Origin of the sequence: Pseudomonas sp. MWU13-3659 (genome assembly GCF_023757525.1) — a bacterium.
Lineage (GTDB): Bacteria > Pseudomonadota > Gammaproteobacteria > Pseudomonadales > Pseudomonadaceae > Aquipseudomonas > Aquipseudomonas entomophila_E.
The window spans coordinates 403,066-460,361 of sequence record NZ_JAMSHW010000003.1 but is presented as its reverse complement, the minus strand read 5'-3'; the positions used below and the strand labels follow the sequence as shown (position 1 = coordinate 460,361).

44 protein-coding genes and 1 tRNA gene (1 of these 45 running past the window's edge) are annotated in these 57,296 nt (G+C 64.1%); 18 read left to right on the top strand and 27 right to left on the bottom strand.

What is annotated here, in order from left to right; genetic code table 11:
• The 3 genes from NGM28_RS06920 to NGM28_RS06910 all read right to left on the bottom strand — a co-directional run.
• Positions 1-651 carry the 5' portion of an ATPase gene (locus NGM28_RS06920; RefSeq protein ID WP_240065704.1) on the bottom strand. Its footprint begins 93 nt before the window's first position, so 651 of the gene's 744 nt are visible here — the first part of the coding sequence; it begins with the start codon at positions 649-651; the stop codon falls past the left edge of the window.
• Positions 626-904 carry a hypothetical protein gene (locus tag NGM28_RS06915; RefSeq protein WP_240065703.1) on the bottom strand — a complete coding sequence of 93 codons (279 nt, stop codon included), beginning with the start codon at positions 902-904 and terminating at the stop codon, positions 626-628. Before NGM28_RS06915 ends, NGM28_RS06920 begins: the two co-directional genes overlap by 26 nt.
• Before the next feature lie 224 nt (positions 905-1,128).
• Positions 1,129-1,593, bottom strand: a complete 465-nt coding sequence (locus tag NGM28_RS06910) for a nuclear transport factor 2 family protein (RefSeq protein WP_252089336.1) — start codon at positions 1,591-1,593, stop codon at positions 1,129-1,131.
• Positions 1,594-1,779: 186 nt separating this feature from the next.
• Here NGM28_RS06910 and NGM28_RS06905 point away from each other — a divergent pair, with 186 nt between their 5' ends.
• Positions 1,780-2,250 carry a sn-glycerol-3-phosphate transporter gene (locus NGM28_RS06905; RefSeq protein ID WP_240065701.1) on the top strand — a complete coding sequence of 157 codons (471 nt, stop codon included), beginning with the start codon at positions 1,780-1,782 and terminating at the stop codon, positions 2,248-2,250.
• Here the strand turns inward: NGM28_RS06905 and NGM28_RS06900 are convergent.
• Positions 2,228-3,418: an MFS transporter gene (locus NGM28_RS06900; protein WP_240065700.1), complete on the bottom strand. Its 1,191-nt coding sequence runs from the start codon at positions 3,416-3,418 to the stop codon at positions 2,228-2,230. The genes NGM28_RS06905 and NGM28_RS06900 overlap by 23 nt on opposite strands.
• A gap of 63 nt (positions 3,419-3,481) precedes the next feature.
• Entirely contained in the window at positions 3,482-4,285 is an 804-nt protein-coding gene (gene dkgB / locus NGM28_RS06895) for a 2,5-didehydrogluconate reductase DkgB (protein ID WP_252089333.1), read from the bottom strand.
• Positions 4,286-4,625: 340 nt separating this feature from the next.
• On the opposite strand from dkgB, the gene NGM28_RS06890 reads away from it, so the two are divergent.
• A complete protein-coding gene (locus tag NGM28_RS06890; protein WP_286088940.1) occupies positions 4,626-5,531 on the top strand; it encodes an AraC family transcriptional regulator in 906 nt (301 codons plus the stop codon).
• Positions 5,532-5,642: 111 nt separating this feature from the next.
• Here NGM28_RS06890 and NGM28_RS06885 read toward each other — a convergent pair whose 3' ends face one another.
• The 3 genes from NGM28_RS06885 to NGM28_RS06875 form a co-directional block, all read right to left on the bottom strand.
• A complete protein-coding gene (locus NGM28_RS06885; protein WP_252089328.1) occupies positions 5,643-7,211 on the bottom strand; it encodes a hypothetical protein in 1,569 nt (522 codons plus the stop codon).
• Between the two features lie 133 nt (positions 7,212-7,344).
• Entirely contained in the window at positions 7,345-7,839 is a 495-nt protein-coding gene (locus NGM28_RS06880) for a DUF934 domain-containing protein (RefSeq protein WP_252089326.1), read from the bottom strand.
• Positions 7,823-9,475: a nitrite/sulfite reductase gene (locus tag NGM28_RS06875; protein WP_252089324.1), complete on the bottom strand. Its 1,653-nt coding sequence runs from the start codon at positions 9,473-9,475 to the stop codon at positions 7,823-7,825. The genes NGM28_RS06880 and NGM28_RS06875 overlap by 17 nt, the downstream gene beginning before the upstream one ends.
• A 216-nt stretch (positions 9,476-9,691) precedes the next feature.
• On the opposite strand from NGM28_RS06875, the gene NGM28_RS06870 reads away from it, so the two are divergent.
• Positions 9,692-10,768, top strand: coding sequence for an ABC transporter substrate-binding protein (locus NGM28_RS06870; protein WP_252089322.1), 1,077 nt, complete (start codon positions 9,692-9,694; stop codon positions 10,766-10,768).
• Between the two features lie 603 nt (positions 10,769-11,371).
• Positions 11,372-11,446: transfer RNA gene (locus NGM28_RS06865), tRNA-Gln, on the top strand.
• A 50-nt stretch (positions 11,447-11,496) separates the two neighbouring features.
• Here NGM28_RS06865 and NGM28_RS06860 read toward each other — a convergent pair.
• Genes NGM28_RS06860 through NGM28_RS06850 form a run of 3 tightly spaced genes read right to left on the bottom strand, consistent with a single transcriptional unit; the run spans position 11,497 to position 16,614 of the window.
• Positions 11,497-13,887: a hybrid sensor histidine kinase/response regulator gene (locus NGM28_RS06860; protein ID WP_252089320.1), complete on the bottom strand. Its 2,391-nt coding sequence runs from the start codon at positions 13,885-13,887 to the stop codon at positions 11,497-11,499.
• A 10-nt stretch (positions 13,888-13,897) separates the two neighbouring features.
• Positions 13,898-14,359 (bottom strand): response regulator, encoded by a 462-nt coding sequence (locus NGM28_RS06855; RefSeq protein WP_252089318.1) that lies wholly within the window; start codon positions 14,357-14,359, stop codon positions 13,898-13,900.
• A 14-nt stretch (positions 14,360-14,373) separates the two neighbouring features.
• Entirely contained in the window at positions 14,374-16,614 is a 2,241-nt protein-coding gene (locus NGM28_RS06850; RefSeq protein WP_252089316.1) for an ATP-binding protein, read from the bottom strand.
• A gap of 271 nt (positions 16,615-16,885) precedes the next feature.
• Between NGM28_RS06850 and NGM28_RS06845 the strand changes: the two genes are divergently transcribed.
• The 7 genes from NGM28_RS06845 (at position 16,886) to NGM28_RS06815 (ending at position 23,205) form a co-directional block, all read left to right on the top strand.
• Positions 16,886-17,413: a Csu type fimbrial protein gene (locus tag NGM28_RS06845; RefSeq protein WP_240064379.1), complete on the top strand. Its 528-nt coding sequence runs from the start codon at positions 16,886-16,888 to the stop codon at positions 17,411-17,413.
• 24 nt (positions 17,414-17,437) lie between these two features.
• A complete protein-coding gene (locus NGM28_RS06840; protein ID WP_044488839.1) occupies positions 17,438-17,968 on the top strand; it encodes a Csu type fimbrial protein in 531 nt (176 codons plus the stop codon).
• Between the two features lie 18 nt (positions 17,969-17,986).
• Positions 17,987-18,520 (top strand): Csu type fimbrial protein, encoded by a 534-nt coding sequence (locus NGM28_RS06835; protein ID WP_252089314.1) that lies wholly within the window; start codon positions 17,987-17,989, stop codon positions 18,518-18,520.
• Positions 18,521-18,523: 3 nt separating this feature from the next.
• Entirely contained in the window at positions 18,524-19,021 is a 498-nt protein-coding gene (locus tag NGM28_RS06830) for a Csu type fimbrial protein (protein WP_240064381.1), read from the top strand.
• Positions 19,022-19,058: 37 nt separating this feature from the next.
• Positions 19,059-19,835 carry a fimbrial biogenesis chaperone gene (locus NGM28_RS06825; protein ID WP_240064382.1) on the top strand — a complete coding sequence of 259 codons (777 nt, stop codon included), beginning with the start codon at positions 19,059-19,061 and terminating at the stop codon, positions 19,833-19,835.
• A 68-nt stretch (positions 19,836-19,903) separates the two neighbouring features.
• Positions 19,904-22,237 (top strand): fimbria/pilus outer membrane usher protein, encoded by a 2,334-nt coding sequence (locus tag NGM28_RS06820; protein ID WP_252089380.1) that lies wholly within the window; start codon positions 19,904-19,906, stop codon positions 22,235-22,237.
• Positions 22,234-23,205 (top strand): Csu type fimbrial protein, encoded by a 972-nt coding sequence (locus NGM28_RS06815; protein WP_252089312.1) that lies wholly within the window; start codon positions 22,234-22,236, stop codon positions 23,203-23,205. The genes NGM28_RS06820 and NGM28_RS06815 overlap by 4 nt, the downstream gene beginning before the upstream one ends.
• Before the next feature lie 148 nt (positions 23,206-23,353).
• Here the strand turns inward: NGM28_RS06815 and NGM28_RS06810 are convergent, their stop codons facing one another.
• From NGM28_RS06810 to NGM28_RS06800, 3 genes are all read right to left on the bottom strand, one after another.
• Positions 23,354-24,502 carry a M14 family metallopeptidase gene (locus NGM28_RS06810; protein ID WP_252089311.1) on the bottom strand — a complete coding sequence of 383 codons (1,149 nt, stop codon included), beginning with the start codon at positions 24,500-24,502 and terminating at the stop codon, positions 23,354-23,356.
• Between the two features lie 143 nt (positions 24,503-24,645).
• The gene (locus NGM28_RS06805) at positions 24,646-25,164 is read right to left on the bottom strand and encodes a DUF4880 domain-containing protein (protein WP_252089310.1); all 519 of its coding nucleotides are present in this window, start codon (positions 25,162-25,164) and stop codon (positions 24,646-24,648) included.
• A 431-nt stretch (positions 25,165-25,595) separates the two neighbouring features.
• Positions 25,596-25,910 (bottom strand): DUF6124 family protein, encoded by a 315-nt coding sequence (locus NGM28_RS06800; protein ID WP_240064386.1) that lies wholly within the window; start codon positions 25,908-25,910, stop codon positions 25,596-25,598.
• 129 nt (positions 25,911-26,039) lie between these two features.
• On the opposite strand from NGM28_RS06800, the gene NGM28_RS06795 reads away from it, so the two are divergent.
• The gene (locus NGM28_RS06795; RefSeq protein WP_252089379.1) at positions 26,040-26,696 is read left to right on the top strand and encodes a LexA family protein; all 657 of its coding nucleotides are present in this window, start codon (positions 26,040-26,042) and stop codon (positions 26,694-26,696) included.
• A gap of 241 nt (positions 26,697-26,937) precedes the next feature.
• Here the strand turns inward: NGM28_RS06795 and NGM28_RS06790 are convergent, their stop codons facing one another.
• From NGM28_RS06790 to NGM28_RS06775, 4 genes are read right to left on the bottom strand one after another with little or no spacing between them, the layout of a single operon-like run.
• Positions 26,938-28,893, bottom strand: a complete 1,956-nt coding sequence (locus tag NGM28_RS06790; RefSeq protein ID WP_252089309.1) for an acetyl/propionyl/methylcrotonyl-CoA carboxylase subunit alpha — start codon at positions 28,891-28,893, stop codon at positions 26,938-26,940.
• The gene (locus NGM28_RS06785; protein WP_252089307.1) at positions 28,890-29,705 is read right to left on the bottom strand and encodes a gamma-carboxygeranoyl-CoA hydratase; all 816 of its coding nucleotides are present in this window, start codon (positions 29,703-29,705) and stop codon (positions 28,890-28,892) included. Before NGM28_RS06785 ends, NGM28_RS06790 begins: the two co-directional genes overlap by 4 nt.
• Before the next feature lie 3 nt (positions 29,706-29,708).
• The gene (locus NGM28_RS06780) at positions 29,709-31,316 is read right to left on the bottom strand and encodes a carboxyl transferase domain-containing protein (RefSeq protein ID WP_252089304.1); all 1,608 of its coding nucleotides are present in this window, start codon (positions 31,314-31,316) and stop codon (positions 29,709-29,711) included.
• Positions 31,317-31,335: 19 nt separating this feature from the next.
• Entirely contained in the window at positions 31,336-32,499 is a 1,164-nt protein-coding gene (locus tag NGM28_RS06775) for an isovaleryl-CoA dehydrogenase (RefSeq protein ID WP_252089302.1), read from the bottom strand.
• A gap of 286 nt (positions 32,500-32,785) precedes the next feature.
• On the opposite strand from NGM28_RS06775, the gene NGM28_RS06770 reads away from it, so the two are divergent.
• On the top strand, positions 32,786-34,462 hold the full coding sequence (locus NGM28_RS06770) for an AMP-binding protein (protein ID WP_252089299.1): 1,677 nt from the start codon (positions 32,786-32,788) through the stop codon (positions 34,460-34,462).
• Between the two features lie 49 nt (positions 34,463-34,511).
• On the opposite strand, the gene NGM28_RS06765 is transcribed toward NGM28_RS06770, so the two are convergent.
• The 5 genes from NGM28_RS06765 to metH all read right to left on the bottom strand — a co-directional run bounded on the left by NGM28_RS06765 (position 34,512) and on the right by metH (position 49,275).
• Positions 34,512-34,718 (bottom strand): hypothetical protein, encoded by a 207-nt coding sequence (locus NGM28_RS06765; protein WP_252089298.1) that lies wholly within the window; start codon positions 34,716-34,718, stop codon positions 34,512-34,514.
• An 83-nt stretch (positions 34,719-34,801) separates the two neighbouring features.
• Entirely contained in the window at positions 34,802-44,386 is a 9,585-nt protein-coding gene (locus tag NGM28_RS06760) for a Tc toxin subunit A-related protein (protein ID WP_252089296.1), read from the bottom strand.
• 142 nt (positions 44,387-44,528) lie between these two features.
• On the bottom strand, positions 44,529-44,765 hold the full coding sequence (locus tag NGM28_RS06755) for a hypothetical protein (RefSeq protein WP_252089294.1): 237 nt from the start codon (positions 44,763-44,765) through the stop codon (positions 44,529-44,531).
• Between the two features lie 73 nt (positions 44,766-44,838).
• Entirely contained in the window at positions 44,839-45,111 is a 273-nt protein-coding gene (locus NGM28_RS06750) for an acyl carrier protein (RefSeq protein ID WP_252089292.1), read from the bottom strand.
• Positions 45,112-45,567: 456 nt separating this feature from the next.
• Positions 45,568-49,275, bottom strand: coding sequence for a methionine synthase (metH, locus tag NGM28_RS06745; protein ID WP_252089291.1), 3,708 nt, complete (start codon positions 49,273-49,275; stop codon positions 45,568-45,570).
• A 172-nt stretch (positions 49,276-49,447) separates the two neighbouring features.
• Here metH and NGM28_RS06740 point away from each other — a divergent pair, with 172 nt between their 5' ends.
• The 5 genes from NGM28_RS06740 to NGM28_RS06720 all read left to right on the top strand — a co-directional run bounded on the left by NGM28_RS06740 (position 49,448) and on the right by NGM28_RS06720 (position 54,957).
• Positions 49,448-51,748, top strand: a complete 2,301-nt coding sequence (locus tag NGM28_RS06740) for a fatty acid cis/trans isomerase (RefSeq protein ID WP_252089289.1) — start codon at positions 49,448-49,450, stop codon at positions 51,746-51,748.
• Between the two features lie 164 nt (positions 51,749-51,912).
• The gene (locus NGM28_RS06735; protein WP_252089287.1) at positions 51,913-52,947 is read left to right on the top strand and encodes an acyltransferase family protein; all 1,035 of its coding nucleotides are present in this window, start codon (positions 51,913-51,915) and stop codon (positions 52,945-52,947) included.
• Positions 52,948-53,004: 57 nt separating this feature from the next.
• Positions 53,005-53,589: a Fe-S biogenesis protein NfuA gene (gene nfuA / locus NGM28_RS06730; RefSeq protein ID WP_011534517.1), complete on the top strand. Its 585-nt coding sequence runs from the start codon at positions 53,005-53,007 to the stop codon at positions 53,587-53,589.
• 279 nt (positions 53,590-53,868) lie between these two features.
• Entirely contained in the window at positions 53,869-54,477 is a 609-nt protein-coding gene (locus NGM28_RS06725) for an SCO family protein (RefSeq protein ID WP_240064400.1), read from the top strand.
• Positions 54,478-54,957, top strand: coding sequence for a copper chaperone PCu(A)C (locus tag NGM28_RS06720; protein WP_240064401.1), 480 nt, complete (start codon positions 54,478-54,480; stop codon positions 54,955-54,957).
• A 129-nt stretch (positions 54,958-55,086) separates the two neighbouring features.
• On the opposite strand, the gene NGM28_RS06715 is transcribed toward NGM28_RS06720, so the two are convergent.
• Genes NGM28_RS06715 through NGM28_RS06700 form a run of 4 tightly spaced genes read right to left on the bottom strand, consistent with a single transcriptional unit; the run spans position 55,087 to position 57,216 of the window.
• Positions 55,087-55,314 (bottom strand): hypothetical protein, encoded by a 228-nt coding sequence (locus tag NGM28_RS06715; protein ID WP_213657398.1) that lies wholly within the window; start codon positions 55,312-55,314, stop codon positions 55,087-55,089.
• 59 nt (positions 55,315-55,373) lie between these two features.
• Positions 55,374-56,210, bottom strand: a complete 837-nt coding sequence (locus NGM28_RS06710; protein WP_240064402.1) for an AraC family transcriptional regulator — start codon at positions 56,208-56,210, stop codon at positions 55,374-55,376.
• Positions 56,207-56,521 (bottom strand): AzlD domain-containing protein, encoded by a 315-nt coding sequence (locus NGM28_RS06705; RefSeq protein WP_240064403.1) that lies wholly within the window; start codon positions 56,519-56,521, stop codon positions 56,207-56,209. The genes NGM28_RS06710 and NGM28_RS06705 overlap by 4 nt, the downstream gene beginning before the upstream one ends.
• Positions 56,518-57,216 carry an AzlC family ABC transporter permease gene (locus NGM28_RS06700; protein WP_275679233.1) on the bottom strand — a complete coding sequence of 233 codons (699 nt, stop codon included), beginning with the start codon at positions 57,214-57,216 and terminating at the stop codon, positions 56,518-56,520. Before NGM28_RS06700 ends, NGM28_RS06705 begins: the two co-directional genes overlap by 4 nt.
• Between the last annotated feature and the right edge of the window lie 80 nt (positions 57,217-57,296).

Sequence of the window (57,296 nt, the reverse complement as noted above, 5' to 3'; positions counted from 1 at the left end):
CAGCCACACGGCACAGTGGCCGGAATTGTCGAACACGTAGGCGCGGTGGCTGGCCGCAATGGCGTCCGGCAACAGGTCCAGCGAGCGGTCGTAGCGGCTGCGTACCAGGTCGTCCCTGACCGGGTGCCCTCCGGCATGCACGCGAATGGCCACCCGCTCGATGTTGATCTGTGGGTTTTCGGTGGAGACGAAGTAGAGGTAGGTGCGATAGCCCCGTGCCTGGGCCTGGCGCATGAATTCGATCTTGCTTGGGTGCGACATGACGCTTTCGAAGGTGAAGCTCTGGTTTGTATCCAGCAAGCGTTGGCGGATGAAGTCCGCGATCACCGAGGCGAAGTACGAGTCTATTCGCACGGCTCGGTAGTCGACCTTGCTGCCGAGGAGCGTGAGTTGCTCGGCCTGGTCAGTCAACTGCTTGGTTTGGATGAGATAGTGCTCGGTATGGAACCTGAGCAGTTCTGGCAGGCAGGTGGCGACGTCGAAAGGTGCCAGGTCGATGAACCCGGTGGACTTCGCCTCTTGTTCCAGGTCGTCAGCATTGACGAAGAGGCGTGTCAGCGCCGCCGGCAAGTCGGCCTTGATGGTGCTTTTGCCGGAACCGTTGGGGCCTGCGAACACCCGTAGCCTAGGCACGCTCGTCAGTCGTGCCATCATCGACCTTGCGCACGCTGATCACCTCGCCGACCTTGACCTTGCGCCGTGGCCGGGCCTTGTCGAGCACGGTCCTGACACCGTCGGCGGCAACCCGCACCAGTTCACCTTCGTCGATGCACAGCACACCTTGCTGGTTGGCTTGCAGTGCACGTAGATAGGCGGAGTGGGTGGCCTCGCTGGCGTGGCGTGGCACCTCACGCTCCAGGGCGTCGAGGGCTTGTTCCGAGAGTTTTTTTGCTTTTGCGGCCATGAAGGAATACCTCCGTGCAACAGGGGGCCTGTTGCGCACTTGAGAGGCATCATAGCGCCGACACGGGGGAATGGCATCAAGAGGAGGCATGGGCGGGGTCCTGGAGTGGCGTGCGGCTGAGTCTGGCACAACCCTGGATTCCCTTTTTCCCGGTTTCGCGTAGTCCTTGTCCTATGCGCCGAAGGGGGCTGCCTGGCAGCCCCATGCCCAGATGGCCCCAGGGTTCAGAAGCCGAATGCGCTCAACCCGGGATGATCGTCCGGCCGCCGCCCCAACGGCCAGCGGAACTTGCGCTCGGCCTCGCTGATGGGTTGTTCGTTGATGCTGGCATGGCGGTTGCGCATCAGGCCGTCTTCGGCGAACTCCCAGTTCTCGTTGCCGTAGGCGCGGAACCACTGGCCGCTGTCGTCGCGGTACTCGTAGGCGTAGCGCACGGCGATGCGGTTGTCGGTGAAGGCCCAGAGTTCCTTGATCAGGCGGTATTCCAGCTCGCGGTTCCATTTACGGGCGAGGAAGGCCTGCGCCTCATCGCGGTTGTTGCAGAATTCGGCGCGGTTGCGCCAGTGGGTATCGGTGGTATAGGCCAGGGCGACCTTGGCGGCATCGCGGCTGTTCCAGCCATCTTCGGCAAGGCGGACTTTCTCGATGGCGGTTTCGCGGGTGAAGGGTGGCAGTGGCGGGCGGGACATGGTGCTGCTCCTTGGTAAAGGGCCAGGGAAGTGGCCTGACAGGAAGCGAGGCTACGCTTGCCGATGCGCACTGAGAATGCGTGACCCTGGCACTTCATAATTGCGCTTCGCGAAACGCTGCCCGTGGCACTGGCGTTTCGCCGAGGCGCGGCTAGAGTCACAAGATTGTCCAGGAAGTGGTGAAACATGATCAGGGTCTCAATCAGCGCCATCGTGCTGTGCGCGGTGCCGTTGGCTGCCGCCGCCGACAGTCAGCGCGAGGACGGATACTGGTACGTCCAGACCAGCGCCTACACCCGTCATTGGTCCCACGACCCCGAGCACAACAACCACCAGGAGCTGATCGGGGTAGAGCGTGTCTATGGTGATGGGGTGCTGTGGGGCGCCGCCACCTTCAAAAATTCGTTCTACCAGCGCTCGAACTACGCCTACCTGGGCAAGGTCTGGGAAAACGAGCGCTATCCGGTCTATGTCAAGGTCAGTGGCGGGCTGTTGCAGGGTTATCGAGGGGATTACCAGGACAAGATCCCGCTCAACCACCTGGGCGTCGCGCCGGTGATCATCCCGTCGTTCGGCACCCACTGGGGGCCGCTGGGCGCCGAGTTCGTCGTGCTCGGCGCCGCAGCGGGGATGGTCAATGTGGGGTGGCGTTTCTGAGCGCGGCCTTGTCGACGACCTTGCTGCGCCCACCCAGCCACACCAGCAGCAACCCACCGGCCGCGAGCAGGCCACCGGCCATCGGTACCGCGGCATACCCCAGGTCCAGGCTGATCACCGCGCCGCCCAGCGCGGCACCCACCGCATTGCCCAGGTTGAACGCACCGACGTTGATCGAGGACGCCAGGCCCGGCGCTTCGGCGGCGGCGATCATCACCCGCATCTGCAGTGGCGGCACCACGGCGAAGGTGAACATGCCCCACACCAGCAGCGCGATGGCCGCGCCGACATGGCTGCCGAGCACCAGCGGCATCAGCAACATGATGGCCGCCAGGGCGCCGAGGAAGATCCGCGCGGCGCCATCCAGCGACCAGTCCGCCAGCTTGCCACCCAGGCTGTTGCCGAGGGTGAAGCCCACGCCGATCAGCACCAGGCCGAGGGTGACGAAGGCGTCGGAAGCGCCGGTCAGGTCGGCCAGCACCGGGGCGACGTAGGTATACAGGGTGAACATCGCACCAGCCCCCAGCACCGTGGTGGCCATGGCCAGCAGCACGTTGGGGCGGGCGATCACGGCGAGTTCCTTGCGCACATGGGGCACGCTGCCGCGCTCACCCTTGGGCAGGGCGTACCACAGCGCGGCGATGGCCAGCACGCCCAGCACGGCGGTGCCGGCGAAGGCCATGCGCCAGCCGACCTGCTGGCCAAGCCAAGTGGCCGCGGGCACGCCGCCGATGTTGGCGATGGTCAGGCCCATGAACATGGTGGCCACGGCACTGGCCTGCTTGTCCTTGGGCACGACGCTGGCGGCGACCACCGCGCCCAGGCCGAAAAAGGCGCCATGGTTGAGGCTGGTGATCAGGCGCGAGGCGAGCAGGGTGTAGTAGTCCGGCGCCAGGGCCGACAGCAGGTTGCCAATAGTGAAGATGCCCATCAGCATCATCAGCGCGGCGCGCTTGCCGAAGCGGCTGAACAACAGGGTCATGATAGGCGCGCCGACCATCACGCCGATGGCATAGGCGGTGATCAGCATGCCGGCGCTGGGGATGCTGGCGTCGACGCCCTCGGCGATGACCGGCAGCAGGCCCATGGGGGTGAACTCGGTGGTGCCGATGCCGAAGGCGCCGATGGCCAGGGCAAACAGGACCCGTTTGGGGGAAAGCGTGCTCATCGGGAGCTCCGTGTTGCGTGATGAAGGCGAAGCCGCCCTGGCAGGGCGGCTCGATTGTTCAGGTCAGTCCCAGATCGGCGCCAGGCCATCCGGGCTGACTTCGCGGCCGTTGCGCTCGAGCGTGGCGATGCGGGCCATGTCGTCGGCGTCCAGCTGCAGGCCGCGGGCGAGCAGGTTGCTGGCCAGGTTCTCGCGCTTGGTCGACGACGGGATCACCGCGTAGCCCAGTTGCAGCGCCCAGGCCAGTGCCACCTGGGCGACGGTGGCCTTGTGCTTGGCGGCGATCTCGGCCAGCACCGGGTCCTTCAGCACCTTGCCGTAGGCCAGGGTCATGTAGGAGGTGGTGGTGATGCCTTGTTCCTTGAGGAACGCGGTCAGCGTGCTGTTCTGCAGGTAGGGGCTGAGTTCGACCTGGTTGGTGGCGATCTCGCCCTGGCCGACCACGGCGATGGCCTGGCGGGTCAGTTCGATGTTGAAGTTGGAGACGCCGATCTGTCGGGTCAGGCCCAGCGCCTTGGCCTTGGCCAGGGCCTGCATGTACTCGCTGAGCTCGACGCCGTTGCCCGGTGCCGGCCAGTGGATCAGCAACAGGTCGACATGGTCGGTGCGCAGCTTGGCCAGGCTGTCGCGCAGGCTGGGCACGAGTTTGTCGGCGGTGTAGTTTTCGACCCAGATCTTGGTGGTGATGAACAGTTCTTCACGTGGTACGCCGCTTTCGGCGATGGCCTGGCCGACGTCGGCTTCATTTTTGTAGATCTGTGCGGTGTCGATGACGCGGTAGCCCAGTTCGAGCGCGGACTTGACCGAGTCGATGACGGCCTGGCCGGTGAGGCGGAAGGTGCCGAGGCCGAAGGATGGAATGCTCATGGGGCTGCTCCTGGTGGACGGTGGGGGATCGGTCTTGCGCGGTGCTGCGCCAGTTGATCGAGTGGGTGCAGTCTGCAGGTTTCAGCGGGATTGATTAAGACGCCTCCGGGTTAAGGTCTTTTGACTAGGAGTCAGTAATGACCGGATGGCTTGTGAATGAAAAGCAGGCAATGGGCGCTGCGTTTCACCTGTAGGAGCCAGCCTTGCTGGCGAACCGGCCCGACGCTGGACCGTGGTGTGGCCTTCGCCAGCAAGGCTGGCGCCTACGGGGTTATTGGTCTGATGATGTTCAGGGCGCCCTGAGCAAACGCGGCTAGGTATGATCGGGCCCGTATCGATGATGCTACGGCCTACCGTATTTCAGGAGTCTGCCCCAGTGCTCGACCTGCCCACCCATGTGCTGTACCAGAAGCGCTTCGACGCGGTGCTCGCCTATATCGAGGGAAACCTCGAAGGCGACCTGTCGGTCAACGCCCTGAGCGCGGTGGCGCATTTCTCGGCGTTCCACTTCCATCGGCAGTTCAGTGCCTATGTGGGTGTGCCGGTCGCTCGCTACGTGCAGTTGATGCGCCTGCGCCGCGCCGCCCACCGCCTGGTTTGCCAGGCGGACTTCAGCGTGCTCGACGCGGCCATGGGCGCCGGCTTCGAAAGCCCCGAAGCGTTCAGCCGGGCCTTCCGCCGTGCCTTCGGCCAGGCGCCCAGCACGTTCCGACGTCAACCCGACTGGCAGCGCTGGAATACGGTGTTCGACATTCCTCATTTTTCCAGGAGCATCACCATGCAGGTACGAATCGTCGATTTCACCGAAGTTCGGCTGGCCGCGCTCGAGCATCGCGGCCCACCCGGCCAGGTCAGCGAGACTGTGGGCCGCTTCATCGAATGGCGCAAGCGCAGCGGGCAGTCGCCGGTGGCCACGAGCCGCAGTTTCGGTATCCCCTACAACAATCCCGATACCACCGCACCCGAAGACTTCCGCTTTGCCATTTGCGGCGAGTTGTTCGAGGCGCTGCAACCCAACGACGAAGGTGTGCACACGCTCAGCCTGCCCGGTGGGCGCTGCGCGGTGGTGCGCCATGTGGGGTCGCCCGATCATATCGGCGAGACGATCTACCCGCTCTACCGCGATTGGTTGCCGGGGAGTGGCGAGGAATTGCGTGATCACCCGCTGTTCTTCCATTACCTGAGCATCTACCCGCAGACGCCGCTCGAACAATGGCAGACGGATATCTACGTGCCTTTGCGCTGAAATGGGTCCTGTAGGAGCGGCTTCAGCCGCGATGCAGGCGACGCGGTGCCTGGCACCCGCTTCGCGGGTGATCGCGGCTGAAGCCGCTCCTACAAAGCGAACGGGCGCGGATCAGTCAGCGATCTTCGACGGATCGCTCTGCAGCAACCATTGGTGGCTGCTCGCGGCCAGCTGCTGGTCGAGGTTCGACTGGACACCGATGCGACGGGCCTCTTTGTCCTGCTTGAGCAACTGGTTGAGCATGTCCATCAAGTCGCGGGACTTGCGCACCGACTGTGGCGTGCTGACATCGGACTTGAGCTCGCCGTTCTGGTAAGTCAGCACCCGGTGGGTGCTGTTGGCTTCCTGAGTGGCGCTGGCTTCGCTCAGGGTGCCGTTGACGAAGCCGACGTGGGTGCTGGCGCTGGCTTGCTCGCTGAGCATGTGATAGCGGTAGTTGTTCGGGTCGAGGCCCTGGTCGAGCTTGGCCGACGACGACAGTGTGGTGTGCCAGGCGGCGTCGAGCTTGGCATCCTGGTGTTGCTTCACGTCGAGTGTGATACCGCCGCCGTTGGTCGTGGTGGCCTGCGATGCCTGGTAACTGAAGCGGTCTTCCTCATCAGGGCGGTGCGAGTTCAGGCGCTGGCTGGTCTGGCTGATCGAGGCATTGAAGTCGGCCAGGCCGCTGAGCAACGAGCGGCTGTATCGGTTGATCGCATCCTCATGCCCGGCCGGGCGCGGGCTGCTGTCATCCACGCTGTTGAGCTGGCTGAAGGCATCCTTGAACAAGGTCATCAGTTGGGCGTCGCCCTTGCCGCGCGCCTGGGCCGCGTCGAACTGGCTCAGGTAGTTGCTGACCGCGGCCTGGCGTTGCTGCGGGTTGCCCAGCACCACGCCACCCTGGGTGTCCAGGTCGAGCTGGATCTGGCCGCTCGGGCCTTGCAGCTTGAGGTTGCGGGTCGAGTCGTCCATGCGCAGGTCGAAGGTCTGCAGTTCGCCGCTGGCAGTCTCGAGGCTGGCGTTCATCTGCAGGCCGGTGAACAGGGACGGGTCGAGTTTGAGCAGGGCGCCCAGTTGCAGGCTCGGCGTCTCCTGGGTCAGGCCGTTGATGGCCGACTGGAAGCCATTCGCCAGGGTTGCCAGGCCCTTGAATTCTGCGGCGCTGAGCGTGCCACCCTGTACGTCGGCGTCCACGGCCAGGCCTTGTTCACCGTTGTACAACCCGAGCTTCACCGTGGCGCCGGTGGCGGTGGTGAGGTTGAGGGTGATGCTGTTGCTGGCGTGTTCGCGCAGCCTGGACTGCTGCAGGGCCAGCAGGGTGGGGGCGAGCTCGGTGTTTTCAGCGACCTGCAGCGCCGATTGGGAGACGCGTTGGCCACCATTGGCCACCAGCTGTTCCATCAGGGCGGCGCCCAGGCCCTGGAAGCGCGCGGCGGTGCTGTTGCCCTTGATGCTGCCGAGCATGTGCATGCTCAGTTTGTCGATGCTGTCCTGCTCCCATACGTAGCGGGGTTGGGCGTTACCCAGTGTGCCCCGGGAGGAGTAGGTCTGCGAATCGGGAATGCGCGTGTCCTGGCCAAGGATGACCTGGGCGCCGGGGATGCTGGCGGCCGCAGCGGCCTGGCGGGCATCGAGGCCCTGCGGGGCAGGGGAGGCGCTGTACACGGGGGTGAAGCGCAGTGCGGATGTGATCGGGCTCATCATCGCTTTCCTTGCGGAGTTAATGAGTACGCCTTGATATCGGCGTGCTATTAGCAAACCTGAGCAGAAGATCAGATAATTTTTGCGATGCAGCGCGAGTGACTGGGGCTGCGTGACAGCCCCAGTGCGAGGGTCAGCGACGACGGAACAGCGGCAGCGGTTCGTCGGTGGCGCCCTGGTAGGTGACCGAGAAGTCCTTCAGGCTTTGCAGCGCGTCTTCAGGGTTCTTGTCGGCACGGATGGCGAAGGCGTCGAAGCCGCAACGGGCCATGTAGAACAGCTGGTCGCGCAGCACGTCGCCAATGGCGCGCAGTTCACCCTTGAACTTGTAGCGGTCACGCAGCAGGCGCGCGTTGGAGTAGTTGCGCCCGTCGGTGAAGGCCGGGAAGTTCAGGGCGATGACCTGGAAGTGCTCGACGTCTTCGCCGATTTCCTCGGCTTCCTCGTCGCTGTCCAGCCAGATGCCCAGGCCGCCGTCGCGGGCCTTGAGCAGGCTCGGGTGGTCGCGCCACAGTTGCAGCGGCACGATGTAGTCGTCGCAATTGGTCAGTTCGTCGATGGAAACATCCTTGGGCAGCAGGTGCCAGGTTTCGTCGACGATCTGGTTGTGCTTAATGATTCGCTGCATAGACGCGTTCCTTGAAGGGGTCGATGCCGATCCGCTGGTAGGTGTCGATGAAGCGCTCGTCTTCGGTGCGCTGCTCGACGTACACGCTGATCAGTTTCTCGATCACGTCGGCCATGGCGTCCTGGGCGAAGGACGGGCCGAGGATCTTGCCCAGGCTCGCGTCGCGGGCGGCATTGCCGCCCAGCGAGACCTGGTAGAACTCCTCGCCCTTCTTGTCCACGCCAAGGATGCCGATGTGGCCGACGTGGTGGTGGCCGCAGGCGTTCATGCAGCCGGAAATGTTCAGGTCGAGCTCGCCGATGTCGAACAGGTAGTCCAGGTCGTCGAAGCGGCGCTGGATGGATTCGGCGATCGGGATCGACTTGGCGTTGGCCAGGGAGCAGAAATCACCGCCCGGGCAGCAGATGATGTCGGTCAGCAGGCCGATGTTCGGGGTGGCGAAGCCTTGCTCGCGCAGTTCCAGCCAGAGGGCGTGCAGCTGGCGCTGCTCGACGTCGGCGAGGATGATGTTCTGCTCGTGGGAGGTGCGCAGGAAGCCGAAGCTGTAGCGTTCGGCGAAGTCCGCGACGGCGTCGAGCTGCTTGTCGGTCAGGTCGCCCGGGGCGACGCCGGTGGGCTTGAGCGACAGGGTGACGGCGACGTAGCCCGGCTTCTTGTGGGCACGGGTGTTGCGCGAGCGCCAGCGGGCGAAGCCTGGGTGTTCCTGGTCCAGCGCGCCGTAGTCGACGTTGTCCAGCGCCAGGTAGTCGGGGGCGATGAAGTGGCGTGCCACGCGCTCGACTTCCGCTTCGGTCAGGGTGGTGCTGCCGCCGCGCAGGTGGGCCATCTCGGCCTCGACCTTCTCGGCGAACACTTCCGGGGTGAGCGCCTTGACCAGGATCTTGATCCGCGCCTTGTACTTGTTGTCACGGCGGCCGTAACGGTTGTACACGCGCAGGATGGCGTCCAGGTAGCTGAGCAGGTCCTGCCAGGGCAGGAACTCATTGATGAACGAACCGATCACCGGGGTACGGCCCAGGCCGCCGCCGACCAGCACGCGGAAGCCCAGTTCACCGGCTGCGTTGCGCACCGGCTCCAGGCCGATGTCGTGCACTTCGATGGCGGCGCGGTCGTCGCTGGAACCGTTGACGGCGATCTTGAACTTGCGCGGCAGGTAGGCGAATTCCGGGTGGAAGGTGGTCCACTGGCGCACGATTTCGCACCAGGGGCGCGGGTCGACCAGCTCGTCGGCGGCGACACCGGCGAACTGGTCGGTGGTGACGTTGCGCAGGCAGTTGCCGCTGGTCTGGATCGCGTGCATCTGCACGGTGGCCAGCTCAGCCAGGATTTCCGGGATGTCTTCCAGCGCCGGCCAGTTGTACTGCACGTTCTGGCGGGTGCTGATGTGCGCGTAACCCTTGTCGTAGTCGCGGGCGATCTTCGCCAGCATGCGGGTCTGGCGGGCGTTCAGCTGGCCATAGGGCACGGCGACACGCAGCATCGGCGCGAAACGTTGGATATACAGGCCGTTCTGCAGGCGCAGAGGGCGGAATTCTTCTTCGCTCAGCTCACCGGCCAGGTAGCGGCGGGTCTGATCACGGAACTGCTTGACGCGGTCCTCGATGATCCGCTGATCGTACTCGTCGTATACGTACATATAAGTCCTGTCTCAGGCTGCATGCAGCTAATCGCGCGCACGGCCGCGCACTCCGGGTCGGAGCCGAGGAACGATAGCAGAGTGGGTTTATGCGCTAAAGTGATGTTTTTGCATATGAAAAGAACCATTTGGACTAAGTGAGACTGACTGGCATTTGTCCTCTCTGGCACGCCATCTGGCTATAATCCGAGGTTTGCTTCGCAGGGATGTAACCGCATGCTCAAGGCCTTGTGCCAGGGCCTGTGCCTGAGCCTGCCGCTGGCAGCCGGCGCGCAGGCTGCCTCGGTGGTGTTTCTCAACCCGGGCTATTCCAACGAAACGTTCTGGGTCGACTATTCGCGTTTCATGCAGGCCGCCGCCAAGGACTTGGGGATGGCGCTGCGCGTGCAGTACAGCGAACGCAGTGCCGACCGCACGCTGAGCTTGGCCCGTGCGGTGCTGCAGGGGCCGCAACGCCCCGACTACCTGGTGCTGGTCAATGAACAGTACGTGGCGCCAGAGGTCATCCGTCTTTCCCGTGGCACAGGGGTGAAGCTGTTCCTGGTCAACAATGGCCTGACCGAGGACCAGTTGCGCAGCATCCAGGCCCAGCCGGAGAAGTACCCGCGGATTCTCGGCACCCTCGTCAGCAACGATGAGGAGGCCGGCTATCAGATGCTCAAGGCGATGGTCGCGCAGTTGCCACCTGTGGATGGCCCGATCGACCTGCTGGCGTTCGCCGGCGTGAAGACCACGCCCGCCTCGCAGTTGCGCGAACTGGGCATGCGCCGGGCGCTGGCCGACCATCCCCAGGTACGCTTGCGCCAGGTGGTGTACGGCGGCTGGAGTCGCCAGCGCGCCTTCGAGCAGGCGCAGATGCTGCTGGCGCGCTACCCAGGCACGCAATTGGTGTGGTCGGCCAACGACGAGATGGCGTTCGGTGCCATGCGAGCGTTCGAGGCGGCGGGTCGGGTGCCGGGGCGCGATGTGGTGTTCAGCGCGGTCAACAGCTCGCCCGAGGCTCTGCGGGCGCGTATCGACGGGCGCCTGGGCGTGTTGATGGGCGGGCATTTCACCATGGGCGGCTGGGCCATGGTCATGTTGCATGACGATGCCTTGGGCCTGGCGGTGGGCCGTGACGGGCGTCAGGAGCATCGGGTGCCGTCCCTGCAACTGATCGACGCGGACAAGGCCCGGCGCTGGCTGAGGCTGCTGGACCAGGACGGTCACGGTATCGACTTTCACCGTTACAGCGCCGAAGGACGGGCGGCGGATTTTCGCTATCCCTTCCTCATGTCACCCGTCGACTATTGAAAGACCCTGCTTGAGTGAAGGGCATTGCTGGACTTAACTGCTGCTTGCGAAGTGCATTCCCATAACCACTACAAGAGGTAATGCAATGGGAAACTCAAGCAAGGTCCGCAAAGCTGACAGCAGTGTCGATGCCTGGGCGATCCTGTGTCTGATCGTGCTGGTGGTGGTCACGGCGGTGTATTGGGTCAGCCATCAATAGCGGGTGATTTGTTCTGGCCGTGAAGCTCACTTGAGAGCCGCCTGCGGAAGGGATATCCGTGGGCGGTGGGCTTCGTGGGTCTGGTTCTGTTCGGTGCGGGTCAATTCAACAGCCATGCGGGCGCTGATTCACTCTGGCACTTGTGCGGGCGCAAAAATACGCCGCAGCGTGGTGCATCAATAGCCGATGCTCGTGCATGTGCTGCGCGGCCTGTCGCTTGAATTAATCACTGCATAATCGCGTGTCGGCGACTAACCTGCTGTTTTCTGTGATTTTTTTTGAAAAAAAGCTTTTCACCTCGGGAAAAGGTTGTTAAAGTGCCGGCCATTCCCGCACAGCAACACACGGAGCTCGCGGTGAATGGTCAGATTGGCAGCGCATCAGGCGCTCGTCATATCCGATACAGGGGCGTCGCCAAGCGGTAAGGCAGCAGGTTTTGATCCTGCCATGCGTTGGTTCGAATCCAGCCGCCCCTGCCATTTCTTCTCTGCTTTCAAAGCAAATCAAAATCGCCGGCTGGCGATTTTTTTCATTCCAGGTTCCCGTTTTCCAACAGTTCGGCCAACGCCAGGGCCAGCACTTGCTCGTGCACAGGTTTCTGGACCACCAGGCTGCCCGGCAGTTCCTGGCTGTCCAGTTCGGCGTAGCCGGTCAGAAACACCACGGGCAATTGCGGGTAGCGTTCTCGTGCCGCCCGTGCCAGCTGCGCGCCATTGAGTTCGGGCATGGCGAAATCGGTCAGTAGCAGGTCGGTGGCGTCATCGAGCAATGCCAGGGCCTGTTCGCCATTATGCGCCTGGCGCACCCGATAGCCATGGCGGCGCAGCACATCGCCGATCATTTCACGCACCAGGTGGTCGTCGTCCACCAGCAGGATGCTGCGGTCGCCGCCACCGGCCAGCGGTCGCCCCTTGTCCAGCTCCGGTGTGGCGTGATCTGCGTGGGCCCTGACCGAGGGCAGGTACACACTGACCTGCGTGCCGCGGCCGGGCGTAGTGTCGATACGCACTCCACCACCACTCTGCTTGGCGAAGCCGAACACCTGGGCCAGGCCAAGGCCCGAGCCCTTGCCGATGTCCTTGGTGGTGAAGAAGGGTTCGAAGACCTTGGCCGCCACTTCATCGTTCATGCCGCAGCCGGTGTCGCTGATGGTCAGCATCACATAGTCGCCGGGCTCCGGATCTTGCGGGCGCTGGGGCTGGGCGTCGACTCGGGTGTTGCGGGTCGCCAGGGTCAGCTGACCGCCGTCGGGCATGGCGTCGCGGGCATTGATCGCCAGGTTGAGGATGATCATCTCGGTCTGGGTCGGGTCGGTGAGGGCAAACCAGAGGTGGGTATCCAGGTCCAGGCGCACCGAAACACGACCGCCCAGGGTGCGACGCAGCAGTTCCTCCAGCCCGCCTAGGGTGCGGTTGAGGTTCAGTGGTACTGGCTCCAGGCGTTGCTTGCGGGAAAACGCCAACAGCTGCGCGGTAAGCTTGGCGCCACGTTCGCCGGCTTCGCGAATGTGTTTCAGGCGGCCATGGGCCTTGTCCAGCAGGCCCTTGTCCAGGTCGTTCTTGAGAAAACTGGCGCCAGTGAGGATGACCGTCAGCAGGTTGTTGAAGTCGTGAGCCACCCCGGCGGTGAGCTGGCCGACCGCCTCCAGGCGCTGCATTTGCTGCAGCGCCGCTTCGATGCGTTCGCGTTCATCGATCTGTTCGCGCAGGCGAGTGTTGGCCTCGGCCAGTTCCAGCGCCGACTCACGCTCGCTGGAGATATCGCGGGCCACCACATACAGAAGGCTGTCGTCCGGCACCACCACCCACGACAGCCAGCGCTGCTGGCCGCCGGCATGCAGGATACGGCCGACGAAGCGCGCGCTGGTGCGGCCCTCGGACAGAGCGCCGATTTCGGCGAGAAAGGCCTGCTGGTCGGCTTCCGGCAGCAGTTGCAGCAGCGAGATCTGCCCCAGGCGTTCGCGGGTGAAGCCCAGGCTCGCCTCCCACGCCGGGTTCAGCGCCACGGGTGTGAGATCCTTGTTGAGCACCGCCAGCAGGTCCTGGGACAGTTCCCAGGCGCGGTCGCGTTCGCGGGTGCGGCGTTCGACCCGCTCGCCGAGTATTTCATTGAGTTGCTCAAGGGCGCGTGTGGCCTGGCGTTGCTGGTGGATGTCCTGCAGCACGCCGGAGAACCGCACGCACTGGCCATCGACGAACTGGGTCTGGCCGCTGGAGAGCAACCAGCGCGGCTCGAGTGCGCCGGCTGGGGCGCTGCGAAACTCGACCCGGTAACGGCCGCCGCTGTCCTCGCACATGGCCCGCTCGACCGCGTCACGTACCCTGGGCAGGTCTTCGGGGTGGATACCCGCGTAGAACACCTCAAGGTTCATCTCGGTGTCGGTGGGCAAGCCAAACAGGGCCTTGCAGCGCACATCCCACTGCATGCGGCCATCCTGCGGGCTGTAGTCCCAACTGCCCATGCCGGCGGCGTCGATGGCGATCCGCGCGCGGGCCTCCATGTCGGCCAGGGCCTCCTCGGCGCGGCGCCGGCGCTGACGCTCCTGCACTTCGGTCAGGGCCCGGCGCACGGCCTTGGGCAGCAGCGGCAGGTTCTTCTTCAGCACATAGTCGGTGGCGCCCAGGCGGATCATCTCCACCGCATGCTCTTCACCGTAGATGCCGGAGAGAAAAATGAACGGCGTATCCGGCGCGATGCGCTGGGCGATCGCCAGCACCTCGGCACCCGAGGAGGCGGGCAGCACGCAGTCGCACAGGATCAGGTCGAAGGTGCCCGCGCGCAAGGCATGCTCGGCGCCGACATGGTCGAACACCAGCCGCGATTGTACCTGTAGCCCACTGCGCTCCAGGCGCATCAGGATCAGCTCGGCGTCCATGGAGCTGTCTTCGACCATCAGCAGTTTCAGTGGCGTCGTCTGCATGGTGACTGCCTCAGTGGTCGTCGCGACGGTTCAGGCGCAGCGAGCCGGGCGGCGGCTCATTGAGCACCGCCCAGAATACCCCCAGGCCTGAAATCGCGGTAACGAACGCCTTGAACTCCACCGGCTTGACCACGTAGGCATTGACGCCCAGTTCATAGGCGCGCCGCAGGTCGGGCCCCTCGCGCGAAGAGGTCAGCATGACGATGGGGATGCTGCGCAGCTCTGCGGTGGCGCGCACCTCCCTGAGCACCTCGAGGCCGTCGACCCTGGGCAGCTTGAGGTCCAGCAGCATCACCGCCGGGTTGCCGTCGGCGCGTTCGGCGAAGGCGTTGCGCCGTAGCAGGTAGTCCAGGGCGTCGGCGCCGTCGCGCACGACGACGACTTCGTTGGCCAGTTGGCTGCGCTCCAGGGCCAGCAAGGTCAGTTCCAGGTCCCGGGGGTTGTCTTCGACCAGCAGGATGGGCTTGAGCATGATGGGCAGCGGCCTCAGGCGGTCATCGGTTGGCGGGGGAGGGTGAAGTGGAAGCTTGCGCCCTGGCCCAGGTTGCCCTGGGCCCAGACGCGGCCATCATGGCGTTCGATGATGCGCCGTACGCTGGCCAGGCCGATCCCGGTGCCCTCGAACTCCTCCATTCGGTGCAGGCGCTGGAACACCCCGAACAGCTTGTCGACATAGGCCATGTCGAAGCCCACGCCATTGTCGCGCACATACACCTCGATCTCGTGCCGGTGCTGCACGGCACCCACCTCGATGCGTGCCGGGTCGCGGTGGCGGGTGTACTTGACGGCATTGGCGATCAGGTTGTGCAGGACCATGTTGATGAAGGCCGGGTCGGCAATCACCTTGGGCAGCGCGGCGATGTCCCAGAGGATCTCCCGCTCGGCATAGTCGGGCGCCATCTCCATGCGGATAGCGTCGACCAGCGCGTTGAGGTCGACATCGGTCAGGCGCAACGCCGAGCGGCCCATCTGCGAGAAGTTGAGCAGGTTGTCCACCAGGGTGCCGGCGAATTGCGCGGCTTCCCCGATATGCCCGAGGAAGCGCTTGCCGCGTTCGGTCAGGTGTTCGCCTTCGATCTCGCCGAGCAGCTCGCTGTAGCCGGCGATGTGCCGCAGCGGCGCTCGCAGGTCGTGGGACACGCTGTAGGAGAATGCCTCGAGCTCGTTGTTCGACCGTTTCAGTTCGCCGGCAAGCTGGGCCAGCTCCTCGGCCTTGCGCAGGACGATGCCAAGCACCGCGCCACGCAGCTCCAGCACGCCCTCGAGGGTCAACGGGTGCCAGGCGGCGCTGAAGCCGCGGACCTCTTCCTGCCAGCGCTCGAAGCTGTGGCGTGGATTGAGGTTGCCCAGCGGGCCGACCTGTTTCTCGGGGCGCCCGGCCCAATTCACCGTGTGTGCCTGCTCCGGGCGGAACCACAGCAGGTAGTGCGAGTGGAGCTGCGAGATGGCCACGGCCAGCACGCCTGCGGCATGCTGGCCCAGCTCGGGTAGCACATCGATGTCGCGCTGCGCGTTATCGGTGTGGAACACCAGGTCTTCGCCGCGCTGGGCCAGCCAGTGCACGAGCGCGTTGACCTGCGCCGCCGGTGGCGTGTGGCCGATCAGGTCGCAACGCTCGGCGCTGATGATCGCCGCCCCCGTGGCGCCGGCGAACTGCAGCATCACTTCGGGCAGGGCGAGCAGGCCGTCGCCGACACTGTCGTGATCGGCCATCGAAGACAGCATGTGCACGATGCGCTGGCGCAGGTCGAGCAGGAAGCGCGTGCTGTTGTGGGCCTCGTGGGCCTCGATCTGCAACGACAGCACATTGGCCAGCAGCTCGCAGGCGGTGCGGGTCTGGAAATCCACGGCGCGCGGCTGGTCGTGGTGGCACGACAGCAGGCCCCAGAGCTTGCCGTCGACCACGATCGACAGCGACATCGACGCCAGGGTGCCCATGTTGCGCATGTACTGCAGGTGCACCGGGGACACGCTGCGCAGCGCGGCGAAGCTCATGTCCAGGGCCTTGCCGGTGCGCGGGTTGGCGGCGGGTACCAGCGGCGAGGCCTGGTAGTCGGCATCCTCGATCACCCGGATGCGGTTGATGCGGTACAGCTCGCGGGCCTGGCGCGGAATGTCGGAGGCGGGAAAACACAACCCCAGGTATTGGGGATAGCCAGGGTCGGCGTGTTCGGCGAGCACCGTGCCATTGCCTTCGGTGTCGAAGCGGTAGGCCTTGACCCGGCCGAAGCCGGTGATGCGCTTGATCTGGCGTACCGATTGCTGCAGCAAGTCCTCGATGCTGGTGGCCTGGTGCAGGGTGCTGACGAAGGCCCGCACCAGGGGGTAGTAGTCGCCCCTGGCCGAACCTCGACAGGGCTCGAACTCGAGGATCAACACCTGGTCGTGACGGTGGGCAAGCACCCGCAGCGGTGCCTGGCAGGGGGCGCCTTCGCGCAGGCGGACATCGCCGATGTGGAAGGGGAAGATCTCGTCCTCCGGCAGGGAGGCCAGGTGGCGGTGCAGGTCGAAGCCTTCGCCGACCAGTGCGTCGAATGCCTGGCCTGGCAGTTCCTGGGCCGGCACGCCGAGCCAGCGTTCGGTGTTTTCACTGGCCTGGAGGATGCGCAGGTTGGTGTTGTCCAGCACCAGCAGAAAGCCATGGGGCTGGATGCTGCCCGGTACCTGGATAGGTTCCTGGGCACAGCGTTCGATGGCCTGGTCGAGGGAAAGCGGGGCAGTGGTCACGGGGTGCTCCTGGCAGGGTCCGTCCACGCACAGGGGTGCGTATGGCACAGGATAGTCGCCCTGCAAGGTATCAGAACCATGGCCGGTTTGTCGGCATATGACTATTTGAAGGGTGGGCGTTTGCAGGGATGCTGCTTCAAGCGCTGATTTTTTCGGATGTTTCTGGTGGTTTCATCCTAGGGATTAATGCCAAAGAGGGGTAGCGCACGGCCACTCTGCGCCAATCCCACTGCTACGCTCAAGCTCAACGCATACAGACAAGGATTGACAGGTGACGGAGCGCTGGATGGCCGGGCTGTTGGGCCTGTGGTTGAGCGGCAGTGCCGTGGCGGCGGACTTTCTCGTCGAGGTGCAGATCCGCGTGCAGCGCGGTTGCATGCTGGTCAACCAGCAGCGCGATGCCGGTGCGCAGGCCCTGGGCCGGATCGATCTGGGCAGTGCCGCGCGCCTGGACGGCTCGGGCGCGCCCTTGAGTGGAGTGCTGCTGAGCCAACGGCCACCGCGTCTGGAATGCAACCCCGACACGCCTTATCAGGTACGCGTCGACGGCGGCCAGCATGGCGGTGTCGGCGAGCTTCGCTACCTGGCCAGCCACGACAGCAAGGCCCGGCCGATCCCCTACCGCCTGTACCGCGACGCCGCCTGGCGCCAGCCATTGGCGGTGGATGTGGCGCAATCGGCACGGGTGCCGGACAGCGGCTCGGTCGAGCTCCCTCTTTACGCACGGATCGACAGCCTGGCCTGGGTACCCCGCGCCGGGCTGTACGCCGACCTGCTCAAAGTCACGGTCACCTGGTAGGGGACGCCCATGCACAAGGACGCGTTGCAACGCACCTCGATCCTGCTGCTCACACTGGGCCCGCTGCTGCTGCCTGGCAGCGTGGCACATGGCACCAGCACCGGCTTCATCCAGGCGCGCCTGGTAATCAGCGCCGCCTGCGAGATCAACAGCCAGCAACCGACCGTGGGTGGCAACCCCGGCGTGATGGACTTCGGTTCGCGTGGCCCGACCTGGGACCAGGCGCTAACCAGCCGTGTGGACGAGGCCGGCGCCGAGGGCAGCCTGCAGATCAGTTGCACCCCCCAGGTGCGCGCCTTCAGCGTGCGGATCAACGGCGGGCTCAATGGCAGCGATGGCGTGCGTCGCCTGAGCAACGGCCGAGAACTCATCCCCTATCAACTGGCGGTCGACCCCGGTGGCAACAGCCGCTACGGCATCGGCCAGGCCCGCACCTTCACCATCAGCAACACCGAGCAAGTGCCCGTGCCCATCTACGGCGTGGTGGTCGCGCAGCCGCGCGCCCTGCCTGTCGGGCTGTATCGCGACACCCTCAGGGTGACCCTGGACTGGTAACACGCAAGGAGATTCGCAATGCCCAAGCACCTCACCCGCTGCATCCTCGCAGGTCTCGGCCTGGCCCTGGCCGCCCAGGCCCAGGCCGCCACGGTGACCGGCACCATCAGCTCGACCCTGATCCTCACCGCCGCCTGCCAGGTCAATGGCAGTGGCGGCACCTCGGGGCTGAACTTCGGCAGCCTCAACTTCGGCACCCAGGATTCGCTGTTCACTACCGCCAATGGCCAGGTGCTCGGCGGCGGTGGCGGGGCCATGAGCATTCTCTGCTCGGCAGGCACGGTACCGACGATCAAGGTGCGTGCCGGCGCCCATGACTCGCAGTCCGCCGGCGGGACCCGGGCCCTGGCCGATGGTTCGGGCAATTTCGTGCCCTATGACTTCTACACCGACGCCGGGCACACTCAGTTGCTGGCCATCGATGGCACCATCACCCTGCCCACCAGCACGGGCGTGGCGCAGACGGTCAACCTGTATGGCCAGGCCAAGGGCAAGGCCGGCCTGCCAGCGGGCACCTACACCGACACGGTGGCGGTCGAGCTGAGCTTCTGAGCCATGGCCGGCAGGGCGCTGTGCGCAGGCTTGTGCCTGGTCGTGCCGGGCGTGTTGCAGGCGGCGACCAGCAGCACGTTCCAGGTCAGCGCGCAAATCGTCGCCGGCTGCCTGGTGGTGGGCGGCGTGACCAACTACGGCGTGCTCGATTTCGGCACCCAGTCGGCGTTGTCCACCGCCACCCTGAGCACTTCGCTCGGCGGCACGACGGTGACCTTCCAGTGCACCCCGGGCGTGGCCGTGAGCATGAGCCTGGACGGTGGCCAGAACAGCGCCAGCGGCAATCGTTACCTCAAACGCAGCGGCGGCACGCAGGTGGTGGCCTACCAGCTTTACCGCGACGCGGCCTACACCCAGAGCCTGGGGATCGGCAGCAGTGTCGCGGTGAGCTACAGCGACCCGACCGCGATCAAGCTGCCGGTCTACGGCCGCACGACCCTGACCGGCACCTTGCCGGCCGGGACCTACACCGACGTGGTGCAAGTGACGGTGACCTGGTGAACCAGGCGCCGCAATCGATGAGCAGAAGGAGAGGGGCATGGGGGCAGGCGCGAAACTGGCGCGGGGACTGATCGGGATGCTGCTGCTGGCCGGCGCGCCCGCCATGGCCGCCACGTCGGTGCTGATCTGGCCGATCGACCCGGTGCTGGAGGCCGAGCAGAAGGCTGGCGCGCTGTGGCTGGAGAACCGCGGCACGGCGCCGACCAGCCTGCAGGTGCGGGTGTTCGCCTGGCGCCAGGGCGAGTATCAGGAGCAGTTCCAGAACCAGCGCGAGATCATCGGCAGCCCACCGGTGGCGAACATCGCGCCGGGGCAGAAGCAACTGATCCGCCTGACCCGCACCGGCAGCTCGCCGGCCGGCCAGGAGCAGGCCTACCGAATCATCATCGACGAGATCCCTTCACCCTTGCCGGCCGACACCGCCAGTGACGGGCCGAAGGCGGCGATCCGCCTGCAGATGCGTTATTCGGTGCCGCTGTTCGTCTACGGCGAAGGGCTGTGGGGCAAGCCCGATCCGGAGGGCAAGCGCAGCGCTGAAGGGGTCGGCAAGCCGCAACTGAGCTGGCGTGCGGTGACCGTGCAGGGCAAACCCTATGTCGAACTGCGCAACACCGGGCCCGTGCATGCCCGGTTGACCGATGTGGTGTTGCAGCAAGGCGGGCAGGACAAGCCTCTGGTCGAAGGTCTGCTCGGCTATGTGCTGCCCGGCGCCAGCATGCGCTGGCCCGCGCCGGTCGCGCCCGGGGCGGCCAGCGTGTTGAAGGGCCGGGTCAATGGCCAGGACGTGGCGCAGGCCATCAAGCAGGGCCAGTGATACGCGGGTGAACGTCTGTCAGGGGCCAGGGAGGACCCGGCAATGGTTGGACATCGTGTGTGAGCTGGGTGCGGGTGGCAACGCACCGGTTGTGGCTGGGCCTGGTGGTGCTGGGCCCTGGCCTGGGCGTGGCCGACGATCTGCCCCCGCCGCCCACCGAGAGTGCCGCCATCGCCGACGCGACGCTGTACCTCGACCTGCTGGTGAACCAGGTGGGCAAGGCTGAACTGGTGCCGGTGCAGCAGCGTGCCGGGCGGCTGTACCTGGACAGCGAGGTGTTGCGCGCCGCCGGGATCAAGCTGCCGGGAGACCCTTGGGGCGAGGTGGCGCTGGACGCCTTTCCCGGTTTGCACAGCGACTATGACAGCCAGAACCAGCGCCTGTTGTTGCAAGTGCCGCCAGCCTGGCTGCCCGAACAGCAACTGGGGGATCGCAGCCTGTACCCGGCCAGCGATGCCCGCAGCAGCTTCGGTGCCTTGTTCAACTATGACGCCTACCTCAACGACACCGACGAAGGCGGTACCTACCTCGCCGCCTGGAACGAGCTACGGCTGTTCGACGACTGGGGTACCTTTTCCACCACCGGGCAATGGCGCCAGTCGTTCAATGGCGCCCAGGACAACAGCCGCCAGGGTTTCCTGCGTTACGACACCACCTTCCGCTACACCGACGACCAGCGCCTGCTCACTTATGAGGCAGGAGACCTGGTGACCGGCGCATTGCCCTGGACCACCTCGGTGCGCGTTGGCGGGTTGCAGTTGTCACGGGACTTCAGCGCACGCCCCGATCTGGTCACCTATCCCTTGCCTGCCTTTGCCGGCGAGGCAGCAGTACCGACTTCACTGGACCTGTTCATCAACGGCTACAAGAGCAGCACCACCGAGCTGCAGCCGGGCCCCTACACGCTGACCAACGTGCCCTTCATCAATGGCGCCGGCGAAGCGGTGGTGGTGACCACCGACGCCCTCGGCCGCCAGGTGTCCACCACCTTGCCGTTCTATGTCACCAGCAGTTTGCTGGCCAAGGGGCTGTCGGACTTTTCGGTGGCCGCCGGCAGCCTGCGCCGCGACTATGCCGTGCGCGATTTCGGCTATGGCCCGGGCGTGGCGTCGGCCAGCCTGCGCCATGGCGTTTCCGACTATTTCACCCTGGAAACCCATGCCGAAACCGCCCAGTCGATGATGCTCGGCGGCCTGGGCGGCAACCTGCGCCTGGGCAACTTCGGCGTGCTCAACGCGGCGATGGCCCAAAGCCGTTTCGAAGGCGACACCGGCCAGCAGGTGGCGCTGGGCTACCAGTACAACAGTCGGCGCATCGGCTTCAATTACCAGCGCGTGCAACGCCACGGCGACTATGCCGACCTGTCGTTGGTCGACAGCCCCTACAGCCGCCTGAGCCAGCGCAGCGAGCAGGCCACCCTGAGTTTGAACCTGGACCGCTACGGCAGCCTGGGCGCCGGCTACTTCGATGTGCGCGCCGGCGACGGCACGCGCACACGATTGATCAACCTGAGCTGGAGCAAGCCGCTATGGGGCAACAGCAGCCTGTACCTGTCGGCCAACCGCGAGGTGGGCGACAGCCAGTGGGCGGTACAGGCCCAGCTGGTGATCCCCTTCGACCTGCGCGGCACCCTGGCCTTCAGCGCCGAACGCAGCAAGGACGGCCAGGACCTGCAGCGGGTCAACTACAGCCGCGCCGTGCCGGTGGGTGGCGGGGTGGGCTACAACCTGGGCTATGCCACCGGCGGCAACCGCGATGCCTATCGCCAGGCCGACGTGACCTGGCGCCTGCAGTCGGTGCAGCTGCAGGCCGGGGTCTACGGCAGCAGCGGCGAGATGACCCGCTGGGCCGACGCCAGCGGTTCGCTAGTGCTGATGGATGCCGGGTTGTTCGCCGCCAACCGCATCGACGACGCCTTCGTGGTGGTCAGCACCAGTGGTTACGCCGACGTGCCGGTGCGCTACGAGAACCAGCAGATCGGCCGCACCGACCGCAACGGCCACCTGCTGGTGCCGTACAGCAGCGGCTATTACCGGGGCAAGTACGAGATCGACCCGATGGAGTTGCCGGCCGATGTGCTGGCACCGCAGGTGGAGCAGCGCGTGGCCGTGCGCCGGGGCAGCGGCTACCTGTTGGAGTTCCCGCTAAGGCAGGTGCGGGCGGCGAGCCTGGTGCTGGTCGACAGTGACCAGCAGGAACTCAAGCTGGGCAGCCATGTGCGGCATCAGGAGAGCGGTGGCGAGGCAGTGGTGGGCTGGGACGGGCTGGTGTACCTGGAGAACCTGGCGCCGCACAACCGCCTGCAAGTGGACAAGGCCGACGGCGGGCAGTGCCAGGTGGCGTTCGACCTGCCGGAAGGGGAGGGGCCGATTCCGCTGATAGGCCCGCTGGTATGCCGATGAAGGCGCTCGGAGTCTGGTTGGTGCTCGGTGCCTTGTTGCTGCCTGGCGGGGCCGCCTGGGCATTGTGTTCATCGGTGGCTACCGCACCGGCAGCCTTCGGCTCGATCAATTCGACCCTGGTGCGCACCACGGTACAGAACGCCTCCACCACCAACGCCGGGTTGCAGTGCACCGGCTCGCTGTTGTCGTTGCTGGTCAGCTCCGATCACTTCTACGCCACCATCACCTCCGCCACCAGCGGGCTGGTGGGGCCGACCGGCGATGTCATTCCCTATACGATCTATGCCGACAACACCACCAGCTACCCGATCAGCCGCGGCGTGCAGTTCGACTTCGCCCGCAACGGCATCCTCGACGCCCTCGGGCTGCTCAACGGCCCCACGCCCAAGAGCGTGCCGCTGTACCTGAAGACCGTGGTCGGCGCCAACGTCGCGGCGGGTGTGTACCAGGAAACCCTGAACATCGCCTGGAGCTGGAACTACTGCTCGGGCATCGGCATTGGCAACCTCTGCCTGGGGCGCGACATCGGCAGCGGCAACCAGAGCATCGTGGTCAGCCTCACGGTGACCAACGACTGCCAGATCACCACACCCAACATCAGTTTCGGCAGTGCACCCGTGGTGGCGGGGTTTGGTACCGTGAACCAGAGCGTCAGCCTGTCGTGCACCAAGGGCAGCACCTACACGGTGGGGTTGGATGACGGGCAGAATGTTTCGGGCGGGCGACGGCGGATGAAGTCGGCGGCCAACAACTACCTGGCCTACGACATCTTCAAGAGTGCCGGCGCGGTGCGCTGGGGCTCGCTGACCACGGCGCGGCGTTCGAGCAGCGACGCCGATGTGAACCCGGGGGCGGGCACCGGCACGGGGAGCCAAGTGTTCAACTACAACGCCAAGGTGTACACCGACCAGGCTACGCCGCCAGCGGCGACCTATACCGATAACGTGATCCTGGATGTGCAGTTCTGACGAGCTCAATCCCTGTGTGTAGGAGCGGCCTTGCGCCGCGAAAGGGCTGCGGAGCAGCCCCAGGATCTCAGCGTCGCGGCAGATATTGCTGGGGCTGCTTCGCAGCCCTTTCGCGGCACAAGGCCGCTCCTACACGGGATCGCGTTGCTCAGCGCAGGTCGTCGACCATCTTCAACAGCGTCTCCAGCACCGCTCCGGCCAACGCCTTCGACCGCTCGCCCGACCAGCCGGTGCGCGGGTTCGGCGCATCGTCATGGTCCTTGAACGGCATTTCCAGGGTCAGCGACAGGCAATCATGGGCCTGGCCCACGGCATTGCACGCCAGGGTCATGTTGGCCTGGCCCGGTTCGTCGCGGGTGTAGCCGTATTTGGTCTGGAAGTCCGAGGTCAGGCTGCACAGGGTGCTGCGGAACTGCTCTTCCAGTTTGGCGATGCGCGGTGTGTACCCCGGGTTGCCCTCGCAGGCCGCAGTGAACACATGGGGGATCTCTTCGTCGCCATGGGCATCGATGAACGCATCCACCCCATGCAGCTTCATCTGGCTCTGGGCGAAGAACACCTCAGGGCTCAGCTCCACACTGGCGTCCTGCCAGGCGCGGTTGAGGTCCTTGCCCTTGAAGTTGGTGCGCAGGTGGCCGAGGAAGGCGCCGTCCGGGTTCATGTTGGGGATCAGGTACAGGTCGGCCTTGGCCAGCAGTTGCTGGATGACCGGGCCGTTTTTATCAAGGGCGTCGATCACGCCTTCCATGAACCACTCGGCCATGTGCTCGCCCGGGTGCTGCTGGGCGATGATCCACAGTTTGCGCTTGCCAGCCGCGCCGTTGCCTGCGCGTAGCAACGGGATATCCCGGCCCTGTACGCTGCGCCCGCTGGCCAGCAGCTCGACGCCGGGGATCTGCTGGGCGCGCTCAATCAGCTGGTTGTGGCGGGCGCGGGGGTAGGGTTCGAAGTAGGCGAACCAGGCCTGCGCTTGCTCAGCCTTGAGCTCGAAGCTCAGCGCCTTGCCGTCGAACTGGCTGGGCACGCGGAACCAGGTCTGTTGGTCGTAGGAGGCCACGGCGTGGTAGCCGTCCCAGGCGTTCTTGTAGGAGGACGCGTGGGCGTTGTCCAGGCTGAAGCGGTGGGCTTGGCCCGGGGTGAGGCCGCTGGCCTTGAAGTGGAACCACTGGAAGTGGTCGCTGTGGCTGTCCTTGCGGATGTCCAGGCGGACGTGCGCCGGGTCACTGGCGTCCTTGACCAGAATGTTGCCGGAGTCGAAATCGCAGTCGATGTGCAGCGGGGAGAGCGTCACGGTCATTGCCAGCCTCCTGTTGGCGTTTGTTGTGATCGTACTCTACACCGCGATCCGTTGATTTGGCACGGCCTCTGTAGGAGCGGCTTCAGCCGCGATCCCCCGCGAGGCGGGCCACCGCGTTGCCTGCATCGCGGCTGAAGCCGCTCCTACAAGGAGAGCAAACCCAACGCGGTCAGGGCTGCAACGGCAAGCCCTGCGGCAATCGAGCATCCACCCAGCGACAATGCCGCGCGCCCTTGCCGGTACCAGCCGTCATGCCCCAGCTGCCGCGCCGGAGCGAGCAGGCTGCGCCAGCGCAGTTCGGTTTCGTGGAAGGCACGCAGGTGGTCGGGGTCGGCATCCAGCCAGCGGCGAAAATCGATGCGCTCGCTGGCAGTCACCTGCGGGCTCTGCAGGCGCACGTACCATTGGCCGGCAACACTCGCCAGGGCATCACCCGGCGCACGGGCAGTCTGCAAGGCCTGGTTCATGTGGCGCTCGATATTGATCAAGGGCAGGTCGAGGCGTTCGCCGATCTCGGCGAAACCGACCTGGTCGAGGCGGTTGAGCAGGAACACTTGCTGGACCCGACGGGGCAGGCGCTTGAGAGCGTGCAGCAACGCGTCGTCGCGGGTTTGCTCGGCGGTGCGCGGATCGTGCTCAAGGGGCAGCAGCAGGCGGGTCATGGACAGCTCCTTGCTCATGAGATGAAGGGGTGGGGGCATCTTCCCTGATGCTGAGCCAGCTTAGCCTTAACGAGATTGATTCTCAAGTGCTGATTCCGCAAACTTTTGTAATGAGCGTTCACGTGCTGACACATTATTGCTATCATCGCGGCCATTAAACGATCTTCATTAGCCTGAAGAGCCAAAAAAAAGACCCGGCAAAAAGCCGGGTCAAAAACCGTGATTAGCCTGATGAGGAGATAATCTGAGCGTCCGACCTGAGGACGTTGCAGGTTATCCAGCGGGTCTCGCGACCTGCTGAGTGCAATAATAATCGTTATCATTTGCCAGTCAAATGATTTTTCCGTGTACCGGTAAAAAAATCCTCCTGACGCACCTCCAGTCCCCGGCAATTGGGGCTATTGCCGTTCGTCGGCCATCACGTTCTCCCTTCAGATCGATGTTTTCTCCATGGCGTGGCGCTGTTCCAGTAGCGCGCGGGCCATGTTGATCATGTGCATCAACGCAAACACCACTTCCCGTGTCGTGCCCTGCAGATGGGCGCCGGTTTCCTGTGCCGTGGCCGAGGCGCAGCGCAGCAGGGCCATGGCGTGTTCGCTGGCCTGTGCGCCGGTCACGCCTTCGCGCAGGGTCCAGAGCGAGCGCTCCAGCTCAGCGGCAGTGGGGGTGGGGTTGAGGTAGTAGTCGAGGGCGCGGCGGGCGGCTTCTTCGTCGAGATCTGTATCTTCGTTTATCGGTTTGTTCATTCCAGCACCTGTGAAATCCCTTCAAGGACAAGGAATACCGATAGTAGGTCAATGTGTATTATTTTTGTCTGCTAAGATAATTCTAGATGTGTATTGATGCCATTCATCCAGTCCGTATCGTTCACCGCCATGGAAAACTGGATCGAATTTCTGTCGCGCTACAAGCGCGAGCACAACCTCAAGCAATATCAGCTGGCCGAACGCCTGGGCATGACCCAAGGCGGTCTCGGCCATTGGTTGCGTGGCACGCGCCGGCCGACCCTGGAGACCGTCAACGAAAAGCTGGAGCAGCTTGGGCTGGTGTACCTGGAAGCGCGGGTGATGGTGGTCGAGCGTGACATCATGGCGCGCGAGGAGCGGGGTGTTTACGCGGTGGAGCGACCGCTTTCGGTCAATGCCATGCGTCATGCCAGTTTTCGCTTTCCGGTGTTGAACTGGGCCGACCTGCAGGGCGCGTTGCCCGAGTCCAGTGAAACCCAGGAGCTGACCGGTTATATGCCTGCCGGCAATGCGTTCTGGTTGCCGGTGGAAAATGACTCGATGAACGCCGCCAGTGGCAGAAGCTTGCCGCAGGGCGTGCTGGTTCTGGTGGATGCCGGGATCGAGGTGGCGCCGGGCAGGCTGGTGGTGGCCCGGCAGCCGGGCAAGCCAGCGGTGCTGAGGGAGTTGATCGAAGAGGGCGGGCAGCGGATGCTCCGGCCGCTCAATACCTTGTATCCCACCGTGCTGTGCGAGGAGGGGTGCGAGTTTCTAGGTGTCGTGGTGCGGATGCACGGGGTGCTCTAGATTTGCGCGGGGATCGCGTTGGGGCGGCCAGGTGCCAGGCGGTTGCCTTGCAGCGTTCTTGAGATCGAGCGCCGCCTGCGCGGCGCATCGCGGATGAATCCGCTCCTACATCTATTGCAACGTACCGCACCTGTAAGGCCACGTTGCAACGAATGTAGGAGCGGATTCATCCGCGATGCGCCGCGTGGCGGCGCTTGATCGGATAGGCGCCACAACTCTTTTGGCGAACACCTCGCCGCCGTTACGCGTCCTCCAACTCCACCAGCACCGTCCCTTCGCTGACCATATCCCCCTCCTGGCAGAACAGCGCCTTCACCGTCCCCCCATGGGGCGCCCGAATGCTGTGCTCCATCTTCATCGCCTCCAGCACCACCAGCGCGGTGCCGGCCTCCACCACTTGTCCTGGCTCGACCAGCACCCGCACGATGCTGCCGTTCATGGGCGCGCCCAGGCCGCCCTGGTGGCTGTGGCTGGCTTCGGCCGCGGCGATCGGGTCATGAACGCTGACGGCATGCAATTCACCCTGCCATTGCAGATACAGCGTGCTGCCCCGACGCACCGCCAGGTGGCGACGGCGCAGACCGTCCTGATCATGACACAGCTGCTCACCCTCCAGCCGATAGGTCGAAGGCGCGCTGCGCTCCAGCGCCACCGCCTGCTCATGCCCCTCGCACTGCAAGTGCAGGCTGCTGCGCGCCGGCAGGCCCAGGCGCAGGCCATCGCGGGCCGCCCACGGCGAAGCGCGGTCGTCCTTGCGCTGTAGCGCAGGCGCGCTTTGCAACCAGGCCTCGGCGGCGGCTTCCCAGAACGGTGCCGGCAGGGGCTGAGGCGCAGGTAGCAAGACGTCCTGATGACGTGGAATGAAGCCGGTATCCAGCTCGGCCTCTGCAAACGCCGGGTGCGCAAGGATGCGGCGCAGGAAGGCGATATTGGTCTTCAACCCGCCAATGGCGAACTCATCGAGCATCGCCAGCAGCCGCAGGCGCGCCTGCTCGCGGTCCTGGCCCCAGGCGATCAGCTTGCCCAGCATCGGGTCGTAGAACGGCGACACCACATCGCCCTCGCTGACACCGCTGTCCACCCGGCGCCCTTCGCCCGGCGCCGACTCGCGGTACAACGCCAAGGTGCCGGTGGCCGGCAGGAACTCATTGGCTGGGTCTTCCGCATACAGCCGCACCTCGATGGCGTGCCCCATCAACGGCACCTGCTCCTGGGTGATCGGCAGCGGCTCGCCGCAGGCCACGCGGATCTGCCAGGCCACCAGGTCGAGCCCGGTGATGGCTTCGGTGACCGGGTGCTCCACCTGCAGGCGGGTGTTCATCTCCATGAAGAAGAACTCGCCGCGGGCATCGAGCAGGAACTCCACGGTGCCGGCGCCGACATAGCCAATGGCCTGGGCCGCGCGCACCGCCGCCTCGCCCATGGCTTTGCGCAGGTCAGGGGACAGACCTGGCGCCGGCGCTTCCTCGACCACTTTCTGATGGCGGCGCTGGATCGAGCAATCACGCTCGTTGAGGTACAGGCAGTTGCCATGCTGGTCGGCGAACACCTGGATTTCCACATGGCGCGGCTTGAGCACGTACTTCTCGACCAGCATCCGTGCATCGCCGAACGACGACTGCGCTTCACGCTGCGCCGAGGCCAAGGCGTCGGCCAGCTGGCTTTCCTCCTCGACCACCTTCATGCCCTTGCCGCCGCCCCCGGCGCTGGCCTTGAGCAGCACCGGGTAACCGATGCGCTCGGCGGCTGCGCGGAAGGTCTCCAGGTCCTGGGCTTCGCCGTGGTAGCCCGGTACCAGCGGCACCCCGGCGGATTCCATCAGCGCCTTGGCCGCCGACTTGCTGCCCATGGCATCGATGGCGCTGGCCGGTGGGCCGAGGAAGATCAGCCCGGCCTGCTCGATGGCGCGGGCGAAGCCGGCATTCTCCGAGAGGAAGCCATAACCCGGGTGGATCGCCTGGGCGCCGCTGGCCTTGGCTGCGGCAATCAGCTTGTCGATCACCAGGTAGCTTTCAGCCGCCTTGGTGCCGCCGAGGTCGACGCGGATGTCCGCTTCGCGGCTGTGGCGCGCCTCGCGGTCGGTGGCGCTGTGCACGGCCACGGTGGTCAGGCCCAGGGCCTTGGCGCTGCGCATCACCCGGCAGGCGATCTCGCCACGGTTGGCGACCAGCAGGGTGGTGAGGGTGGGGCGGCTCATGGGCGCGGCTCCTTCTTGTGCTCGGTTTGCCAGGCGGGGCGGCGTTTTTCCAGGAAGGCGCGCAGGCCCTCCTGGCCTTCGGCGCTGACGCGGATGCGGGCGATGGTGTTCTCGCAGTAGCGGCGCAGGGCCGGGCTCAGCTCACCGTCGTCCACTTCGCGCAGCAGGTCCTTGGTGGCGCGCAGGGCCTGGGGGCTGTTCTGCAGCAGGTTCTCGACCCAGGCCTCGACTTGTGTGTCCAGCTCGGCGGCCGGGTACACCTCGGCCAACAGGCCCAACTCGCGGGCACGCACGCCGCTGAAGCGCTCGGCGGTAAGGGCATAGCGGCGCGCTGCGCGCTCGCCGATGGCCTTGACCACGAACGGGCTGATCACCGCCGGGGCCAGGCCGATGCGCACTTCCGACAGGCACAGCTGGGCGTCTTCGGCGCCGATGGCCATGTCGCAGCAACTGATCAGCCCCAAGGCGCCGCCGAAGGCCGCGCCTTGCACCACGGCCAGGGTAGGGGCCTTGAGGCGGTGCAGGGCGTACATCAGCTCGCCCAGTTCATGGGCGTCATCGAGGTTGGTGTTGAAGTCCAGCTCGGCCGACTGCTGCATCCAGGCGAGGTCCGCGCCGGCGCTGAAGTGCCGGCCACGGCCGCGCAGCACCACGAAGCGCAGGCCGGCGTTCTCGCTCAGCTGGTCGAGGGCGACGATCAGCTCACGGATCATCTGCGCGTTGAACGCGTTGTTCTTGTCTTCCCGGCTCAGCCACAGGGTGGCGAAGCCGCGAGGGTCCTTGTCCAGTTCGATAGTCGCGAAGTCGCTCATGGGTCACATCCGGAAAATGCCGAAGCGGCTCTGTTCGATCGGGGCGTTCAGCGCGGCGGACAACGCCAGGCCGAGCACATCGCGGGTCTGCGCCGGGTCGATGACGCCGTCGTCCCACAGCCGGGCGCTGGAGTAGTAGGGGTGGCCCTGGCGCTCGTACTGGTCGAGGATCGGCTGCTTGAGCTTCTTCTCGTCATCGCTGCTGAACACCTCGCCACTGCGCTCGCTCTGTTCGCGCTTGACCTGGGCCAGCACCCCGGCTGCCTGCTCGGCGCCCATCACGCCGATGCGTGCGTTGGGCCACATCCACAGGAAGCGCGGGTCGTAGGCGCGGCCACACATGCCGTAGTTGCCGGCGCCAAAGCTGCCGCCGATGATCACCGTGAACTTCGGCACCTGGGCGCAGGCCACGGCGGTCACCAGCTTGGCGCCGTGCTTGGCGATACCGCCTTCCTCGTACTTCTTGCCGACCATGAAGCCGGTGATGTTCTGCAGGAACAGCAGCGGGATGCCGCGCTGGCAGGCCAGCTCGATGAAGTGCGCGCCTTTTTGCGCGGCCTCGGCGAAGAGGATGCCGTTGTTGGCCAGGATCGCCACCGGGTAGCCGTGCAGGTGGGCGAAGCCGCACACCAGGGTGGTGCCGAACAGCGCCTTGAACTCGTCGAACACCGAGCCATCGACCAGGCGCGCGATCACCTCGCGCACGTCGAACGGCTGCTTGGCATCGGCCGGCACCACGCCGTACAGCTCTTCGGCGTTGTACAGCGGCGCGATCGGCGCCTGGCATTGCAGCTTGCCCTGCTTGTGCCAGTTGAGGTTGGCGACGCTGCGCCGGGCGATGGCCAGGGCGTGCTCGTCGTTGTCGGCATAATGGTCGGCCACGCCGCTGGTGCGGCAGTGCACGTCGGCGCCGCCGAGGTCCTCGGCGCTGACCACCTCGCCGGTCGCAGCCTTCACCAGGGGCGGGCCGGCCAGGAAGATGGTCGCCTGCTGGCGCACCATGATCGCTTCGTCGGCCATGGCCGGCACGTAGGCGCCACCCGCAGTACACGAGCCCATCACCACCGCGATCTGCGGGATGCCCAGGGCGCTCATGTTGGCCTGGTTGAAGAAGATCCGCCCGAAGTGCTCGCGGTCGGGGAACACCTCGTCCTGGCGCGGCAGGTTGGCGCCGCCGGAGTCCACCAGGTAGATGCACGGCAGGCGGTTCTGCAGGGCGATGGTCTGGGCGCGCAGGTGCTTCTTCACCGTCAGCGGGTAGTAGGAGCCGCCTTTGACCGTGGCGTCGTTGGCCACGATCATGCATTCCACGCCTTCGACGCGGCCGATGCCGGCGATCACGCCTGCGGCCGGCACGTCCTCGCCATACACCTCATGGGCGGCCAGCTGGCCGATTTCGAGGAACGCCGAGCCGGGGTCGAGCAGGCGGTCGATGCGCTCGCGGGGCAGCAGCTTGCCGCGCGAGGTGTGCCGTTCCTGGGCCTTCGCTCCGCCGCCCTGACTGACCTGGGCGAGCAGGCCGCGCAGGTGGTTGACCTGTTCGAGCATGGCCGCGCTGTTGCTGGCGAACTCCGCCGAGCGCGGGTTGATCTGGGTATGCAAGGTTGCCATGTGCGCCCGTTCCTTGTGCTCAGCGGGTTTCGTTGAACAGTTCGCGGCCGATCAGCATCCGGCGGATCTCGCTGGTGCCGGCGCCGATCTCGTACAGCTTGGCGTCGCGCAGCAGGCGGCCAGCCGGGAACTCGTTGATATAGCCGTTGCCACCGAGGATCTGGATCGCCTCCAGGGCCATCTGCGTGGCGCGCTCGGCGGTGTACAGGATCACCCCGGCGGCGTCCTTGCGGGTGGTCTCGGCGCGGTCGCAGGCCTGGGCCACGGCGTACAGGTAGGCGCGGCTGGCGTTGAGCTGGGTGTACATGTCGGCGATCTTGCCCTGGATCAGCTGGAACTCGCCGATGCTCTGGCCGAACTGCTTGCGCTCGTGGATGTACGGCACCACCAGGTCCATGCAGCTCTGCATGATGCCGGTGGGGCCGCCGGCGAGCACCACGCGCTCGTAGTCCAGGCCGCTCATCAGCACGCGCACGCCGCCGTTGAGCTGGCCGAGGATGTTTTCTTCCGGCACTTCGACGTCATCGAAGAACAACTCGCAGGTGTTGGAGCCGCGCATGCCCAGCTTGTCGAACTTGTTGCTGCGGGTGAAGCCTTTCCAGTCGCGCTCGACGATGAACGCGGTGATGCCGTGGGGGCCCTTGTCCAGGTCGGTCTTGGCGTAGATCACGTAGGTGTTGGCGTCGGGGCCGTTGGTGATCCAGGTCTTGCTGCCGTTGAGCACGTAGCGGTCGCCGCGTTTTTCGGCGCGCAGCTTCATCGACACCACGTCGGAGCCGGCGTTGGGTTCGCTCATGGCCAGGGCGCCGATATGCTCGCCACTGATCAGCTTGGGCAGGTACTTGAGCTTCTGCGCGTGGCTGCCGTTGCGATTGATCTGGTTGACGCACAGGTTGGAGTGGGCGCCGTACGACAGGGCCACCGAGGCCGAGGCGCGGCTGATCTCTTCCATCGACACCACGTGGGCCAGGTAGCCCAGGCCGGCGCCGCCGTATTCTTCAGGGACGGTGATGCCCAGCAGGCCCATGTCGCCGAACTTGCGCCACATGTCGGCGGGGAACAGGTTGTCGTGGTCGATTTGCGCGGCGCGTGGCGCCAGCTCGGCGGCGACGAAGGTGCGCACCTGGTCGCGGAGCATGTCGATGGTCTCGCCCAAGGCGAAGTTCAGGCTGGGGTAATGCATGTGCGGGCACCTTCTTGTTCTTGAAGTTCGAGGTACCACGCCGGCCCTGTAGGAGCGGGCTTGCCCCGCGATGCCCGTCAGAACGGCCAGCAGTACTGCCTGGTCCGGCCTCATCGCGGGGCAAGCCCGCTCCTGCAGGGTCGGCGTGATGCGTGGTTGACGTTAACGTAAACCTGCCTTCCGGGCGTGTCAATCGGTACATCACCTTTACGTAAACGTAAATCTGCGCCAGAGTAATCGCCGCCTGCTTCAGTCATGCCCAGAACAACCACAAGAAGGGATTACCATGCCTCAACCAAGCTACACGCGCGGCCGCCAGGACCACCCCTTGCTCACCCTGACCATCGGCCAGGCCTTCGATGCCACCGTCGCCCGCCACGGCGAGCGCGAGGCGCTGGTGGTACGCCACCAGCGTTTGCGCTACAGCTGGCGCGAGTTGGCCGCCGAGGTCGATGTGCATGCCCGGGCCTTGATGGCGCTAGGTGTGGAGGCGGGTGAGCGGGTCGGCATCTGGGCGCCCAACTGCGCCCAGTGGTGCATCCTGCAATTGGCCACGGCCAAGGTCGGCGCGATCCTGGTCAACATCAACCCGGCCTATCGGGTGGGTGAACTGGAGTACGTGCTGCGCCAGTCCGGCTGCCGCTGGCTGGTATGCGCCGATGCCTTCAAGACCTCCGACTACCACGCGATGGTGCAGGAACTGGTGCCTGAACTGGCGAACCATGCCTTGGGCGAACTGGCCTGCGAACGCCTGCCGGGCCTGCGCGGCGTGATCAGCCTGGCCGCCGAACCGCCGGCGGGCTTCCTGCCCTGGGGCGCACTGGCCGGGCGGGCAGGGGAGGTGGAACCCGCCGCCTACGAGGCCCGCCAGCAAGGCCTGCAATTCGACCAGCCGGTAAACATCCAGTACACCTCCGGCACCACCGGCGCGCCCAAGGGCGCCACCTTGAGCCACTACAACATCCTCAACAACGGCTATATGGTCGGCGAGAGCCTGGGCCTGACCGAGCACGACCGCATGGTGATCCCGGTGCCGCTGTACCATTGCTTCGGCATGGTCATGGCCAACCTCGGCTGCATCACCCACGGCAGCACCATGGTCTACCCCAACGACGCCTTCGACGCCGAGCTTACCCTGCGCGCCGTGGCCGAGGAGCGTGCCAGCATCCTCTACGGCGTGCCGACCATGTTCATCGCCATGCTCGACCACCCGTCGCGCACGCAGCTGGACCTGTCGACCCTGCGCAGCGGCATCATGGCTGGCGCCACCTGCCCGATCGAGGTCATGCGCCGGGTCATCGACCAGATGCACATGGCCGAAGTGCAGATTGCCTATGGCATGACCGAAACCAGCCCGGTGTCGCTGCAGACCGGCCCGGACGACGAGCTGGAACTGCGCGTGACCACGGTCGGCCGCACCCAGCCACAACTGGAGACCAAGCTGGTGGACGCTGATGGTTGCATTGTTCCTCGTGGCGAGATTGGCGAACTGTGCACCCGCGGCTACAGCGTGATGCTCGGCTACTGGGACAACCCCCAGGCCACGGCGGACGCCATCGACCCGGCCGGCTGGATGCACAGCGGCGACCTGGCGGTGATGGACGACGACGGTTATGTGCGGATTGTCGGGCGCAACAAGGACATGATCATTCGCGGGGGCGAGAACATCTATCCACGGGAGCTGGAGGAGTTCTTCTACACCCACCCAGCGGTGGCCGATGCGCAGGTGGTGGGCATTCCGTGCAGCCGTTATGGCGAGGAGATCGTGGCCTGGATCAAGCTGCACCCGGGGCACAGCGCCACGGTTGAAGAACTTCAGGGCTGGTGCAAGGCGCGCATTGCACACTTCAAGGTGCCGCGGTATTTCCGCTTTGTGGACGAGTTTCCGATGACGGTGACGGGGAAAGTGCAGAAGTTCAGGATGCGTGAAATAAGCCTCGCGGAGATAGGCCCGTCAGCGTAAGAAACGCCCTTCCTCAGGCCGGGCAGGGCCCGAGGAAGGGTGCAGCGGGTTACAGAAGTTCGGACAGATCACTGATGGTGCGGGCATTCTCCAGTTCGCTGGTTGAAAGTTCTTTATTGAATTTTTCTTTGATGTGGGAGGACAGATGTTTGTCACCGCCAATGACATCGCTCAGGGAGGTGGTATCTTCGAGATCCCCGATTTTTTTGTCGTATATCTTGGCGAGCATTTGTTTCACATCATCTATTTTGGCCATGGTAAACGCCTCGTTGCCAGGGTGGGTTGTTGAATGTGCCGGATCATGTTTTGTGGTGAGACCTCCTGATAGGGGAAATGTGTTTATGATGCTTCAATTTTTACGATGTCACTAATGGGTCGGTAGGCTTCCAGGGATAGACTTTTATAGTTGTAGCAATCGATAGATTTATATTTTTCATGCGCCGCTCTTATATCTGCATCGTATACCTTGATTTTTTCTTCCAGTGAGTCCCATGTATATATATTTACGCGCTGGCCTATCAGCGCCTTTGCGGATGCAAATACCGCATCCTTGTCGGATTCGGCAGCCTGGCGTGCCGCGGCCACCTTCTCGACTGTTGTACGCACCTCGCGGGCAGCCTGCTTGGCGTTTTCCACTTCAGCGGCTGCCTTGTCCATTTCGTTGTTGGTGATGGCTGTTTCGGCGTTCTTGCGAGCTGTTGTCGCCTGATCGGCTGCTTTTTGTGCTCTTTTGAGAATGCTTTGCGCGATATAGGCTGGCCCCTCCAGTTTAGGGGCAACGGCTTTTGCGGCGTCGGCATCGGCCTGCACGGTTTTTAAATCATCCAGCGCTTGTTGTTCCGCATCTTGTGCCGGCTTGATTAGCGCAGCGGCTTCCTCGGCCTTGCGCTTGGCTTCGGCAGCATCGGCGATGCGCTTGGCTTCGGCTGCATCGGCAATGCGCTTGGCTTCGGCAGCATCGGCAATGCGCTTGGCTTCGGCAGCATCGGCGATGCGCTTGGCTTCGGCTTCATCGGCAATGCGTTTGGCCTCGGCTTCATCGGCGATGGGCTTGACTTCGGCTTCTGCAGCTTTGCGAGCCTGTGCGACAGCCTCTGCAGCTTTCAGCGCTTTTCTGGCAGCCTCGGTTGCCTCCTGAGCTTTCGAGGCGGCGCCAGAGGCGGACGCCTCATTCGGGATGGCAACCGATATGCGCTCAATGGTCTGCATGGCCGTTTGAAGGACTGCAGTAGCCTCGGTAACAACCCCGATCCTGGACCTCCCTTCCGAGGTTTTGAAGGTGTCCGCAGCGCCATCCGTTTCAATGGCCTGACGCGCCCCAAGAATGATTTCGGAGGCCTTTCGCACGGTTTCCAGTGACTTGGCCTTGGCCGCGTCCAGTGCCTGAGTGGCAGCCTTGGCTTCCATTTGCCTGAGTGCGTCAACCTTTATCCTGGCTTTGTCTGCCTCGGTCTTATCCTTGGCTGCCTCGTCTTCGGCTTTCTTAAGGGCTTGGTATGCCGGACTTGTCTCATCATCGAGTTGCGCTTTGGGAGTGCCGGCCCTGATGGTTTGCGCAGTATCAGCGGAGAGTTTGGCTTTGGCTTCGGCCGACTTCAGTGTGTCCAGGGCTTTCTTGAGCGCCTTTCTGATGTCCTTCTTCGCCCCGAGACTGGCCTGGGCTGCGGCCGCCCGGGTGGCATAGTCGGCGTCTTCAGTGGCGACACTCGCCTTGAAGTGTGCCAGGGTCTCCTTCACCTTGGCGCCGAATTCAGGCGTACCGTCGACGGCGGAGTAGCTGATCTGCAGGGTGATGTCCTCCAGCAGCCATTCACCGTTCCGGTACAGCAAGGGGTTGTTCTTCGCGCCCCCGGGGAACGACAACTTCCAACTCGAGAGCAGGCCTGTGCCTTCGAAGGGCTGGTAGCGGGCCTTGTCAGGCACTGAGGGTTGCAGGTCAAAGTTGCGGGCGACCTCTTTCATCGACCAGATCGCAGTGCTTTGGTGAGGCCGCAGGTCGCGCAGCAGGTTGTCTGCGTTGCCTTGGTCAGCAAAATAGAGGTGCCTGGCACCCTCGGCATCGTCCGTGAGCAGTACCTTGTTGCTGTATTGCGTCAACATAGCCGGCATCGGGTCCGAACTGCTGGTGCCGTCGATCTTGAACGACACCGAGACCTTTTCGATTCGGCGCAGGTAGTGTCCGGGGTAGTCCTGGTCGAAGAGCCATGGCCACAGAGTGAACAGCACCTCGTCGCCCTCCAGCTGCGCGTGCAGGTCCTCGTGGGTCCATTTCATACAGGCCAACAGCGACAGGTCCTTGCGGATATCCAGGGGGCGATGGTTGTCGCGGATCGCGGCCACGTCCATTAGCATCAGGTCACGCTCCAGCGCTTCGCCGGCGAGCATGCTGCGCCAGTTGTCGAGCCAGCCGTCGGTCTTGATCCAGGTGCTGCTGAAATCGCCCAGTTCATATTGCAGGCAGGCTTCGGCCATCAGGCACAGGGACAGCGTGGCGTCGTAGGCGCTGGCGTAGATCTCCGACAGGCGCCCGATCAGCCAGAGGTTGGTCGGGCGGTTGGCGAAGACCGAGGTCATGATGTCGTATTCGGCGCGGTGGGCGGCTTGCGTCGCCCGGGCTTCATCAGCGGCAATGCTGGCGGCTTTGATGCGGATGTCATGCTCAAGTAGTTGTTTGTCGAGCATTTGCAGTTCGAACGATGCTTGATCGGCTTCGAATTGCCATTGTTGGGATCGCAGCTCGAATTCCGCTTGCGCGCGAAGTTCGTGTTTGGCTATATCGGCGACTTCACTCAGTAATTTGAAGGTATAGGCGCCCTGCTCTATGGTTTTGCTAGGCTTTTGGCCGCCAAATGCAAGCCCGAAGATAATCGGCAAGGCGGCTTCGACGGTGTTTGCACTTAACGCCATGAATGTCGAAGTATGAAGTGAGATCTGTGAAACGCAGGCCATCGCACGGGAGGCATGTTCAAGATCGGTTATCCCTTCGTCGACCAACCCCTGATAGTAGCTATGGCGGCCTTCTACCATGCGTTTGCTGGCCAGTACGGTATCGCGCTCACGCCTGGCCAGTTCAAGCGCCTGTGCTCGCAGACGGCATGGGAAGTCCATCAGTTTGATGATATTGGCCTTGCTGGCCAGGGACAGTTGCAGTGATGCATCTCTTTCATAAAGTCGCAGTTGTGTCTGGCCGAGTTCGATCAGTTGCAGTACGGCCTCACCGGCGCACTTGCGAGCTTCATCATAGCGGCAGGGCGGGACCGTTCGGGCGATGGAGCCTGCCTTTCCACGATCCTGGTCGGCGCCGCCATACCCCAGTGCAATCCGATCGAGCGTTTCCGGGTCGAGCATGATCGCGGCGGGCTTGCCATCCAGGGTCAGACCATGGCGCAGGTTGAACAGGCGGTTGCGTAGCAGGTTGCGCAGTTCCACCAGCTTGTTGTTGAGCGGTGGGGTGAAGTCTGCCGTGGTGCTCGCGGCCAGCGATTTGGCCTGCGCAGGGGTGGTGGACAGGTTTTCCGGCAGCGCGCCGATCAGGCGCAGGGCCTTGTCGTAGCACAGGGCGGCTTCGACCAGGGTGTCCAGGTTGAGCTGGCGGTACAGGTCGTCACCCTGGCGTTGCCAGTTTTCCACCACGAACAGGTGCAGGGCCTTTTGGTAGCGTTCGGGGGCGGCGTAGGCCAGTTCGTCGGGGTCGCTGGTCTTCTCGTCGGCTTCGAAGGCAGGCGTACCGAGGAGCGGTTGGGTGAGCCAATACAGCGGTGGGTGATTACCTTCAGGTACCCAAGTGCGGTAAGGGTCGAACAGGTGGCGTGTGCTTGAGCGCCAGGCTTCGCCGTATTCACGGTTCTGGCGTTTCAGCCAGGCGACCAGGAAGGGCACGTGGAAGAACAGTTCCCAGAAGTAGAGGCCGTTGGCGCTGTGGAAGTCGACCGTTGAGGGGTAACTTCCGGGCTCCAGGCGTGGCTCGGGCAGGCATTGGGCCTCCCAGGACAGGGCGCGCTGCACCGATTGGGTGGCCAGGGCAACCAGTTGCTTGCCGAACAAGGTGTTGAGGCGCAGGCTGTTGGGCAGTGCTTTCTGGCCGGTAACGCACTTGGCGTTGACCTCTTCCATATCCAGGTACAGTGCTTGCTCGTCATTGCGCCTGAGCTGGACACTGGGAACAGCGTCGTCCGTGGAGTCGACCAGTGAGTATTCGTGGGTCAACGTGCCGAGATCGTCGTTACCGTCTTTTAGCTTTAGTTCGAATTTGTAACGACGGATATCCAGGTTGATGGGGCAGCGGAAAGTGAGCTTGTCGATGCCGTCGGCGATGAGTTCGTCCTCGAAGACCATCTTATGAGCCGGGTCGATATGCAGCAGGATTCTCCTGCAGGCATCAGGATGGAAATGCCGTAGGCGCAGGGCCGCATCCAAATCGATATCCTTTGGCAAGCCGCTTGTTTCTTTGCGTATCTCGTCTGCTTCACGCTTGAAGTAGAGGTCGACCACACCCAGCCTGTTTTGCTCTCTGGCCTTAGTAATGGCTTGGTGTACAGACAGGCGAGTGTCCAGCCCGGTTTCCAAGGGGAGGCCCATCTTCAAGTTGAAATCATTTTTTGTGGTGTAGCGTACCTTGAGGAGTGATTGCTTGAGGCGAGTGACTGATGCCTGGTTGTCTATATTCTGGGAGAAACTTTTTAGTGCTTGAAGCTTGGGGGTGTTAAGTAGTTCGTTGTCGCTGGAGGAAAGTGTCCAGTCTGGCTTGAATGAACCGGTGGGGGTGGCTGTGAGCGTGGCCGAAAACCTTGCGTACCGAGAAGGTAATGGGCTGAGTGTTAGAGTAATAGGGGTGAGGGTTTGGAGTGGTACATTTTTTACTGAAAGATATTTTTCGCTGACTACAGTAAAGGTTATGTTATTGGTTTGTGAGGTGTATATGACGAAGCTGATAGGTTCATGGCTATTCTGGCCAAGATAGTGCCTGCCTGAAGGATTGCTGTCAGTTAAACAGGCTATGTATTTGCTAGTCATGTGAATGGAGATGATTTTATCTGATGTTTTATGTGTCTCTAGCATTAATAAGTGGAACTCGGGGTGGTTAGGGTTTCCTTGGTGGCCGGTGTGCTTGGCGGTAAGGGTGGTAAATATCTGGTCTGGTATTTTTCTAGGTGAGTGGTGTGTTCTTTGGAATGAGTTGATTGCTTTGGTTATATCTTCAGGTTTCGCGGTGGAGCCAAAGGACTCTATTAGCGTGGCTTTTACTGTTCCTACTTCGCCCAAGTCTGTGTGTGAAATGCTAAGCGGTTCAAAGGACTGATAGTTTCTTCGGGTCTTCCAGTTGCCGTCGAGTGTGTAGGTTAGTGTTATGGCTCCGTTGTCTAGCTGGGTAGGTTTGTTGAGTGTAACTTTTCCACTCTTTGTTACTGAGTATTTGGGGTCTATGTCTTCATTGCTGGGTAATGTATTTTCATCGGGTTCTTCAGTAAGGTTAATGCTGGCGCCCACATAGGGGTGCTGTACAGTCCGAGGGTCATGAAAGAATTTTAACCAGTTGGATACCATTTTCTTTTCAATGGGTCGGTAGCCTGTATGCACCTGATCAAGCATTTTTGACTCGAGCAAAAGCAGGTCTTTGGCCACAAGGAAGTAGTCCTGGTTTGGTGCGTGGTATTCAGCTCTCTGTGTGTCATACAGCATCACCATGAACCAGGGGTCATGTTCACGCCCCCCCATCTGATTTACCATCGCCATCAGTCCCGGCTGAAAGTCCTTGGTTTTCAAGAACACGTTGCCGGGTGCAGTCCCGTTGATCGGAGTCGTCCGAACACTCTTTTCTTTGGTCTTCAAGTTCAGGACTTCCACACTCGGTACTACGCTTGGATCGAACTTGCCATCGGGGCCATGGCCGTCCAGTAGCAGCAGCTCATTGGGTGGGCTCCATACGCCGTCGGTCTGCTGGAAGGCAAAGCACACCCGCAGCGGGTAATAGTCGCTTGCCTTGTTGTCGGGGCCGATGGGGATTGAGTTCGCTCCCCATTCTGCCCAGACCGCATAACGACGGCCGGCGATGATCACCGGGCGGATCAACTCGATATGCGTACGCAAGTCTTCAGCCAGGCGTTCGTCTTCGTGCTTCTTGGCTTTTTTGGCCGCTTCTTCCCTGGTCTTCTCCTCTTCTTCTGCTTCCTTGCCTTTGACGTACAGCAGGGGGGCTTCCTTGGGCAGCGGCGTGACTGCCAACTTTCCGGTAATGCCCAGCGTGATTTTCTCCCACTCCCCCCAGGCCAACATGCTCGGCGCGCCATCCTGGTTACGCAGTTTCATGTTCAGCGTGCGCCAGTAGTACTCCACCGGCTCGACATTGGTCTTGCCAATGAAGTGATAGGTGTCGGTCATCGGCGAGGTGCCATCGGCATACACCGATATCGGCTGGATGTTGCTGAGTGTCTCGAAGGTGCTCAGGTAGCTTTCCAAGGCAGTTTGCACGTCTTGGGGCGTGCACTTGCCCTGGGCCAGCAGGCTCTCCAGGTCCTTGAACGCGTTGGTCTTGCGCGTGCGCCGGGTGGGGTCGATGTAGTTTTGCGGCTCGTTGTGCGCGCTCTTGCGCAGCTCCCAGCGCTCGTAGCTGCTGGAGAAGGTCTCCCATTCATCACGCTCCTGCTCAGTGATCATGACGTCGCGGTAGCCGTTTTCCAGGTGCGAATGGATCTGGTGCAGGTAGCGCTGCAGGCTGGCGGTGGCCGACAGCGTGCGGGTGGTGAGCGGTTCGTGGGAAACCTGCAGGTCGATCAGCAGGTAGTCGGCCAGGGTCTGCGGGCTGTTGATCCAGTTGGGCGCGGTACTGCCGGGTACCCAGTGCATGATCATCCATTGCATCAACGCGTCGCGCCAGGCCACGCTCAGTTGGGCGTCCAGCGCTTTGCGCTGCTTGGCCGAGCAGCCGCGGCGCAGGGCGATGGCGGTTTGCTCGAAGGCGGCGTAGTCCTGGGCCTGGGGGAGCTTGCCCAGTTCAAGCAGGGTAGCCAGCGACAGGCGGTGCTTGTCCGCCAGCGCCAGCAGGCGCAGCAGCCGGTCGAGATCGCGCAGTGTCCTGGGGGGCGTGGTGATGTTCAGGGCCGAGAGCCTGGTGCGGGGCAACCCTAGCAGATCCTCCAGGGCGAGCCATGGATCGCCCGTACCCGCAGTAGCGTTTTCACCATTGGCCTGCTTGAAGTACTCCAGCACATCGTCTTCGTGCTTGCCCTCGGCCAGCCTGGCGAGCAGTGCGTTGTAGCGATCTAGCTGGTAGAGGGTGGTGAAATGGAGAACCTGCGTGTCTTGCGCAATGAATCCACCAAAGAAGGCATAGTCATAGGATGTCTCGCAGTGCGACAAGTCCAGGTCGAACCATGCAGGGTGGCAGGCGAAATGCTTGACTGCGGTGGCGCTGAGCTTGAGCAGCTTGATAAGGGCGCTGTAGCGCTGCAACCTTGACCAGGTGCCGAGGTCGCTGGGCAGGAACAGGCTGGCCAGCGGTGCGTTCGTGAGGAGTTGCTGTTGGATGTCCAGCATCCGCTGATAGAGTGCCTGAGGGTCAACGCCCGCCCACATCAGCAGGGGTTTCACCAAGGTATTGGTTTCAAGGTCCAGCGCTTTTGTCAGCGGCTGGCTCAGCGCGGCGTAGCAGGCCGCTTCCCTTTCCTCATCGGTCTTGAGGCGCGGCGGCTGTTTGGCATCGTGGGCTGTTTGGGGGACGGTTGCTACGGTGGAAAGAGGTACCGCTTCGATGACCTCGGGGTGGGTTCCACCTTCCGGCTGGGTATCGTCGTCCTGCTTCTCCGGCTCAGGGCTCAACTGAGGGTTGGGCTTGAACGTGTCCGCCTCGAAGGCACATGCCCAGTTTTTCTGAAACTTCGCTTGCTCGCGATGCAGCAGTGCGAACACCTGCAGGGTGTCCAACTTCTGATGCTGCTGCCATTCCAGGGCGTTGATCAGCCCCGCGATCACGTCGATGATGTCAGGGGTGTCCAGTGCGCTGCTCAGGGTCGGTACGCCTGCCAACTGGTCAAGGTATGCGGGCTGTTCCTGCATGAGCAGTCCCAGCATCATCAAGCCTTCTGCGACCGAGCCGCCGAGCAGGCGCAACAGGGTGACCATCCGGTAGCAGGCCGAGACCACCGCCAGCGAACGCGTCGGCTTTTGCAGCCCCTGGGCTTGGCAGACCCAGCCGAGCATGATGACCAGGACTTCGCGGTTCACCTTCATGCCCAGGGCGAGCTGATCGACGGTCAATGCATCGTCGCCTTGCGAGGCGTTGAGGTCGAAAGGGCTGTCGTCCAGTGTCAGCAAGCGTTCCGCGGGGGCGCCTTCATCGGTGTGCGTGGGGGCGAACAGCTTGTCGTAGAACGACACCTGCTGACCCGTGGCGTAAGGCGAGATCACATCCAGAAAGGCGGCGTACTGCCAGGGTGTGACGCTGTACTTCTGCCGCAGGTGGCTGAACATGCCCAGTGCGCGCAGGGTAGTGCCGGTCAGGTGGTAGTCGCCGGTCTGGCCTTCGGCGCGCAACGCGGCCATGACCAGGGTGTCGGTTTCGGTGGCCGTCAGGTCCAGGGCACGCTGAATGCGCAGGATGCGTTGCAAGCGATCGAGGTGGGCGCTGGTCAGCCCGATGATCGCCACCGTCTTTTTCGCGGGTTTGCTGGCGGAGGCCTTGACGGCTGGCTGCACCGGTGCTGGCGGGGTGACCTGCGTGGTCACCTGGGTTACTTCTTCGGTTGTGCCCGGAGTGGATTCTGAAGGAGCATCCTGGGCCGAGACCGGTGCTGAACCCTGTGCAGCCGCTGGTGCGGGCGTAGCTTCTGGTGGCGCAGCCTGAGTGTCTCTAGCCCGCTCGGTGAGGTACAGCGGCGCGGCCGTATTGTTGATGAACGCTGCGCCAAACACCTGGCTTGAGGGTGCGGCGACCTTGCCGACGGAGGCAAGGACACTGCGTGTCACCGAGGTGTTGCCCTCGCCGATGGCGTTGACGGCCAGCAGCCTGCGCAGTTCGCGGCGGCTCAGCCCCAGGGCCTTGGTCAGTTTTTGCGTGGTGTTGAGCCTGCCCAGAGGATTGCTGTCGCTGATACGGAAATGGCGCTTATAGAATTCGGTCTCCTGGCGTTGGTACCCCTCAAGTTGAGCTTCCTGCTGTCGGTAGTCCTCGAGTTCCGCCTCCCGGAGTCGGCACTTCTCGAGTTCCGCCTCCAGATGAAGGCGTTCCTCAGGTTCGGACACCCGGTGTAGATGCTCCTCGAGTTCGTCCTCCCGAAGTCGGTTCTCCTCGATCAGGTGAGCCACTGACAAAGATGCAAGGTCCGGCATGAGGGGCGTGGGTGGCAGAGGGGGAGCCAGCAACTGCGACTGCAGTTCTGGCGAGAAGCCGCTGCTCAGCACAGTCGCCGCGCGCTGGTCGGCGAGGGGGAGGTTGTCGAAGGCGAAGGCAGGGTAGCTGGCATGGGTACTGCGCAACACGTCCCACAGGTGCAGCTGCTTGTTAGCCAGGGTGGCCTTGATCGACTCCCAGGCGTGATGGAAGGGTACGTTGGCCTGGTACAGGCCGTTGGCGACGGCTTGTTGCAGGCTCTGCTGCTCGGGCAGCGCTTGCATGGCGCGGCTTTCCAGCACGTCCAGGACCATGCGGATCTTGGGCAGGACCTTGCGCGTGTTCTTTTCATCCAGGCTCAGGGCCAGCAGGTCGGGGCGTCGCTGCTGCAGCGTGATTGGCGCGCCGGTATCGGCCCGCTTTTCGAAGCCCAGGATCATTTTCTTGAGATGCACCAGGTAGGCCAGCCGGCCGTTGTTGGCCATCAGTGCGCCAGGGGCGCAGCGAGTCTGGTCGTCCTCGAACAGGCTCATGTAGGTGGCCGCGTCCGGGCGGTTGGCTGGGTTGGTGTTGTCGTTCCGGGTGACAAGGTCGTTCATGGCAAGGGGCCTTTGGCAACGAGGGTGAGTGCCGGCCTGCTGGGGTGCGTGCTGGCGCACCAGAGCGCAGGGAGGGTGGCTTGACGCTACGCCCGAAACGCGAAACGCACACCTGGCAGAATTACCAGGTAGGCGCGCGGGTTCAGCGGTGCTTTGCCCGCGCGTGCTCCCACAGCTGGCGGGCCAGGGCGTAGACGTTGTCGCCGCCCTGGTCGTGGTCGAAGCTGAACGCGGGGGCCAGCGTGGCGATGGCGGCGTGGACTTTCCGGGCATCCAGGTGCTTGAGCTGCGCGCTCAGCGAAGGCTCGCCGATGCCGGCGTTCTGCAGTGCGTGGAGGATGTGCTGCTGGTATTGGGCCAGGGTTTCGAGGTCTGTCATCGGCGTGCCTTTCGCGGTTGCCGGGTGTGCCCATGGTCGGAGCAGGTCGGTGGCGGTGCTACTGGCAGAAATGTCAGGTGAGGGGTGGGCCGGGCGAATGTTCTGGCGTGGGCATGGCCCGGAAGACCAGGTCGACCAGCTCGGCGAAGGTGAGGTAGGTGCGCAGTGGCTGGTGGATCAGGATGCCGAAGGTTTCTTCGATCAGCGCTTGCAGCTCGAACATGTCGAAACTGTCGGCGCCCAGTTCGCCCAGGGAGATGTCCGGGCGGATCTGGTGCAGGCTCTGCTCGAGGAAGTAGCTGATGATCCAGCGCAGGTGGAAGGCGATGTAGAGCCGGGATTGCATGCTGGGGCTGCCGTGGGAGGAGGGATGATCCTCTTTAGCGCGGCTTTGGGGTGGCGGCTACTGGTAGAAATGCCAGGTGCGGGGCTGTGGGATTTGTGCTTTGGGTTGGCTTGCACGCGAGATGGGCGGTACGGGGGATGGCACCGGCTTTGCCGGTGTTCGCCGGCCGGGGGCGTGGTGTGGCTTGTATGGCCTCTGTAGGAGCGGCTTCAGCCGCGAACACCCGCGAAGCGGGTGCCAAGCACCGCGGTGCCAGCAATCGCGGCTAAAGCCGCTCCTACAGAATGCGTCCGCGAGGAGCTCAGTGTTCGCCGGCAAGCCGGCGCCTGCCGGGGCGTGGTGTGGCTTGTGCGGCCTCTGTAGGAGCGGCTTCAGCCGCGAACACCCGCGAAGCGGGTGCCATGCACGGCGGTGCCGGCAATCGCGGCTGAAGCCGCTCCTACAGAACAGATCCTGTCAGCCCTCGTAACCGAGGTTCGGTGCCAGCCAGCGCTCGCTCACGCTCACATCCTGCCCCTTGCGCACGCTGTAGCGCTCGACCTGGTCCTTGTCCACCTTGCCCACGGCGAAGTACTGCGCCTGCGGGTGGGCGAAGTACCAGCCGCTGACCGCCGCCGCCGGGAACATGGCGAAGTGCTCGGTGAGGAACACGCCACTCGGGCCGGTCTCGCCGATGGCCGTGCCATCGAGCAGGCGGAACAGGGTTTCCTTTTCGGTGTGGTCGGGGCAGGCCGGGTAGCCCGGGGCCGGGCGAATGCCGCTGTACTGCTCCTTGATCAACGCCTCGTTGTCCAGGTGCTCGTCCTTGGCATAACCCCAATGCTCCTTGCGCACCTGCTCGTGCAGCCACTCGGCGCAGGCCTCGGCCAGGCGGTCGGCCAGGGCCTTGACCATGATCGAGCTGTAGTCGTCGCCCTTGTCCTGGTAGGCCTTGGCCACGTCCTCGGCGCCAATGCCGGCGGTGGTGATGAAGCCGCCGACGTAGTCGGTCACGCCGCTGTCCTTCGGCGCGACGAAGTCGGCCAGCGACCAGTTGGGCTTGCCGTCGGGCTTGATGGTCTGCTGGCGCAGGTGGTGCAGGGTGGCCAGCGTCTGGCCGTTGTCGCCATAGACTTCGATGTCGTCATGGGCGACCTGGTTGGCCGGCCAGAAGCCGAACACCGCGCGGGCGCTGATCAGTTGCTCGTCGATCAGCTTGTCGAGCATCTCGCGGGCGTCCTTGTACAGCGCCGTGGCGGCCTCGCCGACCACTTCGTCGGTGAGGATGCGCGGGAACTTGCCGGCCAGGTCCCAGGAGATGAAGAACGGGGTCCAGTCGATGTACTCGGCCAGTGTGCGCAGGTCGATATTCTCCAGCACCTTGACGCCGGTGAAGGAAGGGGTTGCGGCCTGGTAGTTGGCCCAGTCGTACTGCGGCTTGGCGGCAATGGCCTGGGCGTAGCTCAGGCGCTCGGTGCGGGCGCTGCGGTTGGCGGTGCGCTCGCGCACTTCCACGTACTCTTCGCGGGTCTTGGCGACGAAGCCGGCTTTGAGTTCCTTCGACAGCAACTGCGTGGCCACGCCCACCGCGCGGGAGGCGTCGGTGACGTAGACCACGGCGTCGTTCGAGTACTTGGGCTCGATCTTCACGGCGGTGTGGGCTTTGGACGTCGTTGCACCACCGATCATCAGCGGCAGGTGGAAGTCCTGGCGCTGCATCTCGCGGGCGACATGGACCATCTCGTCCAGCGAGGGGGTGATCAGGCCGGACAGGCCGATGATGTCGCACTTCTGCTCACGGGCGGTCTGCAGAATCTTCTCGGCCGGCACCATCACGCCCATGTCGACGATGTCGTAGCCGTTGCAACCGAGCACCACGCCGACGATGTTCTTGCCGATGTCGTGCACGTCGCCCTTGACCGTGGCCATGAGGATCTTGCCCTTGGCCTCGGGCTTGTCGCCTTTCTCTTCCTCGATGAACGGGATCAAGTGGGCCACCGCCTGCTTCATTACCCGGGCCGACTTGACCACCTGCGGCAGGAACATCTTGCCGGCGCCGAACAGGTCGCCGACCACGTTCATGCCGCTCATCAGCGGGCCTTCGATGACCTCGATCGGGCGCGCCGACTGCTGGCGGCACTCTTCGGTGTCCTCGACGATGTAGGCGGTGATGCCCTTGACCAGCGCGTGCTCGAGGCGCTTGGCCACCGGCAGCGAGCGCCACTCTTCGTTCTCGACTTCCTTGGTGGCGCCGCCGCCCTTGTAGTCATCGGCAATCGCCAGCAGGGCGTCGGTGCCGTGCGGGGTGCGGTTGAGCACCACGTCCTCGACCTTCTCGCGCAGGGCGGCGGGGATCTCGTCGTAGATCTCCAGCTGGCCGGCGTTGACGATGCCCATGGTCAGGCCGTTCTGGATGGCGTGGTAGAGGAACACCGAGTGGATCGCCTCGCGCACCGGGTTGTTGCCACGGAACGAGAACGACACGTTGGAGACGCCGCCCGAGCTCAGGGCATAGGGCAGGTGGTCGCGGATGTAGGCGCAGGCTTCGATGAAGTCGACGGCGTAGTTGTTGTGCTCTTCGATGCCGGTGGCCACGGCGAAGATGTTCGGGTCGAAGATGATGTCTTCCGGCGGGAAGCCCACTTCGTTGACCAGGATGTCGTAGCTGCGCTGGCAGATTTCTTTCTTGCGCGCGGCGGTGTCGGCCTGGCCGACCTCGTCGAAGGCCATCACCACCACGGCGGCGCCATAGCGCTTGCACAGGCGGGCGTGGTGCTTGAACTGCTCGACGCCTTCCTTCATCGAGATGGAGTTGACGATGCCCTTGCCCTGGATGCACTTCAGGCCCGCCTCGATCACCTCCCACTTGGAGGAGTCGATCATGATCGGCACCCGCGAGATGTCCGGCTCGCCGGCGATCAGGTTGAGGAAGCGGACCATGGCGGCCTGGGAGTCGAGCATCCCTTCGTCCATGTTGATGTCGATCACCTGGGCGCCGGCCTCGACCTGCTGCAGGGCGACTTCCAGGGCTTCGGTGTAGTTCTCTTCGCGGATCAGCCGGGCGAACTTGGCGGAGCCGGTGATGTTGGTGCGCTCGCCGACGTTGACGAACAACGACTGGCGGTCGATGGTGAACGGCTCCAGGCCCGACAGGCGGCAGGCCTTGGGGATGTCCGGGATGGCCCGTGGCTTGTGCTTGGCCACGACCTCGGCGATGGCCTGGATGTGCGGCGGGGTGGTGCCGCAGCAGCCGCCGATGATGTTGAGGAAGCCGCTGGCGGCGAACTCCTCGACCACCGCGGCCATTTCCGCCGGTGTTTCGTCATATTCACCGAAGGCGTTGGGCAGGCCGGCGTTGGGGTGCGCGGAAACGAAGGTGTCGGCCTTGCCGGACAGCTCTTCCAGGTACGGGCGCAGGTCTTTGGCACCGAGGGCGCAGTTCAGGCCGATGGAGATCGGCTTGGCGTGGCGCACCGAGTTCCAGAACGCTTCGGTGGTCTGGCCGGACAGGGTGCGGCCGGAGGCGTCGGTGATGGTGCCGGAGATCATGATCGGCAGTTCGACGTGGTCTTCCTCGAACACCTGCTGCACGGCGAAGATCGCCGCCTTGGCGTTCAAGGTGTCGAAGATGGTCTCGATCAGCAGCAGGTCGGCGCCGCCTTCGATCAGGCCGCGGGTGGCCTCGATGTAGTTGCTCACCAGCTCGTCGAAGGTGACGTTGCGGTAGCCGGGGTCGTTGACGTCGGGGGAAATCGAGCAGGTGCGGCTGGTCGGGCCGAGCACGCCGGCGACGAAGCGCGGCTTGTCCGGGGTTTCCAGGGTCTTGGCGTCCGCCACCTGGCGGGCGACGCGCGCGCCTTCGACGTTGAGCTCGTACACCAGCGCTTCCATGCCGTAGTCGGCTTGCGAAATCTGCGTGGCGTTGAAGGTGTTGGTTTCGAGAATGTCCGCGCCGGCGTCCAGGTAGGCTTTCTCGATCGCGGCGATCACATCGGGGCGGGTGAGCAGCAACAAATCGTTGTTGCCCTTCACGTCGCTTGGCCAATCGGCGAAGCGCGTGCCACGATAGTCGTGTTCCTCGAGGCGGTAACTCTGGATCATAGTACCCATGCCGCCGTCGAGGATCAGGATGCGCTCTTTGAGTGCGTGCTGGAGTGCTTGTAAACGAGCGCTGCGGTCGGACATAGGAACTACCTGGTCGGGCGAATATCAGAAGGTGCCGAATAATAACAAAGCTGCACGGATTTTAGGCGTGCCGCCGTTTTGCATGAATTTCCTTCATGTTGGCGCATGCCCCAGCACCCAGGACCCGGTCAGGCATATCGTGATGGCTTTCAGAAACCAGGACTTTCGGCACATGTTGCTTCGCATACTTGCCAGCGTCTTCGCCCTGCTGATCAGTGGCGCGACGTTCGCGCAGGCCCCCCAATCGAGCCCGGCGATTTCATACACCCGGGACATCCAACCGATCTTCACCGAGAAGTGCGTGGCCTGCCACGCCTGCAACGACGCCGCCTGCCAGCTCAACCTGGGCAGCGCCGAGGGCGCCGAGCGCGGTGCCTCGAAGGTGCCGGTGTACCAGGGCGAGCGCAGCCAGGCGGTGCCCACCACGCGGCTGTTCTACGACGCCCGCGACGAGGCCGGCTGGCGCAAGGCCGGGTTCTATTCGGTGCTGGACAAGCAGGGCAGCCAGGCCGCGCTGATGGCGCGCATGCTCGAGCTCGGCCACAAGACGCCGCTCACGCCCAACGCCAAGCTGCCGGACGAGATCGTGCTGGGGCTCAACCGCACCAACATGTGCCCCATGCCCCACGAGTTCGACGCCTATGCCGGCGCCCACCCGAAGGAGGGCATGCCGCTGGCGGTCACCGGCCTGACCGACCAGGAGTACCAGACGCTGCAGCGCTGGCTGGCGGCCGGCGCGCCGGTGGAGAAGACCCAGTTCGTGCCCAACGCGGCGGAAGCGCGGCAGATCTTCGAGTGGGAAGAGCTGCTCAACCGCCCGGGCTCCACCGAGGCGCTGGTCGCCCGATGGCTGTACGAGCACTTGTTCCTGGCCCACATTTACTTCGTCGGCGGTGAGCAGGGCCACTTCTTCCAGTGGGTGCGTTCGCGCACTCCGAGCGGCCGGCCGGTCGACCTGATCGCCACCCGCCGCCCCAACGATCCGCCGGGCACCGACTTCTATTACCGCCTGGTTCCGGTGCAGGGGGTGATCGTCCACAAGACCCATATCACCTACCCGATGGGCCCGCAGAAGCTCAAGCGGGTCAAGCAGCTGTTCTACAGCGGCGACTGGCATGCCAATGCCTTGCCCGGCTACGGCCCGCGCCACCGCGCCAACCCGTTCGAGACCTTCGAGGCGATCCCGGCGGTGGCCCGCTACCAGTTCATGCTGGACAACGCCGAGTACTTCGTCCGTACCTTCATCCGTGGCCCGGTGTGCCGCGGGCAGATCGCCACCGACGTGATCCGCGACAATTTCTGGGCGCTGTTCCAGGAACCGGCCCACGACCTCTACATCACCGACGCCCAGTACCGGGGCGAGGCCACGCCGCTGCTGGCCATGCCCGGCCAGATCGACGACGTCGGCAGCGTGCTGGGCCTGTGGCATGCCTACCGCGACAAGCGCAACGAATACGAGGCACTGCGCCGCGAAGCCTATGCCGAGCAGCCGGCACCGAGCTGGTCGACGCTGTGGGCGGGCAACGACAACGCGCTGCTCAGCATCTTCCGCCACTTCGACAGCGCCTCGGTAACCAAGGGCCTGATCGGCGACGTGCCGCAGACGATGTGGCTGTTCGACTACCCGCTGTTCGAGCGCACCTACTACCAACTGGCGGTGAACTTCGACGTGTTCGGCAACGTCTCGCACCAGTTGCAGACGCGCCTGTACTTCGACCTGATCCGCAACGGCGCCGAGATCAACTTCCTGCGCCTGATGCCGGCCAGCAAACGCAGCGAAATCCTGGGCGACTGGTACCAGAACAGCGGCAAGGTGAAGATGTGGATGGACTACGAGGACATCGACAGCAGCACCGCGAGCGCGCTGAAACTGGACAAGCACGATCCCAAGCGTGACTTCGGCTTGAAGCTGTTGCAGCGCTCGGGCAGCCTGAACGCCGCGCCGGATCCGATCAACCGCTGCCAGGGCGCGTTCTGCTCGCGGCCGCAGATGAGCGAGGCGTTCCGCGATGTCGAGCAGTCGCTCAGCCGCCTGGTGTCACGCCCGGCGGCGGGGTTGAAGGTGATCGACCAGTTGCCCGAGGCAACGATGCTGCGCATCGAAGGGCAGGGCGGCCAGCGCCAGGTCTACAGCCTGCTGCGCAACCGCGCCCACAGCAACGTGGCGTTCCTGCTGGGCGAGGCGTACCGCTACCAGCCGGGGCTGGACACCCTGACCCTGGTGCCGGGGGTGCTCAGCAGCTACCCGAACTTCATCTTCAACGTGCCGGCCAAGGATGTGCCGGAGTTCGTCGAGGACCTGGAAGCGGCCCGCGACGACACGGCGAAGTTCGAGCGCATCGTCATGCGCTGGGGCGTGCGCCGCAGCCACCCGGAGTTCTGGCGTTACTTCCATGACCTGAACCGCTATATCCAGGAGACCGATCCGGTGGAGGCGGGGGTGCTGGACATGAACCGCTACGAGAACCTCTGATCGGGTGGCCTGACCTTTCCCGGCCTCCTGCGGTCGGAGGGTCAGGTGGGTGTTGTGCAGCCCGTTCGCCGGCAAGCCGGCTCCTACAACCCACGTAGGAGCCGGCTTGCCGGCGAACGATCGCGACGCAAGGCCCGAACTCACCGGCAATCGCAGGGTACTTCATGCTGTATTCGCTTCAGGCACTCCGGGCATTCGCCGCCTGGCTGGTGGTCTGCCACCACTTCATGCAGATCTTCTTCGACTTCCACGCCACCGGCCCCCTCGGCCAACTGCTCAGCGACCGCGGGGCGGTCGGGGTGGACATCTTCTTCGTCATCAGTGGCCTGGTGATCTACCTCTCGACCCGCGACAAGGACATCGCTCCCAGGCAGTTCCTGCTCAACCGCGCCTTGCGCATCGTCCCGGCCTACTGGTTCTACACCCTGCTGATGGCGGCGCTGATGCTGGTCGCCAGCCGCTGGATGCCGCACCAGGTGTTCGCCTGGCAGCACCTGCTGTTGTCACTGCTGTTCATCCCGGCGGAAAACCCCGGCGGCTACGGCCTGTACCCGACCCTCAACGTGGGCTGGACGCTGAATTTCGAGATGTTCTTCTACCTGTTGTTCGGCCTGGCCTTCCTGGTGCGCCAGCGCCATCACCTGTTGCTGGTGACGGCGGCGTTGCTGCTGGTCAGTGAGGTGCTGGGCCGGTTGGGTGTGCTCAGCCGCTTCTACAACAACGACATCGTCTACGAATTCCTGCTGGGCATCGGCCTGGGCGTGCTGTATCGCCGAGGGTTGATCCGCGAGGGTCTGTGGCTGCCGTTGGGGCTGCTGGCCGTCGCCGCTTTCGCCCTGTACCACCTGGACGCTTCCCAACGGCTGTTGCACTGGGGCCTGCCCAGCGCGCTGGTGGTGCTGGCATTCATTGCCCTGGAGCCGTTTTTCAAGGGTAATCGAGTGCTCAAGGCGCTGGGCGACTGCTCCTACTCGGTGTACCTGATCCATGTGCTGGTGCTGTACGGCGGCCTGTTCGCCAGCCAGCGGCTGCAACTGAACCCCTACCTGGTGTTCGCCCTTTGCGTGCCGTCAATCGGACTAATGTCGTGGCTCAGCTATCAATGGCTGGAACGTGGCCTGTATACGCGGCTGCAAGGCTGGATCGCCGCCGAGCCTGCGCGGGAACCGGCCTTGGCGCTATCCCGAGTCAAATGCTAGGACTTTGTTCGAAGGCCGGGTTGGCGTACACTGCCGGCAAGTCTGTGAGGAACTTCCATGAGCGCTATAACCATTACCGACGCCGCCCATGATTACCTGGCCGATCTGCTCTCCAAGCAGAACACGCCTGGCATCGGCATCCGCATTTTCATCACCCAGCCGGGCACCCAGTACGCCGAGACCTGCATCGCCTACTGCAAGCCTGGCGAAGAGAAGCCCGACGACGAGCCGGTGGGCCTGAAGAGCTTCACCGCGTATCTCGACGCCGTCAGCGTGCCGTTTCTCGAAGACGCGCTGGTCGATTACGCCACCGACCGCATGGGCGGCCAGCTGACCATCAAGGCCCCCAACGCCAAGGTGCCGATGGTCAACGAAGACAGCCCGATCAACGAGCGAATCAATTATTACCTGCAGACCGAGATCAACCCAGGCCTGGCCAGCCACGGCGGCGCCGTGAGCCTGGTGGACGTGGTCGACGACGGCATCGCCGTGCTGCAGTTCGGTGGCGGTTGCCAGGGCTGCGGCCAGGCTGACGTGACGCTGAAGGAAGGCATCGAGCGCACCCTGCTCGAGCGTATTCCGGAGCTCAAGGGCGTGCGTGACGTGACTGACCACACCAACAAGGAAAACGCCTACTACTGATGTGGGTGTTGGCACTGGCCTCTTCGCCGGCAAAGCCGGCTCCTACAGTGGACTGCGCTGTACCTGTAGGAGCCGGCTTGCCGGCGATTTTCATTGATCCCTAGCAACAAACTGTTACGGATTCAACCCCTGCGACAACCGGTCGCGCCCCGGATTCAAAGGGCTGCAGCCAGATCCTCCCCAGGTCGGGTAGATGCTCGGGGGGTGTCATGCCAGAATGCGCCGGTTTTCGCTCGGCCCGCCCCAAGGGCCGGCACCTTCCCTGTAAAGGATGGTTCCATGACTGATCTGTTGACCCGGCGCGCGGTAGTCGCCGGGATGGGCGTACTGGGGCTTGGTTTGCTGGCGGGCTGCAGCCCGGCACGCGGCCTGGACTTCAAGTACGGCAAGAACATGAGCAACGAAATCCTCGGGCGCAAGTTCAAGCTCAAGGATACTCAAGGCAACGAGCGCACCCTGTCGAGCTTCTACGGCTCGATGCCGATGATCTTCTTCGGTTTCACCCAGTGCCCGGCAGTCTGCCCGACCGCGCTGGCGCGTGTGGCGCAGATCCGCAAGATACTCAAGGGCCGCGACCGTGACCTGTTCCAGCCGGTGTTGATCACCCTGGACCCAGAGCGCGACACCCCTGAAGTGCTCGACGCCTACGTCAAGGCGTTCGACCCGTCGATCGTCGCCCTGACCGGTACCCCCGAGGAAATCGCCGAGGTGGCCAAGGAATTCAAGGTGTTCTACGAAAAGGTTCCGGCCGGCGACACCTACACCATCTCTCACTCGTCCACCAGCTACGTCTACGATACGCGTGGCACCCTGCGCCTGAGCCTGGGCCATTCCCTGAACGCCAAGGAATGCGCCGAGGACCTGGTCACCCTGATGGAGATTTGCTGAATGTCGATGCAACCGATCAAGCGCGGCCTGGCCGCCCTGGCCCTGATGAGCCTGGCCCTGCCGGCCCTGGCCCAGACCACCGTGAGCGACGCCTGGGTGCGCGCCAGCGTGCCGCACCAGCAGTCCACCGGTGCCTTCATGACCCTTACCGCCAGCAGCGACAGCAAGCTGGTAAGCGTAGCTTCGCCCGTGGCCAAGACCGTGCAGGTGCACGAGATGACCATGAACGGCGATGTGATGGGCATGCGTGAGGTCAAGGCGGTCGAGCTGCCGGCCGGCAAGGCGGTGAAGCTGGACCCGAATGGTCTGCACGTGATGCTGATGGGCCTGAACCAGCAGGTGAAGGAAGGTGAGCAGGTGCCGCTGACCCTGATCATCGAGGATGCCAAGGGCGCGAAGGAAACCGTGCAGGTGCAGGCGCCGGTGCGTGCGCTGACCGCCGAGAGCGGCGGGCACGACCCTATGCACATGAACCACTGATCGACTGCGCCATCCCTGTAGGAGCGGCTTTAGCCGCGATCACCCGCGAAGCGGGTGCCATACACCGCGTCGCCTGCATCGCGGCTGAAGCCGCTCCTACAGGGAAGGGCGTAAACCCCGGTCTGACGCTCAGCTACGGAAACGTGGCAGCGGCCGTTCGATATTCAGCGAAGTCAGGGTCTTGCGCACCTGGGCTTCGTCGGCCTCCAGCGCCTTGAGGCTGGCGCGGATCTTGCCGGCGGCGGGTATGTCGCCCTGGCGGTCGATCCAGTCGGCGATCTCCTTGCAGGCGCTGCTCAGGCAGGCCTGGCGCTGGCTCATCAGCGACAGGAGCGTGGTGATTTCTCGTTCGGACATGACGCGATCCTCCATTCAGCCACTTGAGTGTAGCAGCGCCGTGCTGGCATGCAGGCGGGTTACACCAGGTTCAGGCAGGCCTGCCGGTAGGCCCCCGGCGTCACACCATAAGCTTGCTTGAACTGGCGGGTGAGGTGGCTTTGATCGGCAAAGCCCAGGGCCAGGGCGACTTCCAGCGCCGGCAGGCCACTCCTCAGGAACTCCCGTGCGCGGGCCAGGCGACGTTGCTTGAGCCAGGCGTGGGGCGGCAGGCCAGTGGCCTGGCGAAACACCCGGGCGAAGTGGAAGGGGGAGAGGTTCACCGCCGTCGCCAGGGCCTCAAGAGAAGGCGGTTCGGCCAGCTGGCTCTCCAACAGCTCACGGGCGCGAGCCACGGCCAGCGGTTCGTTGCCGGGGGCGGCAGGCTCGGCGCAATGGCCGTGGCGCTGCACCAGGGCGAGCACGGCGTGGCGCCAGGCGGTCTGTTGCTCCAGGGCGCTTGCGTTGCTCTCGGAGAGCTGGTGCAACTGGCTGAACGCGGCGGCCAGGGCCGGGTCCTGGATTACGCTGTCCTTGAACCGAGGCAGGCCGTGGCGGCCCAGCTCCAGCTCGTCGAGCACGCCGGTGACCCGCTCGTGCTCGGGATAGAAACCGCGATAGCGCCAGCCGGCCTCGTGGGCGGTGGCGCCGGTGTGCAGCTCGTCGGGGTTGATCAGCACCATGCTGCCTACCGGTGCCAGGTGCTCGCTGCCCCGGTGCCAGAAGCGTTGGGCGCCGGACTCGATTACCGTGAACACATAACCTTCATGCACGTGCGGGGCGAAGCGCTGCTGGATGTAGCGGGCGTGCAGCATCTCGACGTCGCCGAGGGCGGGCGCCTGCCACAGGTGGGCCTGTTCGCGCAGGGGCGTGCTCATGCCAGCCAGCTGCGCAGGAGAAAGAAGATCAGCATGCTCGCCAGCATGCTCAGCAACACGCTGCGGGTCAACAGCACCAGGGTGATGGCCACCAGTGAGCCGAGCAGGTAGGGGTTGAACGGGCTAAGGTCGAGTTGGTGCCCGGGCAGGAAGATGATCGGCCCGCAGATCGCCGTGAGCATGCCGGGCACGGCGAAACCGAGGAACTGCCGCGCGTTGGAGCTCAGGCGCAACGGCAGGCGCGGTTCGAGGAAGGCGTAGCGGTTGAGGAACACCACCGCGCCCATGGCGAAGATCAGCAGCCAGATCATGAGCGGCCTCCGGAAAATTTCTGGCAGACGAAGCCGGCGGCCATGCCCAGCAAGCCGGCGGCCACCAGGGCGGTTTCCCAGTGCCAGTAGCTGAACAGCACCGAGCAGAACAGCGACACCGCCACGCACACCACGGTAGGCAGGTTGCGTACCAGCGGTGCGATCAGCGCGACGAAGGTGGCGACGATGGAGAAGTCCAGGCCTAGTTGGTCCAGGTGCGGGATGTTCTGGCCGAGGACGATGCCGGCCAGGGTGAACAGGTTCCACGCCACATAGAATGTCAGGCCCACACCCAGCGCGTACCAGCGGTTGAACTGCTGCTGGTCGTGGTGGCTGGTAAGGGCGAAGAATTCATCGGTGAGCAGAAAGCCCAGGCCCAGCCGCCAGCGGGTCGGCAAACCGGACATCACCGGGCGCATCGACAGCCCGTAGAGCAGGTGCTGTGAAGTCAGCAGCAGAGTGGTAAGCAGGATCGAGAACAGGTTGGCGCCGCCCTTGAGCATGCCAATGGCCACCAGTTGCGCGGCACCGGCGAAGACGATGGCCGACAGGCCCTGGCCCTCCCAGGCGCTGAGGTTGGCCTCGATGGCCATGGAGCCGGCGAGCAGGCCCCAGGGGGCGACGGCCAGGGACAGTGGCAAGATGGCGATGGCACCTTTGAGGAAGGCGTGGCGGGCAATGGGCGGGCTGGACATGGGCAAGGCAACGGTTCGACAGGGCTGGCCAGCATGCCAGAGCAGTGAGGGGCTGGCTTGAACGATCTTGCTGCGCACAA

What these genes read in the sequence shown, in the direction of transcription:
- NGM28_RS06915 (WP_240065703.1), bottom strand. Translation starts at nt 904, where the DNA reads ATGGCCGCAAAAGCAAAAAAACTCTCGGAACAAGCCCTCGACGCCCTG.
- NGM28_RS06910 (WP_252089336.1), bottom strand. Translation starts at nt 1,593, where the DNA reads ATGTCCCGCCCGCCACTGCCACCCTTCACCCGCGAAACCGCCATCGAG.
- NGM28_RS06905 (WP_240065701.1), top strand. Translation starts at nt 1,780, where the DNA reads ATGATCAGGGTCTCAATCAGCGCCATCGTGCTGTGCGCGGTGCCGTTG.
- NGM28_RS06900 (WP_240065700.1), bottom strand. Translation starts at nt 3,418, where the DNA reads ATGAGCACGCTTTCCCCCAAACGGGTCCTGTTTGCCCTGGCCATCGGC.
- dkgB (WP_252089333.1), bottom strand. Translation starts at nt 4,285, where the DNA reads ATGAGCATTCCATCCTTCGGCCTCGGCACCTTCCGCCTCACCGGCCAG.
- NGM28_RS06890 (WP_286088940.1), top strand. Translation starts at nt 4,626, where the DNA reads ATGCTACGGCCTACCGTATTTCAGGAGTCTGCCCCAGTGCTCGACCTG.
- NGM28_RS06885 (WP_252089328.1), bottom strand. Translation starts at nt 7,211, where the DNA reads ATGAGCCCGATCACATCCGCACTGCGCTTCACCCCCGTGTACAGCGCC.
- NGM28_RS06880 (WP_252089326.1), bottom strand. Translation starts at nt 7,839, where the DNA reads ATGCAGCGAATCATTAAGCACAACCAGATCGTCGACGAAACCTGGCAC.
- NGM28_RS06875 (WP_252089324.1), bottom strand. Translation starts at nt 9,475, where the DNA reads ATGTACGTATACGACGAGTACGATCAGCGGATCATCGAGGACCGCGTC.
- NGM28_RS06870 (WP_252089322.1), top strand. Translation starts at nt 9,692, where the DNA reads ATGCTCAAGGCCTTGTGCCAGGGCCTGTGCCTGAGCCTGCCGCTGGCA.
- NGM28_RS06860 (WP_252089320.1), bottom strand. Translation starts at nt 13,887, where the DNA reads ATGCAGACGACGCCACTGAAACTGCTGATGGTCGAAGACAGCTCCATG.
- NGM28_RS06855 (WP_252089318.1), bottom strand. Translation starts at nt 14,359, where the DNA reads ATGCTCAAGCCCATCCTGCTGGTCGAAGACAACCCCCGGGACCTGGAA.
- NGM28_RS06835 (WP_252089314.1), top strand. Translation starts at nt 17,987, where the DNA reads ATGCCCAAGCACCTCACCCGCTGCATCCTCGCAGGTCTCGGCCTGGCC.
- NGM28_RS06830 (WP_240064381.1), top strand. Translation starts at nt 18,524, where the DNA reads ATGGCCGGCAGGGCGCTGTGCGCAGGCTTGTGCCTGGTCGTGCCGGGC.
- NGM28_RS06825 (WP_240064382.1), top strand. Translation starts at nt 19,059, where the DNA reads ATGGGGGCAGGCGCGAAACTGGCGCGGGGACTGATCGGGATGCTGCTG.
- NGM28_RS06815 (WP_252089312.1), top strand. Translation starts at nt 22,234, where the DNA reads ATGAAGGCGCTCGGAGTCTGGTTGGTGCTCGGTGCCTTGTTGCTGCCT.
- NGM28_RS06810 (WP_252089311.1), bottom strand. Translation starts at nt 24,502, where the DNA reads ATGACCGTGACGCTCTCCCCGCTGCACATCGACTGCGATTTCGACTCC.
- NGM28_RS06805 (WP_252089310.1), bottom strand. Translation starts at nt 25,164, where the DNA reads ATGACCCGCCTGCTGCTGCCCCTTGAGCACGATCCGCGCACCGCCGAG.
- NGM28_RS06800 (WP_240064386.1), bottom strand. Translation starts at nt 25,910, where the DNA reads ATGAACAAACCGATAAACGAAGATACAGATCTCGACGAAGAAGCCGCC.
- NGM28_RS06795 (WP_252089379.1), top strand. Translation starts at nt 26,040, where the DNA reads ATGGAAAACTGGATCGAATTTCTGTCGCGCTACAAGCGCGAGCACAAC.
- NGM28_RS06790 (WP_252089309.1), bottom strand. Translation starts at nt 28,893, where the DNA reads ATGAGCCGCCCCACCCTCACCACCCTGCTGGTCGCCAACCGTGGCGAG.
- NGM28_RS06785 (WP_252089307.1), bottom strand. Translation starts at nt 29,705, where the DNA reads ATGAGCGACTTCGCGACTATCGAACTGGACAAGGACCCTCGCGGCTTC.
- NGM28_RS06780 (WP_252089304.1), bottom strand. Translation starts at nt 31,316, where the DNA reads ATGGCAACCTTGCATACCCAGATCAACCCGCGCTCGGCGGAGTTCGCC.
- NGM28_RS06775 (WP_252089302.1), bottom strand. Translation starts at nt 32,499, where the DNA reads ATGCATTACCCCAGCCTGAACTTCGCCTTGGGCGAGACCATCGACATG.
- NGM28_RS06770 (WP_252089299.1), top strand. Translation starts at nt 32,786, where the DNA reads ATGCCTCAACCAAGCTACACGCGCGGCCGCCAGGACCACCCCTTGCTC.
- NGM28_RS06765 (WP_252089298.1), bottom strand. Translation starts at nt 34,718, where the DNA reads ATGGCCAAAATAGATGATGTGAAACAAATGCTCGCCAAGATATACGAC.
- NGM28_RS06760 (WP_252089296.1), bottom strand. Translation starts at nt 44,386, where the DNA reads ATGAACGACCTTGTCACCCGGAACGACAACACCAACCCAGCCAACCGC.
- NGM28_RS06755 (WP_252089294.1), bottom strand. Translation starts at nt 44,765, where the DNA reads ATGACAGACCTCGAAACCCTGGCCCAATACCAGCAGCACATCCTCCAC.
- NGM28_RS06750 (WP_252089292.1), bottom strand. Translation starts at nt 45,111, where the DNA reads ATGCAATCCCGGCTCTACATCGCCTTCCACCTGCGCTGGATCATCAGC.
- metH (WP_252089291.1), bottom strand. Translation starts at nt 49,275, where the DNA reads ATGTCCGACCGCAGCGCTCGTTTACAAGCACTCCAGCACGCACTCAAA.
- NGM28_RS06740 (WP_252089289.1), top strand. Translation starts at nt 49,448, where the DNA reads ATGTTGCTTCGCATACTTGCCAGCGTCTTCGCCCTGCTGATCAGTGGC.
- NGM28_RS06735 (WP_252089287.1), top strand. Translation starts at nt 51,913, where the DNA reads ATGCTGTATTCGCTTCAGGCACTCCGGGCATTCGCCGCCTGGCTGGTG.
- nfuA (WP_011534517.1), top strand. Translation starts at nt 53,005, where the DNA reads ATGAGCGCTATAACCATTACCGACGCCGCCCATGATTACCTGGCCGAT.
- NGM28_RS06725 (WP_240064400.1), top strand. Translation starts at nt 53,869, where the DNA reads ATGACTGATCTGTTGACCCGGCGCGCGGTAGTCGCCGGGATGGGCGTA.
- NGM28_RS06720 (WP_240064401.1), top strand. Translation starts at nt 54,478, where the DNA reads ATGTCGATGCAACCGATCAAGCGCGGCCTGGCCGCCCTGGCCCTGATG.
- NGM28_RS06715 (WP_213657398.1), bottom strand. Translation starts at nt 55,314, where the DNA reads ATGTCCGAACGAGAAATCACCACGCTCCTGTCGCTGATGAGCCAGCGC.
- NGM28_RS06710 (WP_240064402.1), bottom strand. Translation starts at nt 56,210, where the DNA reads ATGAGCACGCCCCTGCGCGAACAGGCCCACCTGTGGCAGGCGCCCGCC.
- NGM28_RS06705 (WP_240064403.1), bottom strand. Translation starts at nt 56,521, where the DNA reads ATGATCTGGCTGCTGATCTTCGCCATGGGCGCGGTGGTGTTCCTCAAC.
- NGM28_RS06700 (WP_275679233.1), bottom strand. Translation starts at nt 57,216, where the DNA reads ATGTCCAGCCCGCCCATTGCCCGCCACGCCTTCCTCAAAGGTGCCATC.